The sequence below is a fragment of the Kitasatospora sp. NPDC043950 genome (assembly GCF_056435345.1).
The window spans coordinates 84,138-131,827 of the sequence record NZ_JBWKER010000015.1; the positions used below are offsets into that span (position 1 = coordinate 84,138).

General features: G+C 71.0%; 41 protein-coding genes and 2 pseudogenes (1 of these 43 only partly in view). 19 read left to right on the forward strand and 24 right to left on the reverse strand.

Annotated elements, in window-relative coordinates; all coding sequences use genetic code 11:
* Window positions 1-123 carry the beginning of a hypothetical protein gene (locus AC07BF_RS13125; protein ID WP_478333365.1) on the reverse strand. The gene continues 162 nt to the left of window position 1, outside the view, so only the first 123 of its 285 coding nucleotides appear in the window; its start codon is at window positions 121-123; its stop codon lies beyond the left edge, outside the window.
* A gap of 215 nt (window positions 124-338) precedes the next feature.
* Between AC07BF_RS13125 and AC07BF_RS13130 the strand changes: the two genes are divergently transcribed.
* The 3 genes from AC07BF_RS13130 to AC07BF_RS13140 all read left to right on the forward strand — a co-directional run bounded on the left by AC07BF_RS13130 (window position 339) and on the right by AC07BF_RS13140 (window position 6,490).
* Window positions 339-3,314, forward strand: coding sequence for an AfsR/SARP family transcriptional regulator (locus tag AC07BF_RS13130; protein WP_400989223.1), 2,976 nt, complete (start codon window positions 339-341; stop codon window positions 3,312-3,314).
* 471 nt (window positions 3,315-3,785) lie between these two features.
* A complete protein-coding gene (locus tag AC07BF_RS13135; protein ID WP_363585449.1) occupies window positions 3,786-4,550 on the forward strand; it encodes a class I SAM-dependent methyltransferase in 765 nt (254 codons plus the stop codon).
* A gap of 80 nt (window positions 4,551-4,630) precedes the next feature.
* The gene (locus tag AC07BF_RS13140) at window positions 4,631-6,490 is read left to right on the forward strand and encodes an ATP-binding SpoIIE family protein phosphatase (protein ID WP_363629580.1); all 1,860 of its coding nucleotides are present in this window, start codon (window positions 4,631-4,633) and stop codon (window positions 6,488-6,490) included.
* Window positions 6,491-6,584: 94 nt separating this feature from the next.
* Here AC07BF_RS13140 and AC07BF_RS13145 read toward each other — a convergent pair whose 3' ends face one another.
* Window positions 6,585-8,765 (reverse strand): MMPL family transporter, encoded by a 2,181-nt coding sequence (locus AC07BF_RS13145; RefSeq protein WP_478333366.1) that lies wholly within the window; start codon window positions 8,763-8,765, stop codon window positions 6,585-6,587.
* Between the two features lie 155 nt (window positions 8,766-8,920).
* Here AC07BF_RS13145 and AC07BF_RS13150 point away from each other — a divergent pair, with 155 nt between their 5' ends.
* Window positions 8,921-9,544, forward strand: a complete 624-nt coding sequence (locus AC07BF_RS13150; protein ID WP_363621351.1) for a TetR/AcrR family transcriptional regulator — start codon at window positions 8,921-8,923, stop codon at window positions 9,542-9,544.
* A 28-nt stretch (window positions 9,545-9,572) separates the two neighbouring features.
* Here AC07BF_RS13150 and AC07BF_RS13155 read toward each other — a convergent pair whose 3' ends face one another.
* Window positions 9,573-10,598 (reverse strand): LysR substrate-binding domain-containing protein, encoded by a 1,026-nt coding sequence (locus AC07BF_RS13155; protein WP_363585453.1) that lies wholly within the window; start codon window positions 10,596-10,598, stop codon window positions 9,573-9,575.
* 117 nt (window positions 10,599-10,715) lie between these two features.
* Here AC07BF_RS13155 and AC07BF_RS13160 point away from each other — a divergent pair, with 117 nt between their 5' ends.
* A complete protein-coding gene (locus tag AC07BF_RS13160; RefSeq protein WP_063347991.1) occupies window positions 10,716-11,267 on the forward strand; it encodes a peroxiredoxin in 552 nt (183 codons plus the stop codon).
* 3 nt (window positions 11,268-11,270) lie between these two features.
* The gene (locus AC07BF_RS13165; RefSeq protein WP_363629586.1) at window positions 11,271-11,813 is read left to right on the forward strand and encodes an alkyl hydroperoxide reductase; all 543 of its coding nucleotides are present in this window, start codon (window positions 11,271-11,273) and stop codon (window positions 11,811-11,813) included.
* A gap of 75 nt (window positions 11,814-11,888) precedes the next feature.
* On the opposite strand, the gene AC07BF_RS13170 is transcribed toward AC07BF_RS13165, so the two are convergent.
* The 4 genes from AC07BF_RS13170 to AC07BF_RS13185 all read right to left on the reverse strand — a co-directional run bounded on the left by AC07BF_RS13170 (window position 11,889) and on the right by AC07BF_RS13185 (window position 17,281).
* Window positions 11,889-13,280 carry an AI-2E family transporter gene (locus AC07BF_RS13170; protein WP_363585454.1) on the reverse strand — a complete coding sequence of 464 codons (1,392 nt, stop codon included), beginning with the start codon at window positions 13,278-13,280 and terminating at the stop codon, window positions 11,889-11,891.
* Between the two features lie 473 nt (window positions 13,281-13,753).
* Window positions 13,754-14,494 carry an aggregation-promoting factor C-terminal-like domain-containing protein gene (locus AC07BF_RS13175; protein WP_400809806.1) on the reverse strand — a complete coding sequence of 247 codons (741 nt, stop codon included), beginning with the start codon at window positions 14,492-14,494 and terminating at the stop codon, window positions 13,754-13,756.
* A gap of 451 nt (window positions 14,495-14,945) precedes the next feature.
* Window positions 14,946-16,280 carry a PhoH family protein gene (locus AC07BF_RS13180; RefSeq protein ID WP_063347994.1) on the reverse strand — a complete coding sequence of 445 codons (1,335 nt, stop codon included), beginning with the start codon at window positions 16,278-16,280 and terminating at the stop codon, window positions 14,946-14,948.
* A 206-nt stretch (window positions 16,281-16,486) separates the two neighbouring features.
* On the reverse strand, window positions 16,487-17,281 hold the full coding sequence (locus AC07BF_RS13185) for an isoprenyl transferase (RefSeq protein ID WP_208869076.1): 795 nt from the start codon (window positions 17,279-17,281) through the stop codon (window positions 16,487-16,489).
* A gap of 443 nt (window positions 17,282-17,724) precedes the next feature.
* Here AC07BF_RS13185 and AC07BF_RS13190 point away from each other — a divergent pair, with 443 nt between their 5' ends.
* Window positions 17,725-19,338, forward strand: a complete 1,614-nt coding sequence (locus tag AC07BF_RS13190) for a chitinase (RefSeq protein ID WP_478333367.1) — start codon at window positions 17,725-17,727, stop codon at window positions 19,336-19,338.
* Window positions 19,339-19,543: 205 nt separating this feature from the next.
* On the opposite strand, the gene AC07BF_RS13195 is transcribed toward AC07BF_RS13190, so the two are convergent.
* Window positions 19,544-20,254, reverse strand: a complete 711-nt coding sequence (locus AC07BF_RS13195; RefSeq protein WP_363585480.1) for a prepilin peptidase — start codon at window positions 20,252-20,254, stop codon at window positions 19,544-19,546.
* A gap of 99 nt (window positions 20,255-20,353) precedes the next feature.
* Here AC07BF_RS13195 and AC07BF_RS13200 point away from each other — a divergent pair, with 99 nt between their 5' ends.
* Together AC07BF_RS13200 and AC07BF_RS13205 are read left to right on the forward strand one after the other, a co-directional pair.
* The gene (locus AC07BF_RS13200; RefSeq protein WP_400989219.1) at window positions 20,354-21,070 is read left to right on the forward strand and encodes a hypothetical protein; all 717 of its coding nucleotides are present in this window, start codon (window positions 20,354-20,356) and stop codon (window positions 21,068-21,070) included.
* 100 nt (window positions 21,071-21,170) lie between these two features.
* Window positions 21,171-22,385: a pyridoxal phosphate-dependent aminotransferase gene (locus tag AC07BF_RS13205; protein WP_350879977.1), complete on the forward strand. Its 1,215-nt coding sequence runs from the start codon at window positions 21,171-21,173 to the stop codon at window positions 22,383-22,385.
* Between the two features lie 240 nt (window positions 22,386-22,625).
* Here AC07BF_RS13205 and AC07BF_RS13210 read toward each other — a convergent pair whose 3' ends face one another.
* Window positions 22,626-24,452 carry a phosphoenolpyruvate carboxykinase (GTP) gene (locus AC07BF_RS13210; protein ID WP_363585457.1) on the reverse strand — a complete coding sequence of 609 codons (1,827 nt, stop codon included), beginning with the start codon at window positions 24,450-24,452 and terminating at the stop codon, window positions 22,626-22,628.
* 276 nt (window positions 24,453-24,728) lie between these two features.
* Between AC07BF_RS13210 and trhA the strand changes: the two genes are divergently transcribed.
* Window positions 24,729-25,433, forward strand: a complete 705-nt coding sequence (gene trhA / locus AC07BF_RS13215; RefSeq protein ID WP_400989217.1) for a PAQR family membrane homeostasis protein TrhA — start codon at window positions 24,729-24,731, stop codon at window positions 25,431-25,433.
* Here the strand turns inward: trhA and AC07BF_RS13220 are convergent.
* The 3 genes from AC07BF_RS13220 to AC07BF_RS13230 all read right to left on the reverse strand — a co-directional run bounded on the left by AC07BF_RS13220 (window position 25,404) and on the right by AC07BF_RS13230 (window position 27,744).
* Entirely contained in the window at window positions 25,404-25,886 is a 483-nt protein-coding gene (locus tag AC07BF_RS13220; protein ID WP_400809800.1) for a hypothetical protein, read from the reverse strand. The genes trhA and AC07BF_RS13220 overlap by 30 nt on opposite strands.
* A 326-nt stretch (window positions 25,887-26,212) precedes the next feature.
* Window positions 26,213-27,061 carry a hypothetical protein gene (locus tag AC07BF_RS13225; RefSeq protein ID WP_363585459.1) on the reverse strand — a complete coding sequence of 283 codons (849 nt, stop codon included), beginning with the start codon at window positions 27,059-27,061 and terminating at the stop codon, window positions 26,213-26,215.
* A gap of 8 nt (window positions 27,062-27,069) precedes the next feature.
* On the reverse strand, window positions 27,070-27,744 hold the full coding sequence (locus AC07BF_RS13230; protein ID WP_400809798.1) for a papain-like cysteine protease family protein: 675 nt from the start codon (window positions 27,742-27,744) through the stop codon (window positions 27,070-27,072).
* Between the two features lie 265 nt (window positions 27,745-28,009).
* On the opposite strand from AC07BF_RS13230, the gene AC07BF_RS13235 reads away from it, so the two are divergent.
* On the forward strand, window positions 28,010-28,942 hold the full coding sequence (locus AC07BF_RS13235) for a hypothetical protein (protein ID WP_363629619.1): 933 nt from the start codon (window positions 28,010-28,012) through the stop codon (window positions 28,940-28,942).
* 11 nt (window positions 28,943-28,953) lie between these two features.
* On the opposite strand, the gene AC07BF_RS13240 is transcribed toward AC07BF_RS13235, so the two are convergent.
* On the reverse strand, window positions 28,954-29,574 hold the full coding sequence (locus tag AC07BF_RS13240) for a hypothetical protein (RefSeq protein WP_478333368.1): 621 nt from the start codon (window positions 29,572-29,574) through the stop codon (window positions 28,954-28,956).
* Window positions 29,571-31,259, reverse strand: a complete 1,689-nt coding sequence (locus AC07BF_RS13245) for an alpha/beta hydrolase (RefSeq protein WP_478333369.1) — start codon at window positions 31,257-31,259, stop codon at window positions 29,571-29,573. Before AC07BF_RS13245 ends, AC07BF_RS13240 begins: the two co-directional genes overlap by 4 nt.
* A gap of 128 nt (window positions 31,260-31,387) precedes the next feature.
* Here AC07BF_RS13245 and AC07BF_RS13250 point away from each other — a divergent pair, with 128 nt between their 5' ends.
* Window positions 31,388-31,705, forward strand: a complete 318-nt coding sequence (locus AC07BF_RS13250) for a hypothetical protein (protein ID WP_478333370.1) — start codon at window positions 31,388-31,390, stop codon at window positions 31,703-31,705.
* Here AC07BF_RS13250 and AC07BF_RS13255 read toward each other — a convergent pair.
* The 3 genes and pseudogenes from AC07BF_RS13255 to AC07BF_RS13265 form a co-directional block, all read right to left on the reverse strand.
* Window positions 31,696-32,010 (reverse strand): GNAT family N-acetyltransferase, encoded by a 315-nt coding sequence (locus AC07BF_RS13255; protein ID WP_478333377.1) that lies wholly within the window; start codon window positions 32,008-32,010, stop codon window positions 31,696-31,698. The two genes, AC07BF_RS13250 and AC07BF_RS13255, sit on opposite strands and share 10 nt — an antisense overlap.
* Window positions 31,946-32,572, reverse strand: coding sequence for a hypothetical protein (locus AC07BF_RS13260; protein WP_478333371.1), 627 nt, complete (start codon window positions 32,570-32,572; stop codon window positions 31,946-31,948). Before AC07BF_RS13260 ends, AC07BF_RS13255 begins: the two co-directional genes overlap by 65 nt.
* Window positions 32,573-32,612: 40 nt before the next feature.
* Window positions 32,613-34,734, reverse strand: a pseudogene (locus tag AC07BF_RS13265) (thioredoxin domain-containing protein).
* Window positions 34,735-35,754: 1,020 nt separating this feature from the next.
* Here AC07BF_RS13265 and AC07BF_RS13270 point away from each other — a divergent pair.
* Window positions 35,755-36,621, forward strand: a complete 867-nt coding sequence (locus AC07BF_RS13270; RefSeq protein ID WP_478317354.1) for a TIR domain-containing protein — start codon at window positions 35,755-35,757, stop codon at window positions 36,619-36,621.
* 17 nt (window positions 36,622-36,638) lie between these two features.
* Here AC07BF_RS13270 and AC07BF_RS13275 read toward each other — a convergent pair whose 3' ends face one another.
* Window positions 36,639-37,499, reverse strand: coding sequence for a hypothetical protein (locus AC07BF_RS13275; RefSeq protein ID WP_478317355.1), 861 nt, complete (start codon window positions 37,497-37,499; stop codon window positions 36,639-36,641).
* Between the two features lie 332 nt (window positions 37,500-37,831).
* Between AC07BF_RS13275 and AC07BF_RS13280 the strand changes: the two genes are divergently transcribed.
* Window positions 37,832-38,104 carry a hypothetical protein gene (locus tag AC07BF_RS13280; RefSeq protein ID WP_478317356.1) on the forward strand — a complete coding sequence of 91 codons (273 nt, stop codon included), beginning with the start codon at window positions 37,832-37,834 and terminating at the stop codon, window positions 38,102-38,104.
* The gene (locus AC07BF_RS13285; protein WP_478317357.1) at window positions 38,101-38,508 is read left to right on the forward strand and encodes a PIN domain-containing protein; all 408 of its coding nucleotides are present in this window, start codon (window positions 38,101-38,103) and stop codon (window positions 38,506-38,508) included. Before AC07BF_RS13280 ends, AC07BF_RS13285 begins: the two co-directional genes overlap by 4 nt.
* 33 nt (window positions 38,509-38,541) lie before the next feature.
* Here the strand turns inward: AC07BF_RS13285 and AC07BF_RS13290 are convergent.
* From AC07BF_RS13290 to mca, 3 genes and pseudogenes are all read right to left on the reverse strand, one after another.
* Window positions 38,542-38,700 (reverse strand): annotated as a pseudogene (locus AC07BF_RS13290) (DUF255 domain-containing protein); the annotation flags it as partial.
* A gap of 78 nt (window positions 38,701-38,778) precedes the next feature.
* Window positions 38,779-38,970, reverse strand: coding sequence for a hypothetical protein (locus tag AC07BF_RS13295; protein ID WP_063348010.1), 192 nt, complete (start codon window positions 38,968-38,970; stop codon window positions 38,779-38,781).
* A gap of 49 nt (window positions 38,971-39,019) precedes the next feature.
* The gene (mca, locus tag AC07BF_RS13300; protein ID WP_063351176.1) at window positions 39,020-39,925 is read right to left on the reverse strand and encodes a mycothiol conjugate amidase Mca; all 906 of its coding nucleotides are present in this window, start codon (window positions 39,923-39,925) and stop codon (window positions 39,020-39,022) included.
* A 239-nt stretch (window positions 39,926-40,164) separates the two neighbouring features.
* Here mca and AC07BF_RS13305 point away from each other — a divergent pair, with 239 nt between their 5' ends.
* Both AC07BF_RS13305 and greA read left to right on the forward strand, forming a co-directional pair.
* Window positions 40,165-40,581 carry a DUF4307 domain-containing protein gene (locus tag AC07BF_RS13305; protein WP_363585466.1) on the forward strand — a complete coding sequence of 139 codons (417 nt, stop codon included), beginning with the start codon at window positions 40,165-40,167 and terminating at the stop codon, window positions 40,579-40,581.
* Between the two features lie 401 nt (window positions 40,582-40,982).
* Window positions 40,983-41,483 carry a transcription elongation factor GreA gene (gene greA, locus AC07BF_RS13310; protein ID WP_363585467.1) on the forward strand — a complete coding sequence of 167 codons (501 nt, stop codon included), beginning with the start codon at window positions 40,983-40,985 and terminating at the stop codon, window positions 41,481-41,483.
* 107 nt (window positions 41,484-41,590) lie between these two features.
* Here greA and AC07BF_RS13315 read toward each other — a convergent pair whose 3' ends face one another.
* The 3 genes from AC07BF_RS13315 to ilvA all read right to left on the reverse strand — a co-directional run bounded on the left by AC07BF_RS13315 (window position 41,591) and on the right by ilvA (window position 45,071).
* Entirely contained in the window at window positions 41,591-42,448 is an 858-nt protein-coding gene (locus tag AC07BF_RS13315) for an ABC transporter permease (RefSeq protein WP_363621326.1), read from the reverse strand.
* A gap of 1 nt (window position 42,449) precedes the next feature.
* Entirely contained in the window at window positions 42,450-43,565 is a 1,116-nt protein-coding gene (locus AC07BF_RS13320) for an ATP-binding cassette domain-containing protein (RefSeq protein ID WP_478333372.1), read from the reverse strand.
* A gap of 294 nt (window positions 43,566-43,859) precedes the next feature.
* Window positions 43,860-45,071, reverse strand: coding sequence for a threonine ammonia-lyase (ilvA, locus tag AC07BF_RS13325; protein WP_363585470.1), 1,212 nt, complete (start codon window positions 45,069-45,071; stop codon window positions 43,860-43,862).
* 122 nt (window positions 45,072-45,193) lie between these two features.
* Here ilvA and AC07BF_RS13330 point away from each other — a divergent pair, with 122 nt between their 5' ends.
* Both AC07BF_RS13330 and AC07BF_RS13335 read left to right on the forward strand, forming a co-directional pair.
* On the forward strand, window positions 45,194-45,676 hold the full coding sequence (locus tag AC07BF_RS13330; RefSeq protein WP_063348015.1) for a MarR family winged helix-turn-helix transcriptional regulator: 483 nt from the start codon (window positions 45,194-45,196) through the stop codon (window positions 45,674-45,676).
* Window positions 45,677-45,850: 174 nt separating this feature from the next.
* On the forward strand, window positions 45,851-47,690 hold a 1,840-nt coding region (locus tag AC07BF_RS13335), incomplete at its 3' end, for a choice-of-anchor A family protein (protein WP_478333373.1).

Consider the following 47,690-nt stretch of genomic DNA (forward strand, 5'->3'; position numbering starts at 1 on the left):
CGAGGACGCGGCCACCGCGCCCTCGACAGCCTCGCCCGCCTCCACAGCGACGGCCGGGACATCCGTCGTCGCCGCGTTCTCGGGCGCCGAAGCCACCGGGGTCTCGCTCTGGTCGTTGGCCATTGGGCGGCCGCCTTTCGGTCATCAAATGTGTCTCGCCCGACCTCCGTGGCACGGGCGTGCGGACAGTATCGTAGGGTTGATTAAATGTCCGATAAACATCGCGCGGCTTGCGCTGCCGCCCGGCAGAGTCGGGCGTCCGCCTAAGCTGAAGCACCACGGCGGACCGCCGAGCGCCCTTTCACGGAATCGACACCACAGGCCATCGGGGGACTTTCATGGAGTTTCGGGAGACGCCGCAGACCCCTGCGCTGCGCTTCCAAGTCCTCGGTCCGGTCCAGGCCTGGCTCGACGGCAAGCCCCTTTCCCTCGGATCTCCCCAGCAACAGGCAGTTCTGACCACCCTTCTGCTGCATTCCGGACGCCCGGTCACCACGCAGGACCTGGTCGACGCACTCTGGGGCGAGCGGCACCCGGCCCAGGCGGTGGCGGCACTGCGCACCTACGTCTCCCGCCTGCGCTCCGTCATCGAGCCCCGGCGGGAGGTGCGCCGGCCCTCCGAACTGCTGATCTCGGTCGCCGACGGCTACGCGCTGCGCATCCCCGGCGAGGCCCTCGACCTGACGGTCTTCGAACGGCTCTGCGCCGAGGCCGCGTCCGCCCGGGCCTCGGGCGACAAGCACGAGGCGCACCGGCTGCTGGCGCGGGCGCTGGACCTGTTCAGCGGCCGGCCGCTCACCGGCATCCCCGGCCCCTACGCCGACACCCAGCGGCTGCGGCTCGCCGAACGGCAGGTGGCCGCCGCCGAGGAGCTGTGCGCCGTCGCCCTCGACATCGGCCTGCACGCCGAGATCGTCGGCGAGCTGAACGGCCTGACGGCCGAACACCCGCTGCGCGAGCGCCTGAGCGAGCTGCTGATGCTGGCGCTGTACCGCTGCGGGCGCCAGGCCGAGGCGCTCGGCGTCTACACCGACACCCGCAAGCTGCTGATCGAGGAGCTCGGGGTCGAACCCGGAGCCGGCCTGTCCGCGATGCACGCCCGCATCCTGGCGGCGGACCCGACACTCGCCCTCCCGGCCGTACCCACCCCGGCGAGCCGTGAGGACGGTCCGGCCGCTCCCCCGGCGCCCGCCCAACTCCCGGCCGACGTATCGGACTTCAGCGGCCGAACCGACCTGGTGAGCGACCTCTCGACGGTCCTGATGAACGCCACCGGCCAGGCCGTGGTGGTGACTTCGCTGGCCGGTATCGGCGGGGTCGGGAAGACCACCCTCGCCGTCCACGTCGCCCACCGCGTCCGCGGCGAGTTCCCGGACGGGCAGTTGTACGTCGACCTGCGCGGCGCCGGCACCTCGCCGGCCGACCCGGTGGCCGTCCTGGGCGACTTCCTGCACGCGCTCGGCGTCACCGACAGCCCAGACTCGCTCGAACAGCGCGCCGCCCTCTACCGGTCGCTGCTCGCCAGCCGGCGGATGCTCATCCTGCTCGACAACGCGCGCGACGCCGAGCAGATCCGACCGCTGATCCCCGGCGTCTCCGGCTGCGCCGTGCTCGCCACCAGCCGCTCCCGGCTGGCCGGCATCCCGGGTGCACAGTTGTTCGACGTCGAGGAGCTGACCCCGAACGAAGCGCTGGCGCTGTTCTCGGCCATCGTCGGCGAGCAGCGGGTCGCCGCCGAACCGGAGGCGGCCATGCAGGTGGTCACCGCCTGCGGGTTCCTGCCGCTCGCCGTCCGCATCGCCGCCGCCCGGCTGGCCAGCCGTCCGCGCTGGAGCGTCTCCGACCTGGCCAGACGGTTAGCCGACCAGCGGCGGCGACTGGACGAACTCCAGCTCGGCAACCTCGCCGTGGAGACCACCATCGGACTCGGCTACGGGCAGCTCTCGACGGACGAGGCCCGTGCCTTTCGGCTGCTCGCCCTGATCGACTCCCCGGACATCCCGCTGCCCGCCGCCGCGGCGCTGCTCGGCGCGAACGAGTACACCGCCGAGGACCTCGCCGAGGCGCTGGTCGAGGCGAACATGCTGGAGTGCTTCACCCCCGGCCGCTACCGCTACCACGACCTGCTCCGGCTCTACGCCCAGCGGCAGAACGAGCGGATCGGGGACACCACGGAGCAGGAGCGGGCGGTGCTGCGCCTGCTCGACCTGCTGATCCCGACCGTCCGCAACGCGGCCCAGGTGATCGAGCCCGACGACCAGCTCCCGGAACCGCTCAACCCCCTGGGCTCGTCAGGCCTGGATCTGCCGACGAGCCGGGACGCCCGGCAGTGGCTGCGGACGGAGATCACCTTCCTGCTCAGCGCCGTCGAGGCGGCCGTGCGAGGACCGGACTTCGTGCTGCGCCCGGCCGTCGACCTGCTGATCGTCCTGAACAGCCTGGTCAGGGATCCCACGCACGGCTCGCGGATGCGCCGGTTCCTGGTGACCGCCGAGCGCAACGCCGCCGCCTACGGAGACGCTGCCGCCCTGGCCCGGGTGCACTTCGCCTTCGGCACGCTGCAGTCGATCACCAATGACTTCCAGGGCGCCGAACAGTCGCTCCGCAAGAGCCTGACCCTCCAGCGCTCCGACGACATGACGATCCTGCGGTCGGCGGCGAGCAACGACCTGGGGATCATCCTCAGCCTGACGAACCGCCCCGCCGAAGCCATCCCGCTCTTCGAGCAGGCCCTCGGCATCAGCCGGGTGGTCCGCGTTCCGATCAACGAGGCCCGGCTGCTCGGCAACATGGCGCGGGCACAGCTCAAGCTGGGCGACACCGAGACCGCTGTCCGCTCGGTCATCGAGGCGGTGGCGACGGCCCGGACGTCGAGGAACGGTCCCTGCCTCGCCGACACCCTGTACCAGACCGGTGTGGTGCTCGCCTCCACCGACGAGCCGAGGGCGGCGGTGGGCTACCTGCGAGAGGCTCACCAGCTGTTCCAGGCCCAGCAGAATCCGCTCTGGGAGGGCTACACCCTCGCCCGCCTGGCCTCCGCCCTGCTCGCCGCCGGACAACACGCCGAGGCGGCCGAAGCGGCCGACGAGTCGCTCGTGATCGCCCAGGAACTGGACTCCGCCTACTGCCAGGGCCTCGCGAACGCCACCCTCGGCGAGTCGCTGCTCGCCCTGGCCCAGCCGGCCCGCGGACTCGCCTGCCTGCGCGAGGCGCACGCGATCTTCACGCGGCTCGGTGTGCCGGAGGCCTCCCCCGTGGCGGACCTCATCTCCCAACAGCACACCGAGCCTCCCCCATCTTCCCCAGCGCCGTAGGTCTCCGCCCCCCGGCAGAGCCCCTACCCCCGTTGTGCGCGTCGGCGCCCCCGCAGCCCCCCGGCTGCGGGAGCGCCCTCAACGCTTCCCCGGCGCTGGACTCCACTCTGCACCCCGGCGATTGACGTTCGATAAACGCCCGACGGCCGGCCCTCGCCCCGGCGAAACCGCAGGTCAGCCGTTCCACCACGGCGCGCCATGCGGCGCGCGGAGCCCGCGCGCACCACCCCCGCCCGCACCGTCGTGCTTCCGCAACCCCGTCCACACCGGCCCAAGCATGACGAGTTGGCTGGAAAGGGACCCCATGGCGCAGAGATCACGCATATTCTCAGATGCCAGTACACACACGAGTGTCTGCCGGCAACGTGTGGGCCGGCGAGGCAGGACGGGCGCCGGGGCGGACGGCATCCCGCTCCCGTGCGGCCGCGTGCAGCCGGCCGGAGGCCACGGGTGGAAGGGTGCCTCTCAATCGTGACGACCGGACAGATATCCGACTCGTTCCCCGTCGACGAGGACGCGGGAGACGACGGGCCCGACGTGCGGCGGCGCCGGGCGGCGCGTGCCCTGCAAGCCGTCGCCTTCGACACCATCGGCGCCGGGTACGGCGAGGCGTTCCCGGCCAAGGACGGGCAGCTGGCCTGCGGACGGCAGCTGCTGGCCGAGCTCGAACCCGGCGCGCGGGTGCTGGACGTGGGCTGCGGCACCGGGGACCCGACGGTCCGGCAGCTGGTCGCGGGCGGGCTGCGGGTGACCGGGATAGACCTCTCGGACGTGATGCTCTCGCTGGCCCGGCAGGCCCGGTTCCCGGGCGAACACCCGCCGGAGTTCCATCGGATCGACCTGTTCGATCTGGCCACCGAGCGCGCCGGGCAGGTCTGGAACGCCCCCGGGCTGGGGCCGCTGGGCAAGGACGGGTTCGCCGCCGTCACCGCGTTCTTCTCCCTGATCCTGCTGCCGCAGGACGAGATCCCGACCGTGCTCGCGCGGCTGCGCGAACTCCTCCGGCCGGGCGGACTGCTGGCGCTCGGTATGGTCGAGGCGGATCTGGATCACGTTCCGCTTCCGTTCCTTGGCAGAGAGCTGCGGATCAGTGGGTATCTGAGGGAGGATCTGGAGCGGGTTCTCGTCACGGCGGGCTTCGCCGTCGAGGAGTGCTCGGGGCATCCGTACGCGCCGGCCAGCACCACGCTGCCGCCGGAGGAACAGCTGTTCCTGTGCTGTCGACGCGTCGGCTGACCCACCGCACGGCAGCAGGGCCCGCCAGCAGGACACCGCAGACCACCACAGAGACCACACCGAATCCAGGACAGGCAGCCGTGCGCGACCAGCTCAAGACCGAGGCCGGACAGCCGGCTGCCGTCCCGGGCCAGCGCGGCCTGCCCCTGGCACCGGCACCGGCACACCAACCGACCGCGCGCCCGGAGCGCGAGGACGTGGCGGGCCGGCTCGGCTACCTCGACCTGGCCACCCGGCGGATCAACAGCGCGCTCGACCTGTCCGCGACGCTGCGCAACATCGGCCGGGTACTCGTTCCCACGCTGGCCGACGCCGCCGTGGTCCACCTGCGCGATCCGCTGCCCAACGTCGAGCGCGAGCCCGGCTTCCCGGACGAGCTGCGGATCCACCACAGCACCGGCACCCGGATCGGGCGACGCGGCCGGCCGAGCGGCGCGGACGACCGGCACCGCTCCCGGTACGGCTCCCGCTCCACCGCCGACACCGGCCCCGCCACCCCGGTGACCCGCGGCGGGGCGCTCGCGCACGCCCTGCTGAGCCGCCGCCCCGCCGAGTCCGCGGTGCTCGGCACGCCCGGCGCCGAACGCACCGAGGCGCTGCTGCGCGAGCTGTACGGCACCCGCGGGCTGGCCCGCCTGGCCGCGGGCACGTCGGTGCTGGCCCTGCCGCTGCGCGGCCGCAAGGCCGTGCTCGGCCTGCTGGTGCTGATCCGCCGCCCTCCTGAACGCACCGGCCGGCCCGCCTTCGACGCCGCCGACACCGCGACCGCCGCGCACCTCGCCACCCAGGCGGGGCTGGCGGTGGACACCGCCCTGCGGTACGCCCGCGAGTGGGAGATAGCCAACGAACTCCAGCGCAGCATGCTGCCGTTGCGCCTGCCGCAGCCGCACGGCGTCCGCCTCGCCCAGCGCTACCTGCCGGGCGAGCGCGGCGCGCAGGTCGGCGGCGACTGGTACGACGCCGTGCCACTGCCCGGCAACCGGGTCGCCCTGATCGTCGGCGACGTGATGGGCCACTCGCTCACCTCGGCCGCCATCATGGGCCAACTGCGCACCAGCGCCCAGACCTTGGCCGCCCTCGACCTGCCGCCGCACGAGGTGCTCTACCACCTGGACGAGCAGGCCCAACGGCTCGGCCGCGAACAGCACCTGGCGACCTGCGTGTACGCGGTGTACGACCCGATCGCCAACCGGGTGGTGCTGGCCAACGCCGGGCACGTCCCGCCCGTCCTGGTCCGGCCGGACGGCACCGCCGAGTTGGTGGAGCTGGACTCCGGGGCCCCGATCGGGGTCGGCGGGGTGGACTTCAACTCGGTCGAACTTCCCGCCCCGCCCGGCTCGGCCCTGCTGCTGTTCACCGACGGCCTGGTGGAGACCCGCAGCCGCCCGATCAGCGACGGCCTGGAGGTCCTCCGCGCCCGGATCGCCGCCGCCCGCTGGCAGTCCCCCGAGCAGCTGTGCCAGGAGGCGCTGCGGATCCTGCCGCCCGGCGACCGCGGCGACGACATCGCCCTGCTGGGCGCGTGCTTCGACGGCATCCCGGCCGGGGACGTCGCGCACTGGTACCTCCAGCCGCGCAACGAGACGCCCGGCCGGGCCCGCCGGCTGGCCGCCCACACGCTGCGCCGCTGGGGGCTCGGCGAGCTCAGCGAGGCGACCGAGCTGATGATCAGCGAGCTGGTGACCAACGCCGTCCAGCACGCGACCCGCCCGGTCACCCTGAGCCTGGTGCGCACCACTCGGCTGCGCTGCGAGGTCGGCGACGACAGCCCGCTGCTGCCGCGGCCGCGCCGTACCGGGCTGGAGGACGAACGCGGTCGCGGCCTGCAGATAGTGGCCCGGTGCGCGGACCGCTGGGGCGCCACCCGGCTGGGCACCGGCAAGGTGGTCTGGTTCGAGCAGCGACTGCCCCAACCGCCCGTCGAGCAGCGGCTACCGTAACCACCCGTAACCACCCGCAGCCGCCCGTCGAGCAGCGGCTGCCGCGGCGCGCGGGCGCCCGACGGGAGCGGCCCGCCGAGCGCCCGGGAGCGGTTCAGACCCCGGCCGGCTCCTTCACCGGATGCTGCTCCAGCCGCGCGATCAGCTGCTCGCCCTCCATGTCGACCCGCGGCACGACCTTCTCCAGCCTCTTCGGGAACCACCAGGCGGCCTTGCCGAACAGCGCCATCGCGGCCGGCACCAGCGCCATCCGCACCACGAAGGCGTCCACCAGCACGCCCACCGCGAGGGCGAAGCCGATCGGCTGCACGATCGGGTCGTGGCCGAAGACGAACGAGCCGAACACCGACACCATGATCAGCGCCGCCGCCGTGACCACCCGGGCGCCGCCGCGCACCCCGGCCACCACGGCGTCCCGCGGCGCCTTCCCGTGGACGTACTGCTCCTTCATCCCGGAGACCAGGAACAGCTCGTAGTCCATCGCCAGCCCGAACAGCACGCCGATCAGCAGGATCGGCACGAAGCTCACCACCGGCCCGACCTTCGGCACGTCGATCAGGCCGTCCAGCCAGCCCCACTGGTAGACCGCGACCACCGCGCCGAGCGAGGCGGTGATGCTGAGCAGGAAGCCGGCCACCGCCTTGAGCGGGACGAGCACCGAGCGGAACGCCAGCGCCAGCAGCACCACCGCGATGCCGACGATCACCGCGAGGAACGGCGGCAGTGCCTGGCCGAGCTTGGTGGAGACGTCGATGTTGGCGGCGGTGGTACCGGTGACGGCGATGTCCGCGCCGGTCGAGGTCTTGAGCGGCGCGCGCTGGTCGCGGATCTCGTTGACCAGTGTCCTGGTGCCGGCGTCGTCCGGTCCGGTCTGCGGGATGACGGTGAGCAGGGCGGTGCGCCCGGCCTGGTCGACTGCCGGGGGCAGCAGTGTCCGCACGCCCGGCAGGGTCTGCAGCCTGGCCGCCACCCCCTGCACCGCCTGCTCCGGCTGCGGCACGCCCTCGGCGTCCACGACGACCACCAGTGGCGCGTTGAAGCCCGGCCCGAAGCTCTCGCCGACCAGGTCGTAGGCCTTGCGCGCATCGGTGCCGGCGGCCTGCGAGCCGCCGCCCGGCAGGCCGAGCCGGAGGCTCGCGGCGGGCACCGCGAGCAGGCCCAGTCCGGCCAGTCCGACGAGCAGCACGGCCAGCGGGCGGCGGACCACGAACCGGCCCCAGCGCTCGCCCAGGGTGGTCCGGCTGCCGGTGCGCAGCGCCCGCTTCCAGACCGGCAGCCGGTCGATGGCGCGGCCGGCGAAGCCGAGCAGTGCGGGCAGCAGCGTGATCGCGACCAGGACGGCCACCACGACGGCGCCGGAGGCGGCCAGGCCCATCACGGTCAGGAAGGGGACGCCGGCGACGGCGAGCCCGGCGAGCGCCACGACCACGGTGAGGCCGGCGAAGACGACGGCGCTGCCGGCGGTGGCGGTGGCGCGGGCGGCGGCCTCGTCCGGCTCCAGGCCCTCGTCCAGGTGGCGGCGGTGCCGGGAGAGGATGAACAGCGCGTAGTCGATGCCGACGGCGAGACCGACCATCAGGGCCAGCACCGGCGCGGTGGTGATGATCTCGAACGAGCCGGACAGCGCCATGATCGCGGCCATCGCCACACCGACCCCGACCATCGCGGTCAGCAGCGGCAGCCCGGCGGCGACCAACGAGCCGAGGGTGATCACCAGGACCACCCCGGCGACGGCCAGACCGATCGCCTCGCCGCCGTCGACCTGCGCCATCCGGTTGTACGCGTCACCGCCGAAGGCGACGTCCAGCCCGGCCGCGCGGGCCGGTTCGGCGGCGGCCTTGACGGCCTCGCGCTGCTGGTCGGTGACGTCGGCGAGCTTGTGGTCGAAGGAGACCAGGGCGATCGCGACCCGGCCGTCCGGTGAGACGGCGTGGGTGGCGTACGGGTCGGGCACGGCGGCCACGCCGGGGACGGCGGTGATCCGGGCGACCGCCTCGCTGACCGCCCTGCCCGCCTCGGGCGTGGTGGCGCCGCCGGGCGCGGGGGCCGCGAAGACGACCTGGGCGGAGCCGTGGCCCTGCTCCGGGAAGGTGTCCTTGATCCGGTCCAGGGTGGTCTGCGCCTCGGTGCCCGGCACCTTGAACTCGTCGCTGGTCTTGCCGGCGAAGGCACCCGCGGCCCCGCCGATCGCGATCAGCACCGCGATCCAGACCGCCAGCACCGCCCGCCGTCTCCGGAAGCAGTAGCGGCCCAGTCGGTAGAGGTGCGTGGCCATGGGTGACCCCTCGGTCAGGTCGTCGGGCAGGCAGGTGCCTGAACAGGTCGCGGTCCACCGTACGCGCAATATTGTCAGGCGACAAAGTTGGTCGACAGAATCAAGTGACGGAATCATTCGACGCAGTTATCCGACCATGGCGATACCCTGGCTGGATGGCTCATGTCCCCGCCTCCGAACGCCGACCGCAACTGGTCCAGGCCGCCCTCGACCTGATGACCCGGGAGGGGGTCGCCGCCGGCAGCACCCGGGCGATCGCGGCCGAGCTGGGCGTGGCGCAGGCGACGGTGCACTACACCTTCGGCACCAAGAAGGACCTCTACCGGGCCGTCGTCGAGCAGCTGACCGCCGAGTTCATCGGCCACGTCCGCGCCGCCTACCCGGGCGACGGCTCCTTCGGCGAACAGGTCGCCACGCTGGTCCACGCGCTCTGGGAGAGCTCGACCGGCACGGACGGGCGCTGCGCGCTGCTGGGCGAGTTCGCGGCGCTGGCGATGCGCGACCCGGACCTACAGGAGATCATGCGGGCGCTCCAGCACGGGATCGAACGCACCGCGGCGGAGATGCTCACGACCCTCGCCGAGGCGCACGGCCTCGAACTGGCCATGCCCGCCGAGGAGATCGCCGTCCACTTCCTCACCGGCTTCGACGGTCTCACCGACCGCTACCTGGCCCTGCGCGCGCCCGGCGAGCAGCCCGACCACGGCACCCTGCGGGCCCTGGACCTGCTGGTGGCCACCACGGTCGGGCTCTGCCTCGGCGCCCCGGCGAAGCCGTGAGGCCGTGAGGCCGTAGGACCGCAGGCCGCTAGGAGGCGATCCGGACCGGGAGTTCGGCCAGCACCTCGCGCAGCGCGGCCGCGAAGCGCTCGTACTCGGTGCTGCGGGCCGAGCCCGGGCGGGTGGCCAGCCCGATCCGGCGGCCGGGGGCCGGGGCGGCGAAGCGGACGGCGGCCAGCCGGTCGGTGCGGCCGGCCTCGACGTCCAGCGCGGTGGCGGGCAGCAGCGTCACCCCGAGGCCGCCGGCGACCAGTTGGACCAGGGTGGACAGGCCGGCCGCGCGGGTGGTGGAGCCCCCGGGATCGGCACCGACCTCACGGCAGATGTCGAGGGCCTGGTCGCGCAGGCAGTGGCCCTCCTCCAGCAGCAGCACGTCCAGGTCGAGCAGCACGTCGCGCGGGACGTCGATGCGCCCGGCGAGCGGGTGCTCGGGCGGGGTGACCAGGACGAAGTCCTCGTCGAACAGGGGGATGTCGCGGGTCGGTGAGGTACCGCCGGCCGGGAGCGCGAGCAGCAGGACGTCCAGCCGCCCGGCGGCCAGCCCCTCCAGCAGCGCGGGGGTGCGCTCCTCGTGGACGTGCAGTTCCAGCTCCGGGAAGCGGTCGCGGACCAGCCGCAGCACGGTGGGCAGCAGGTAGGGCGCGACGGTCGGGATGACGCCGAGGTGCAGCGGCCCGGTGAACGGGCGGCGGGCGGCCTCGACCTCCTCGGTGAGGGCTTGCAGCGAGGCGAGCACCCGGCGTGCGTGCTCACGCACGCGCTCACCCAGTGGGGTGATAATCACCCTGCGCGTCGTACGCTCGACCAGCTGCGCGCCCAGCGACTCCTCCAGTGCCGCGACCGCCCCGGACAGGGCCGGCTGGCTGGTCCCGGTGGCGGCGGCGGCCTCCCGGAAGTGCCGGTGCTCGGCGACCGCGAGGAAGGCCTTGAGCTGGGCGACGGTCGGCGCCCGGGGGCTGCGGACTGTGGCGCTCGCCACAGCGGCCTCGGGTTTGGCGGCGGCGACCCTGCGGGGGCGGGGCCGCGACGTGGGCGGTTCGGTACTGATAGCCATCTCCGATCAGACACATCAAGTGTAGCTATTTCCCTGATCAGTCCACGATGTGGAAACGTAGGGCGTGTCCGGAATCCGGACAAAACTCCCCTCAGTCTCACTTCAGGAGAAGCGAACGTGCTCACGATCGGTGACAAGTTCCCCGAGTTCGAACTCAACGCCTGCGTCGACCTGGACGCCGCGAACGCCTTCGCCGAGATCAACCACAAGTCCTACGAGGGCAAGTGGAAGATCGTCTTCTTCTGGCCGATGGACTTCACCTTCGTCTGCCCGACCGAGATCGCCGCGTTCGGCAAGCTGAACGACGAGTTCGCGGACCGCGACGCCCAGATCCTCGGCGTCTCCGGCGACTCCGAGTTCGTGCACCACGCCTGGCGCAAGGACCACAAGGACCTGCGCGACCTGCCCTTCCCGATGCTGGCCGACGTCAAGCACGACCTGATGCGCGCCTGCGGCGTCGAGGGCGCCGACGGCACCGCCCAGCGCGCGGTGTTCATCGTCGACCCCAACAACGAGATCCAGTTCGTCATGGTGACCGCCGGCTCCGTCGGCCGTAACCCCAAGGAGGTCCTGCGGGTGCTGGACGCCCTGCAGACCGACGAGCTGTGCCCGTGCAACTGGACCAAGGGCGAGGACACCCTCGACGCCCAGGCCCTGCTGGCGGGCTGACCCATGGCCCTCGACGACCTGAAGGCCGCCCTCCCGGACTACGCCAAGGACCTCAAGCTCAACCTGGGCTCGGTCATCGGCAACTCCGACCTCCCCGCCCAGCAGCTCTGGGGCACCGTGCTGTCCTGCGCGATGGCCACCCGCAGCGCCGCCCTGCTGCGTGAGCTGGAGCCCGAGGCCAAGGCCAACCTCTCCCCGGAGGCGTACACCGCCGCCAAGGGCGCGGCCGCGATCATGGGGATGAACAACGTCTACTACCGGACGCTGCACCTGCTCTCCGACAAGGAGTACAGCACGATGCGGGCCGGTCTGCGGATGAACATCATCGGCACCCCGGGCGTCGAGAAGGTCGACTTCGAGCTCTGGTGCTTCGCCGTCTCGGCCATCAACGGCTGCGGCCAGTGCCTCGACTCGCACGAGGCCGTGCTGCGCAAGGCCGGCGTCGAGCGCGAGGTCGTCCAGGCCTCGATGAAGATCGCCGCCGTCCTCCAGGCCGTGGCGGGCGTCCTCGACTCCGAGGCCGCCCTCGCCGCCGCCGGCGCCTGACGGACCCCGCACCAACGCCGACGGGCCCTCCCGGACACCACGTCCGGGAGGGCCCGTCGGCGTTGCGCTTCGGCCTCAGCCGTCCCCGGCCGGGGCGGCGGAGGTCCGGCCCGCGGCCTCGCGGGCGGCCTCCATGGCGGTGAAGACGGCCTGGCCGGCCTCGTTGCGGCGGCGCAGGTGGGTGATCACGGTGTTGGTGACGGCGATCAGCGGGACGGCCACCACCGCACCGCCGATGCCGCCGATGATGCCGCCGGCCGCGACGCCGAGGACGACGCCCAGCGGGTGCACCCGGACGGCCCGGCCGAGGATCAGCGGCTGCAGGATGTGGCTCTCGATCTGCATCACCGCGACCAGCACGATCAGCACCATCAGCGCCGTCCACGGCCCCTCGGTGACCAGGGCGATCAGCATCGCGACCGTGCCGGTGACGAGTGCGCCGACCAGCGGGACGAAGGCGCCCAGGAAGATGATCACGGCCAACGGCATCGCCATCGGCACGCCCAGCAGGTCGATGCCGATGCCGATGCAGACCGCGTCGATGAAGGCCACGCAGACGGTGCCGCGCACGTACGCGGTGAGCGTCGCCCACGCCTTCGGGCCGGCTCCGGCCATGGCGAAGCGGGAGTGCCGGGGCAGTCCGCGCAACGCCCAGTTCCAGATCCGCGCGCCGTCGTAGAGGAAGAAGAAGGTGGTGAAGAAGGCCAGCGCCACGGCGGTCAGCACCTCGACGGCGATCTGCGCGCCGGTCAGGCTGGCCGAGGTGATCTGGTCGGTGTTGGTGGTGATCGCCTTGCCGATCTGGTCGGCGTAGTCGTTGATCTGCTGCTGGGTCAGGTGCAGCGGCCCGGTGCTCAGCCAGTCCCGCAGTTGGTCGACGCCGTCCTTCACCTTGCTGGTGACCGTCGACAGGTTGGTGGACACCTGCCAGACCACGAACCAGCCGACCAGCCCGATTCCGGCCAGACCGCTCAGGAACACCCCGCCCGCCGCCAGCGAGCGCGGCACCCCGTGCCGGCGCAGCCAGGAGACCGTCGGCTCCAGCAGCGCGGAGATCAGCAGCGAGGCCAGCACCGCGAAGGCGACCAGCCGCAGCATGTCGACGATGTAGAAGACGACGTAGAGCGCGCCGCCGAGCAGCAGCAGCCGCCAGGTCGACTCGGCGGCCACCCGCAGCCCCCAGGGCACGGCCTCGGCCGGGGTGGCCGGCCGGCCGGGGTGGTACTCCCGCGCCAGGCCGGGCGGTGCGGCCGGCGCGGGGGCCGCCGGGGCGGCGGCCGGCACCGCGGCGGGTTCGACCCGCGGGGCCGGCACCGGATCGGGCGCCTCGGCCAGTGCGGGGACGGCGAGCTCGTGCGGGTCGGCCGCCATCGCGGCACGCCGGCGCCGTTCGATCACGGCGGCCGCGCTCGCCACCACGGCCATGCCCTTGGCCACGGCCTTGAAGGCCTTTCCGCCCCGCGCCATCCTCGCTACCACCGCTCCCCTGCTGAGCCGCCGTGCCCGGCGGTACGCCGTGGGTCCCGCCACGGCCGTCAGGGATGACGCTACCCGGCGGCGGCCCGGCGAGTCCGGCCCCCGCCGGGTTCGGCTCGAACAACCTCGCCATCAAACCGGGGCAAACCGTCAGGTTTCAGATGGTTTCGGACCGGGATCGCTGGGGAGGAGTCGAAACGAGGCCCCCGGGGAGAGCGAGGCCTCGGACCACGGACCAACTGCCGGCGGACCGGCCGGTGCGGGAAGCGACCAGGACCCCTTCCCGCGCCCCGCGTCCGCACCGGGTCCGCACCGCCCGCAGGCGCACTGGTCAGCGCAGCCCGGGCGGCGCGGCCCGATCCGGCTCCCGGTGGGCGGGAACGCGACGGCCCCCGGTCGCTCGTCGGGCGGGACGAGCGGCCGGGGGCCGTACGGGAGAGTCCACCGCCGGGCGGTGGCGGCTCCTAGTACCAGTTGTGGGACTGCCAGAACGACCAGGCGCCACAGGGGCTGCCGTAGCGGCTGTTCATGTAGCCCAGACCCCACTTGATCTGGGTGGCCGGGTTGGTGCGCCAGTCGGCACCGGCCGAGGCCATCTTGGTGCCGGGCAGCGCCTGGACCAGGCCGTACGCGCCGGAACTCCGGTTGGTCGCGGTGTAGTCCCAGCCGCTCTCGCGCTTCACGATCTGGCTGAAGCACTGGAACTGGGCGTCGTCACCGACGACCTGCCGGGCGATGTCCTGGACGGATCCGGGGCTGGCCGAGACCGGCGGGGCGCTGTTGTCGGTGGCGGCCATCGCCGAACGCGCCTTGGAACGATTGGCAGCGGCCTCGTCGGCCTTGCGCTTGTCCTCGGCGGCCTTGGCAGCCTTGTCCGCGTCGGCCTTGGCCTGGGCATCGGCCTTCGCCTGGGCGTCCGCGGCGGCCTTCTGGCGCGCGGCCTCCTCGGCGGCCTTCTGCTCGGCGGCGGCCTTGGCCGCGGCGTCGGCGGAGGCCTGCTGGGCGGATGCCTGCTGGCCGATGTTGTCACTGATGGTCTGCGCCTGGGCGCCAGAGGGGACTTCGGCAAGCAGGGTCGCGCCCGCGACGTCGACCGTCTGCGTCGTCTTGCCCTCGCTGCCCGAGGCCACACCCACGACGGCACCGACAGCGGTGACGGCGGTGGCGGAGGCCACAGCGACTCCCCGGACCGAGATCCGAGTCACATGGATTCCTTCCAGCATCGCCCACGCGTGACCGTGCGGGCGCAACATGCCCCTTGGCACTGACCTCCGCAGGTGCTCTGGTCACGGGAGGTGCTGGCCCGGCGTCCGGCCGAGGTGAGGCGACCGGGCGTTGGAATCGGGCGGCGTACGGCTCATCGGTCTTCAATTGTGCGTCCACCGACCGGAGTTGGTGGACCATCCGGGCCCGGACTCGTGGAGTCCGGAAGCCCTGCCACGCCGTACGCGGGGCCTGACAGAACCCTCACCATGCCGCACCGGACGCTGTCGACGCAATTCCCGTTCGCGTGGCGCACGTCACATTCACCGCACGGGAGTTCCCCGGGCGGAAAGCACTCGATGTGATGAAAGGGGTGAGGGCCCGCCCCGTCAGGAGCGGGCCCCGCACCAAGAGTTGACCGTATTGTCCGACTATGTCCTGGTCAGGGACGAATCACGGGTGGATGTCCTCCAGCATCTCCGTGACCAGCGCCGCGATCGGCGAACGCTCCGAGCGGGTGAGCGTGATGTGCGCGAAGAGCGGATGCCCCTTCAGCTTCTCCACCACCGCCACCACGCCGTCGTACCGGCCCACCCGGAGGTTGTCGCGCTGCGCCACGTCGTGGGTGAGCACCACCCGCGAACCCTGGCCGATCCGGGACAGCACCGTCAGCAGGACGTTCCGCTCCAGCGACTGGGCCTCGTCCACGATCACGAAGGCGTCGTGCAGCGAGCGGCCCCGGATGTGGGTCAGCGGCAGCACCTCCAGCATCCCCCGGGAGATCACCTCCTCGATCACGTCCGGGGTGGTGACGGCGGAGAGGGTGTCGAAGACCGCCTGCGCCCAGGGGCTCATCTTCTCCGTCTCGGAGCCCGGCAGGTAGCCGAGCTCCTGCCCGCCGACCGCGTACAGCGGCCGGAAGACCATCACCTTGCGGTGCTGCCCCCGCTCCAGCACCGCCTCCAGCCCCGCGCACAGCGCCAACGCGGACTTGCCGGTGCCCGCCCGGCCGCCCATCGAGACGATGCCGACGTCCGGATCGAGCAGCAGGTCGAGTGCCACCCGCTGCTCGGCGCTGCGCCCGCGCAGTCCGAACGCCTCGCGCTCGCCGCGCACCAGCCGGACCCGGCCGTCGCCGGTCACCCGGCCGAGCGCCCGGCCGCGCTCCGAGGTGAGCACCAGCCCGGTGTGCACGGGCAGCTCGTCCGCCCCCTCGACGTCCACCGCGGCGTCGTGGCCGGCCGCGAACAGCGCGTCCACCTGCTCCGCCGGGACGTGCAGCTCGGACATCCCCGTCCAGCCGGAGGTGATGGCGAGCTCGGCCCGGTACTCCTCGGCGAGCAGGCCCACCGAGCTGGCCTTGATCCGCAGCGGCAGGTCCTTGGAGACGACCGTGACGTCGTACCCCTCGGCCTGGAGGTTGCGGGCGACCGCGAGGATCCGCGAGTCCGCCTCGCCGCCGCCGACCCGGTAGCCGGCCGGCAGTATCGACAGGTCGGAGTGGTTGAGCTCGACCCTGATGGTGCCGCCGAGCTCGCCGACCGGGATCGGCTCGTCGAGCCGGCCGTGGCGGATGCGGTAGTCGTCGAGCAGTCGCAGCGCCTGGCGGGCGAAGTAGCCCAGCTCCGGGTGGTGCCGCTTGGCCTCCAGCTCGGTGACGACCACCACCGGCAGGACGACCTCATGCTCCTCGAAGCGGGTCATGGCGAGCGGGTCCGCCAGGAGCACGCTGGTGTCGAGAACGTACGTGCGCCGGTCTGGCGTCCGGCGGCTCTTGGAACTGACCACTAGGCCTCCAGAGCGGATGACCCTGCGTCATCCGCGGCAAGCCGGCCCCCGCTGCCCCGGTGGCCTCGGGACCGGACTGCCTGGAGTATTCCCAGGCGAGGGGCGGTGCATTCGCGCCCCTGGCGAACTGACGGATCATTGCCGGTGAACGTTTGGCCTCACGAGGGCTCCGGGTAGGCCAGCCCTACGGCGGTCACTTCACCCGTTCAGAGGCCCAGTCGCCGGTTGCGCTGCTCGAACGCCCGCAGCGCCCGCAGGAAGTCGACCTTGCGGAAGGCCGGCCAGTACGCCTCGCAGAAGTAGAACTCGCTGTGCGCGCTCTGCCAGAGCAGGAAACCGGACAGGCGCTGCTCGCCCGAGGTACGGATGATCAGGTCCGGGTCGGGCTGGTTGCGGGTGTAGAGGTGCTCGGCGATGTGCTCGACGTCGAGGATCTCGGCCAGTTCCTCGATCGAGGTGCCGCGCCCGGCGTGCTCCTGGAGCAGCGAACGGACGGCGTCGGCGATCTCGTGCCGGCCCCCGTAGCCGACCGCGACGTTGACCGTGATGCCGTCGATGTCGGCGGTCTCCTCGGCGGCCCGCTTGAGCACGTCGGCGGTGTGCTGCGGGAGCAGGTCCAGTGCGCCGACCGGGTGGACCTTCCAGCGGCGGGCGGCGGCCAGCCCGGTGACGGCGTCCTCGATGATGCCCAGCAGCGGGACCAGCTCGTCGGCGGGGCGGTCGAGGTTGTCGGTGGAGAGCATCCAGAGGGTGACGACCTTGACGTGGGTCTCGTCGCACCAGCCGAGGAACTCGCTGATCTTGTCGGCGCCGCGCTGGTGGCCGTACACGGTGGTGCCCCCGGCGGCCTTCGCCCAGCGGCGGTTGCCGTCCAGGATCACGCCGATGTGGTGCGGGGTGCGGGCGAGGTGGACCTCGACCCGGCGGCCGTAGAGCCCGTACATCCCGCCCAGCAGGGTACGCAGACCCGGCGTCCGTTCGGCGACATCGCGCAGACCCATGATTCCCGGCCCCTCCGTGCTCGTTCAGCTGGTGCGTCAACGCCCCGGCGCAGCCTACTCCGGCGGGCAGGCACACGGTAAAGCCGCAGGTAGCGGTCTGGTCACGGTCCTGTACGGAGTCCGCCCCGGCGGGCGTGTCGCGGGCCTTGCCCGACGGCTCCGACGGCGGACACGGAACGGTCTCCGAATCCTTAAGGAATCCGTAAGCCGACTGTCCAATGCTTGACGACCGGCAATGGTCTAGTCCAGCTTTTGATCCAAGGCGGAACGAACCCCACGGCCCCGCCCCACCCCCACGCACCACCGTGCACCACCATGCACCGCCGCGGTCGCCCACCCCCAGGTACGACGACCCCACGCACCACGACGGACCTCCCCTCCCCCACACGCGGCCGCCGCGCCCCCCACCGCGGCGGCCGCTCCCTCCCCAGGAGCGTCACCTCATGGCCCGTACGCTGAACCAGCCCGCGCACAAGCGCCGGCGCAGCCCCCTCCCGGCCGTCGCGGCCGGCGCCACCGCCCTCGCCCTGGCCGGCGGCGGCCTGGCCCTCTTCGCCGGCGGCGCCAGCGCGGCCGTCGGCAACCTGGTCACCAACGGCGGCTTCGACAGCGGGCTGGGCGGCTGGAACTGCGCCGGCGCGGCGACCACCGTCTCCTCCCCGGCCCACTCCGGCACCGGCGCGCTGCAGGCCACCCCGGGCGCCGGCGACACCGCCGAGTGCACCCAGACCATCAGCGTGCTGCCCAACACCAGCTACACGCTGAGCGCCTGGGTCCAGGGCCCGTACGTCTACCTCGGTGCGCGCGGCACCGGCGGCACCGACCCGTCCACCTGGTCGAACCAGAACAGCTGGAACCAGCTGTCCTCCACCTTCACCACCGGCGCGAACGCCACCAGCGTCACCGTCTACCTGCACGGCTGGTACGGCCAGAGCGCCTACCTCGCCGACGACGTGAGCCTGATCGGCCCCGGCGGCCCCTCCACCCCGAGCCCGACCGCCACCGCCACCCCGTCACCGACCGCCACGGCCACCGCGACCTCCTCCCCCACCGCGACCGGCACGCCGACGGCCACCGCGACCCCGACCGCCACCGCGACCGCGACCGCGACGCCGACCCCCACGGCCACCGCGACCGCCACCACCCCGCCGGTCACCGGCCTGCCCGCGCACGCGGTCACCGGCTACTGGCAGAACTTCGACAACGGCTCGACCCCGCAGCGCCTCGGCGACGTGCAGAGCGCCTACGACATCATCGCGGTGTCCTTCGCCGACGCCGTGCCCACCCAGACCGGCGCGATCAGCTTCACCCTCGACCCCGGCCTGTCCAAGGCCCTCGGCGGCTACAGCGACGCGCAGTTCCGCGCCGACATCAAGGCCAAGCAGGCGGCCGGCAAGAAGGTCGTCCTCTCCATCGGCGGCCAGAACGGCGCGATCACCGTCGGCGACGCCACCGCCGGCAACAACTTCGCCAACAGCGCCTACGCGATCATCAAGGACTACGGCTTCGACGGCATCGACGTCGACCTGGAGAACGGCGTCCAGGCCGGCCCGCTCGGCAACGCGCTGCACACCCTCCAGGCCAAGGTCGGCCCCGGCTTCATCCTGACCATGGCGCCCGAGACGATCGGGATGTACAGCACCGCCGGCGCCTACTTCCAGCTGGCGCTGAACACCAAGGACATCCTCACCGTCGTCAACACCCAGTTCTACAACTCGGGCGGCATGAACGGCTGCGACGGCAAGGTCTACAACCAGGGCACCATCGACTTCATCACCTCGCAGGTCTGCACCCACATCCAGGGCGGCCTGCGGCCCGACCAGGTCGGCATCGGCGTCCCCGCCTCCGCCAAGGCGGCCGGCGGCGGCTACGTCTCGCCGACCGTGGTGAACAACGCGCTGGACTGCCTGGCCACCGGCAACAACTGCGGCAGCTTCGTCCCGCCGGCCAAGTGGCCGACCATCCGCGGTGCGATGACCTGGTCCACCAACTGGGACGCCAACAACGGCAACGCCTTCTCCAACGCGGTCGGCCCGTTCGTCCACAAGATGCCGTAACCCCCCACCGCCAATCCCCCACCGGCGCGCCGCTCCTTGAGGGTGGGGCCTGCGCGCCGGCGGCGGGGCCCGCCGTACCCGACCCGGTACGGCGGGCCCTCCCGCGTCCGGGCCCGGTAGCGCCAGGTCCGGTCCGGCCCCCGGGCCCAGGCACCACCTGTGGCGTCGCGGTGGCACGGGAAGTCCGGCCTCCCGGGCCCGGGGGCTACCGGGCCAGCACCGCCAGCAGCGCGCCGAGCAGCAGGAACGGTCCGACCGGGACGTCGAGCCCGCGCACCGGGCGCCGGCGGGCCAGCGCGACGGCGGCCCGCAGGATCGCCCAGAGCCCGGCGAGCACCACCGCGGCGAACAACCCGGCGACCGCCACCGGCCAGCCGTACCAGCCGAGCAGCCCGCCCAGGGCGAACCCCAGCGGCGAGTCACCCGGGCCCAACGCGCCGATCCAGACCGCCAGTTCGAGCAGGGCCCCGACCGCGAGGGCCACCAGCAGGCAGCGCAGCAGCACCCCCGGGCGCCCCGCGGCCAGCGCCGCCACCGCCAGCAGGGGGGCCACCCCGCCGACCAGCGGCAGGGTCAGCCGGTACGGCAGCCGGCGCACCCGGGCGTCGACGAAGCCGAGCACCACGCCGAGCCCGGCCGCCCAGCCCAGCGCCGCGGCCGACGGCCCGTCCGCCGCGTACGCCAGCCCGGCGGCGACCACGGCCGCCACCAGCTCCACCGACCAGGCGCCCGCGCCCAACCGCTCCCGGCAGCCCGGACAGCGTCCGGTGGGCGGCAGCAGTCGCACCTCGCGCCCGCACAACGGGCAGGCACCGCACCAGGGTTCGCCCTCCGGCACGGCGAACCTGGCGACCAGCCCGCGCAACAGCGGAGCCACCAGAAATGCGGCCAGCACCGCGCCGACTGCGGCTAGCATCACCGGCGCACCCCCTTTTCGATCAACGCCTGCACGCCCGTGCGGCACCCGGGAACCGGGCGGGGCGCACCGACCACATCATCCAACGGGGGAACGACCATGACGAAGACCCAGTCCATCCGGAGAATCGCGGCCGGCCTGCCGGCGGCGGCGCTCGTCCTGGCGCTGTCGGCCTGCGGGCCGGACAACGCCGACCCGGCGGCCGTCCCGAGCGCCCCGGCCGCGCCGCCCACCGGCGCCGCCGGCGCCTCCACGGCTCCCGGCACCCCGACCGGCTCCGCGGCCTCGACCGCCCCGGCCACCCCGACCACCCCGACCGCCCCGGCCGGACCGCAGCCGTCCGTCACCGCCGGCGGCAACAACGTCACCCAGGTCAGCTACGACCGCCCGCTGCCGCTCGGCAGCGCCGGCCGCTACGTCGGCAAGAGCTCGGTGGTGGACGCCGCCGCGGTCTCGATCGTCAAGGGCACCGCCGCGGAGATCGCCCCGCTCAACCTCCCGTCGACGAGCACCAGCGGCAAGACGCCGTACTACGTCACCGTCTCCTTCACCAACCGCACCGGCGCCCCGCTGGCCGAGGACGCCTACATGATGCGGGTCTGGGTGAAGCCCAAGGACCACTCGGCGGGCGCGCTGCCGGCCGCGACCCTGCAGAAGGCGATCCCGCAGTGCGACACCCGGTCGCTGGTCACGCTCGCGGACGGGCAGTCCGTCAAGCTGTGTGCCGTCTATCTCGTCCCGAACGAGACCCCGCCCAGCTTCCTCACGTACGGGAACATCCTGGACACCGCGCCCCTGGTTTGGAAGGTCGGCTGACACCCCCGCCTCCCGATCCAAGGAGGCCGCTCCGGGCGGTTCGGTGCGCGTCCCGGGACGCGCACCGAAGTGCCCGGAGGTGCCCCTAAAGTAGGCAGGCATGCAGGTCATCCAGTCCAGCAAGCTCGCCAATGTCTGCTACGACATCCGCGGCCCGGTACTCGACGAGGCGATGCGGCTGGAGGAACAGGGCCACCGCATCCTCAAGCTCAACACCGGCAACCCCGCCGTCTTCGGCTTCGAGGCGCCGCCGGAGATCCTCCAGGACATCCTGCGCAACCTCTCGACCGCGCACGGGTACGGCGACTCCAAGGGCCTGCTCGCCGCCCGCCGCGCGGTGGTCATGCACTACGAGGACCGCGGCCTGCACGGGCTGAGCGTCGAGGACGTCTTCCTCGGCAACGGCGTCTCCGAGCTGATCCAGCTGGCCATGACCGCGCTGCTGGACGACGGCGACGAGGTGCTCGTCCCGGCGCCCGACTACCCGCTGTGGACCGCCTCGGTCTCGCTGGCCGGCGGCACCGCGGTGCACTACCGCTGCGACGAGCAGGCCGAGTGGTACCCGGACCTCGCCGACATCGAGGCCAAGGTCACCGACCGGACCCGGGCCATCGTGGTGATCAACCCGAACAACCCGACCGGCGCGGTCTACCCGCGCGAGGTGCTGGAGGGCATCGTCGAGATCGCCCGCCGGCACCGGCTGGTGGTCTACGCGGACGAGATCTACGACAAGATCCTCTACGACGACGCCGAGCACGTCCCGCTGGCCACCCTGGCGCCCGACCTCTTCTGCGTCACCTTCAACGGCCTGTCCAAGGCGTACCGGGTCGCGGGTTTCCGCTCCGGCTGGATGGTGCTCTCCGGCGACCGGCAGCGGGCCCACAGCTATATCGAGGGCCTGGCCGTGCTGGCCTCGATGCGGCTGTGCGCCAACATGCCCGCCCAGCACGCGGTGGCCGCCGCGCTCGGCGGCCGGCAGTCGATCCGCGACCTGGTGCTGCCCGGCGGGCGGCTGCTCGCCTCGCGCGACGCGGCGTACCGGCTGCTCAACGAGATCCCGGGGGTCAGCTGCGTCAAGCCCAAGGGCGCGCTGTACGCGTTCCCGCGGCTGGATCCGAAGGTCTACAAGATCAAGGACGACGCCCAGATGGTGCTGGACCTGCTGCGCTCCCAGCGCATCCTGCTGGTCCAGGGCACCGGCTTCAACTGGCCCGAGCCGGACCACTTCCGGCTGGTCACGCTGCCCCGGGCGGAGGAGATCACCGACGCGGTGACCAGGATCGGCGACTTCCTGAGCGGCTACACCCAGCCGTAGCCCCGGAACGGCCGCACCCAGCCGTGGCCCCCGCGCCCGGCGCCCGACACCCTGACACCCGGCACCCGGCACCCGGCACCCGGCACCCGGCACCCGGGGAAAGCACTACGGCCGGAGTCCCGGCCCGGGCGGTCTCCTTGGTCGGGGAAAGACCGCCCGGGGGAACTCCGGCCGTCCTGTCACTCGACGGGCGCGCGGTTCGTGCCGCGCGACCGCCTCTCGCTCTGCTGAGGCTCAGGCTCAGCCGAGGCGCGCGACGAGGCTCCGGTACTCGTCCCACAGCTCCTTCGGGGTGTGGTCGCCGAACAGCTCCAGGTGGGCCGGCACCAGCGCGGCCTCCTGGCGCCAGATGTCGGCGTCCACGGTGAAGAGCAGGTCGAGGTCCTCCTGGGACAGCTTCAGGTCGCCGAGGTCGAAGCCGTCGACGGTCGGCAGCACGCCGATCGGGGTCTCGACGCCCTCGCCGGTGCCCTCCAGGCGCTCGACGATCCACTTGAGGACGCGGCTGTTCTCGCCGTAGCCCGGCCAGACGAACGCGCCCTCGGCGTTCTTGCGGAACCAGTTGACGTAGTAGATCTTCGGCAGCTTCGCGGCGTCCGCCTGGGCGCCGACCTTCAGCCAGTGGGCGAAGTAGTCGCCCATGTTGTAGCCGCAGAACGGCAGCATCGCGAACGGGTCGCGACGCAGCTCGCCGACGGTGCCCTCGGCGGCGGCGGTCTTCTCGGACGCGATGTTGGCGCCGAGGAAGACGCCGTGCTGCCAGGTGAAGGACTCGGTCACCAGCGGGACGGCGGTGGCGCGGCGGCCGCCGAACAGGATCGCCGAGATCGGCACGCCCGACTGGTCCTCCCACTCGGGGGCGATGGTCGGGCACTGCGCGGCCGGGACGGCGAAGCGGGCGTTCGGGTGGGCGGCCGGGGTGCCGGACTCGGGGGTCCAGTCGTTGCCGCGCCAGTCGGTGAGGTGCGCCGGGGGCTCCTCGGTCAGGCCCTCCCACCACACGTCGCCGTCGTCGGTCAGCGCGACGTTGGTGAAGACCGTGTTGCCCCACAGGGTGTCGATGGCGTTGGCGTTGGTGTCCACGCCGGTGCCGGGGGCGACACCGAAGAAACCGGCCTCGGGGTTGATCGCGTAGAGCTGGCCGTCGGCGCCGAAGCGCATCCAGGCGATGTCGTCGCCGATCGTCTCGACCTTCCAGCCCGGGACGGTCGGCTGGAGCATGGCCAGGTTGGTCTTGCCGCAGGCCGACGGGAAGGCGGCGGCGACGTACTTGACCTCGCCGGACGGCGGGGTGAGCTTCAGGATCAGCATGTGCTCGGCCAGCCAGCCCTCGTCACGGGCCATGGTCGAGGCGATGCGCAGCGCGTAGCACTTCTTGCCGAGCAGGGCGTTGCCGCCGTAGCCGGAGCCGAAGGACCAGATCTCCCGGGTCTCCGGGAAGTGCGAGATGTACTTGGTGCTGTTGCACGGCCACGGCACGTCCGCCTGGCCCTCGGCCAGCGGGGCGCCGACGGTGTGCACGGCCTTGACGAAGTCGCCGTCCTCGCCGAGCTGGTCCAGCACCGCCTTGCCCATGCGGGTCATCACGCGCATCGACACGGCGACGTAGGCGGAGTCGGTGATCTCGACGCCGTACGCGGCCAGCGGGGAACCGACCGGGCCCATCGAGAAGGGCACGACGTACATCGTGCGGCCCTTCATCGCGCCGCGGAACAGTCCCTTCTCGCCCTGGAAGACCTCCCGCATCTCGGCCGGGGCCTTCCAGTTGTTGGTCGGACCGGCGTCCTTCTCCTGCTCGGAGCAGATGTAGGTGCGGTCCTCCACGCGCGCCACGTCCGTCGGGTCCGAGGCGGCGTAGTAGGAGTTGGGGCGCTTTTCCTCGTTGAGCTTCTTGAAGGTGCCCTGAGCCACCAGCAGGTCCGCGAGGCGCTGGTACTCCTCGTCGGAGCCGTCGCACCACTCGACGCGGTCCGGCTGGGTGAGCTCGGCGATCTCGTTCACCCACGCGAGCAGGCGCTGGTGGCGGGTGGGCGCGGAGGCGCTGAGAGCAGAGATCTCGTACGACACGATCGCTCCGTTTCACACCATCTCGGCGAGGAGGTGGCGTAGCGGGGGTCTGAGGGTGCTTGCAGCGTAGCTCCGGCTCCAACGCCAAACTGCGGCACAGCGTCGAAATTGACTTATCTTTTACTACAGTAAGTACGATTACCGGCCAGTAATAGGTCGTCCACATCCCGGCCCGGACACCCTCGCGGACACCTCGAATACTCCAAAACGTCCAAGAGTGATGATCACCACTTTCCTACGCGCCAGTAACCTACGGCCCCGTAGGTAGCGGGTAGCATGCTGCGCATGACTGCTGAGCTCATCGAGAGCACGGAGAACGAGGGCGCGGAGAACGAGGCCTCGGGACGCAAGCCGAAGTGGCGCGGCTGGCTGCACGCCGGGATGTTCCCCGCCACCGTCGCCGCCGGGATCGTGCTGATCTGCCTGGCCGACTCCACCCCCGCCAAGATCGCCTGCGCGATCTACTCGATCAGCGCCTGGCTGCTGTTCGGGGTCAGCGCGGTCTACCACCGCTTCGACTGGGGCCCGCGCGGGGACGCCGTGCTGCGGCGGCTGGACCACGCGAACATCTTCCTGATCATCGCGGGCACCTACACGCCGTTCACGATCCTGCTGCTCAAGGGCGCCGACCAGCAGGTGCTGCTCTGGGTGGCCTGGGGCGGCGCGCTGGCCGGAATAGCGTTCCGGGTGTTCTGGGTCGGCGCGCCGCGCTGGCTGTACACACCGGTGTACATCGCGCTCGGCTGGGCCGCCGCCTTCTTCCTGCCGGACTTCCTGCACGCCGGCGGCGTCGCCGTCCTGGTGCTGATGATCGTCGGCGGGGTGCTCTACAGCATCGGCGGCGTGGTGTACGGGCTCAAGCGGCCCAATCCGTCACCGCGCTGGTTCGGCTTCCACGAGGTGTTCCACGCCTTCACCCTGGGCGCGTTCATCGTGCAGTACGTCGGGGTCTCACTGGTGGCGTACAGCGCGGCCGGCTGAACCCGGCGCGCCACGGCGGGCGGCCGCGCGGTCCACGGACCGGGCGACCGCCCGCTCCGCCGTCCAGGGGCGCTCGTACGGCGCCCGGCCCTGCGGGCGGCGCGGGTACGGCGGGTGGTCCGCCACGTCGGCCTCCGGCCACGGCTCCACCGCAGGCCCGGCGGTGCGGCCGCGCGCCTGCCGGGCGTCCAGCGCCTCGCGGGCCCGGCGGCAGCGCTCGCAGTGCGCGGCGTCCGGGGTGACGGCCGACGGCCGGTGCCCCCGCGGGGCGGTCGGCCGGTGGAGCGCCCGCCAGCGGCGGCCCACGTAGACCATGAGCAGCAGCACCTCGACCCCGGCGACGACCAGGACCAGCATCGCCCCGTTGATCAGGTAGGCCGCGACCACGGCGAGCGCGGACGCCACCACCACCGCCGCACCCCACACCTGGGCGTTCGACTCCCTGCCGGCCATTCGACTCCCCTTTCCCGGCGCCGGGCTCGTGGTCGGCTCCGGCCGCCCCACCCCTTCTCCGCTCTCGGCACGCGTCAGTCAGCACTGACCGATTGCCACATGGTATCTACCGTCCGTCACCCGGAGCTGCCCCCGGGCGGCGAACGACAGATCAACGTTGCGTCAATTCCTTGTGCGGAAGCATTACTTCCAGGACACATCACGCAGCGCGCCCGCTCGACTACGGGCTGGCGTGCCGGGGCCGCACGCAGCACGGCGGGGCCCGGCTGTGTCAGCCGGACCCCGCCGCATCCCACGTGTGGCGCGCACGTCGCGCCCGAGAGGCCCTACCCCCGTCGGACACCCGCCCTGCGCCGCACGGCCGCACCCGCGCCCACGAGCGCGGTGACGCCCAGGGCCGCGGCCGCCGTCACGGCCGGCAGCGCCGAACCGCCGCCCGCCGCCCGTTCCCGGTCGGCCGCCAGCTGGTAGCCGCCGCCCTTGCCCTCCCGGTCGTACGCCGAGCCGGGCAGCTTGTCCCCGTACCGCTGGTGCACCAGCTTCTGGTACGCGGCCAGCGACACCCCGCCCGCGCCCACCGAGCGCCGGGCCTCGTCGTCCAGCGGCAGCACCCGGCCGTCGCGCAGCACGTACCAGGCGTTCACCTGCGGCTCGCGGAACGCCGTACCGCCACCGCCACCGGCCGCCTTCGCCGCGTAGTCGCTCTCGTCACCGCCGGAGGCGATGTTGACCACCCGCCAGGAGTCACCCTGCCGGATCGTCCACACCGAGGCCGTCTGCCCGTCCGCCGCGACCACCTTGCTCGCGGTGAACTCGGCCGTCGCCACCGGCGCACCCGGGGCGCCGGCCACGAAACCCGCGTCCAGGGTGTACACCGGCACGGTGTCGCCGGCCAGCCGCGGCGCGGCCGCGCTCGCCGCCTGCGCCTCCTGCGCCGCACCGATGGTCAGCTGCTGGGTCGGCGGGACACCCTTGCGGGCGAAGAAGTGGCCCACCTTGTCGAGGACGGCCTGGTCCTGGACCACGCCACGGGCCTTCGCCAGATCCGCGACGGGCACCGGCACCGGGGCGCCGGCCGGCCCGTCCGCGTGCGCGGCCGGGGCCAGCGCCAGCCCGAGGCCGGCGGCGAGCAGGGCGGTGACGGCGGCCCGACGGGCCTTTCCGAGGTCAGTCATGGTCGCCCTCACGCGCCGATCCGGTACAGGGAGTGGGTCCACGAGAACGTGTTGTTGTTCACGTAGTAGTTGTAGTCCGCCCAGTTGTAGCGGTAGTTGGACGGCCACGGGTCGCCCCAGTACACCCAGTTGCTGCTGGTGTCGTAGCCGTAGACGACGTGCATGTGCCCGCCGCCGGAACTCCACTGGATCCGAGTCTCGATCGGCCGGTTCGCGTCCACCTCGGCCTGCACGGTGTTGTAGCGCAGGTAGCCGGTGACGTACGAACCCGGGTTGATGCCGACCCAGTCCAGCCCGTTCTGCACATCGGCCAGCGAGGCCTGGCTGTTGGGGCAGCTGGAGTTGGCCGAACGGCCGAACGCGGCGTTGCAGAACTGGTTCTGGCTGTAGTTGTAGCCGAACCAGGTGGCGATGGTGTTCCCGCTCGCCGCCCAGCACCAGTTGGTCTGCTGTTGCTGCTGCATGGTGATGTTGAGCTTCTTGAACGTGCCGGCCAGATCGGCCGTGCTGCCGGGCGCGGCAGCCTGGCGAACCTGCGCCGGGGCACGGTCCTGGACGGGAGCGAGATCCTGGGCGGGGGCGGCGAGCGCCGGAGTGGCCGCCGCCGCGGTCAACGCCGGGCCCAGCACGCCGAGGGCGAGCAGCGAGACCGCGCGGCGCAGCCGTATCCGTGGAACTGGCATGGGGGAAATGCCTCCTTGCACAAGCGGAGCGAGGTGCTGTGTGGGGGCGCGGTCCGGATCGCGCCATGAGCATCCCGCCGCCCCCGGAAGCCGGTCAACGGCCCCCAGGACCATCACAGTTCAGGTGTGAACGACCGGCCACGGGTGTGAACGCCACCCCGAAAACCCCCGCGTGGCACGCCAGGACCGGTGACAAACCGCCGCCCTGATGTGAATATTCACGGTCAAACACGGTCTGCCCGCGCCCGTCCCCCAGGAGGCCGTCATCCACCGCACCGACCAGGCCGACCTCACCGCCGCCCTCCGCACCGGCCCCTTCCACCTCGCCCTGCGCACCGCCATCGCCACCCGCGGCCTCGCCCTCCACCGCATCCGACGCCACCTCGCCCTGCGCGGCGTCCACGTCGGACTCACCAGCCTCAGCTACTGGCAACAAGGCCGCCGCCGCCCCGAACGCCCCGAATCCCTCCGCGCCGTCGCCGCCCTCGAAGACGTCCTCGACCTCCCCGAACACTCCCTCACCCGCCTGCTCGGCCCCCGCCGCGCCGCCGACACCACCCCCGCCGGCCCACCCGTACGCCCCTACCGCGACCTCATCTCCCCCGCCACCGCCGTCGACGACCTGCTCGCCACCATCGCCGGCCCCCGCGACACCGGCCTGCACACCATCACCCACATCGAACGCATCCGCCTCGGCCCCGACCGCCAACTCGCCCGTCGCGACTCCCAACACGCCCTCCGCGCCCACCGCGACGGCATCGACCGCTACCTCGCCCTCTACCAGGGCGACCCCGGCAGCGACATCACCCGCGTCGGCGTCCGCGCCGAAGAGAACTGCCGCCCCGGCCGCATCCGCCGCGACCAGACCCACCACCTGCTCGTCGCCGAACTCCTCCTCGACCGCCGCCTACGCGCCGGCGACACCCACCTCCTCGGCTACGGCTTCGACGACGCCCCCTCCCCCGACCCCAGCTGCGAATACGTCCGCGGCTTCAACTCCGGCGCCGGCCAGTACGTCCTCCAGATCACCTTCCACCCCGCCGCCCTCCCCGTCCGCTGCCACCGCTTCGCCCTCCACTCCCCGGGCGAAGCCCCCTACGAGACGGAGGAACTGACCCTGGACGGCCACCACTGCGTCCACCTGGTCGCGACGGCACTGCGGCCGTGCCTGCTGGGAATCAGGTGGGACTGGGAGTGACGGGCGCGGCGTCAGTGCGACCAGTACGGGTCGTCGACGTCGGGTGCGCCCTCGTGACCGGTCAGGCGAGGGCCGACGGGGCTGGCGCCGTAGTCCTTCTCGGGCTGGTAGCGGACCGGGGTCACCTGGGCGCTGATCGACACGTCGAAGTACAGGTCGATCGGGGTGTTGACCGCCAACAGGTTGAAGCCCGCCGCACCGCGCGCCGGGCAGTTCAGTTCGACGTAGTGCTTCGCCTCGTATCCGACGGTGGAATCCTCCCGCTGGCACCGGTCGCCCCAGAGCTGCGTCAGCTGGTCCAACAGCACCGACAACTTCGCCGGGGCCACCTTCGTCCGAAGCCTGGCGGAGAGCATGACCTGGGACAGCAGGGCCGGTTCACCGTCCGCGTGCTCCGGATCTCGGTCCACGACGTAGCCACTGCCGAAGTAGGCCACCGACGGGGTTATCGCGCCGATGGCCGTCCGCAGGGTCTCGTCGAGTTGCCCCTTCGCCTCGCGCGGGCTCAGCTGGGGGGCTCCCCGGTCTTTGATGGCCATCGGCCCGTAGCCGTTGTAGAACAGCCCCACCCCGGCGGCCAGCACGGCTACCGCCGCCACTGAACACCCGAGCGCCCGGCGCGGTCGCTTCATCGCCCGCCCGTCCGTTCGACGTCCCCGCTGCCGATGACGATGGCCGCGACGTTGTCCAGCGAGGGCCCACCGCGGCCCGTCAGGTACTTGGTGTGCGCGTCGATGGGGTTGCCCCTGCTCCAGTCGTCGACGGCGAAGCGGTTCGCGCCGAAGTGCTTGCTCGCCGGGTCCCGCCCGTACCAGCGTTCGTCCGGGTCGATGCTGAACTTGGACGGAACGCGCGTCACGACGTCGTTGTCGGCCGCGCCGACCCAGACGTGGCCGGGCGGCAGCTTGAGGTCGGAGGCCTTGTCCACTCCTACGCCCGGGCTGCCGAGGAAGACCACGTCGTCCGGGGGCGCGTAGTGCGACCCGGGCTGGGTCGCGAGCTTGGTGGCCTGGCCCACCAGGTACGAGCCGTAACTGTGTCCGACCGCGGTGATGTGCGGCGGCTGGGCGCCCTCGTGGTTCACCCGCACCCCGCTCAGGAACTTCGCGTACGCCGGAGCTCCGTCCCTGCCCGCCTTGGTCGAGGCGGCCCCCAGGTCGGCTCCGGGCGGGTCGTACCCTAGCCAGACGATCGAGGCGACCGAATGGCCGGCCGGGGCCTTCTTGCTCGCGCTGCGGTAGAGGCTCAGCGCGTTCTCCGCCTCGTTGGTGCCGTCGTGAACGTTTCCCCCCACCCCCAGGCTGCCGGTGTCGGTGGTGATTCCCGGCACGTAGGCGGAGATGTCGGTGGCGGTGTCCGGGTTCCCGTACGAGAGGATCGCCCGGCCCTTGCCCTCGTTGCCGAGGCCCAAGAGATAGATCGGGGGGCGGCTCGGGTCTTTCCCGTCGATCTCAAGCCGGTTGACGATGGGCCCGTAGAGGTCGTACAGGTCCTGCTCTGCGGAGTTCAGCGGTACGTGGTTGGTGCGCTTCTTCATGATGTCGTCCATCAGGAACTTCAGGTGCGCCCGGTTCACCTGGTCCCGTACCTCTGCCGGCACCCCGTCGAGGTTGCCGAGCGATTCCGGATGGTGGCTGAGGAACCACTGCTGCCCGTCCGCTCCGAGACCCTTCCACCAGGCGTTGACGTCCGTCGGGGTGGCTTCCTTGCCCGGCATGTTCAGCTTCCAGAGCGGATTGGCCGCCTCGCCGAACTGCAGCAGGTAGACGTCCGCGCTCGCAGTCCTGGCGTCCAGGCCGCTCTTGTCGGTGGCGTGGCCCGTGTACTTCTTGAGTTCTTCGGCCAGCCCCTGGTCGACCCGGGTGGCCTCCGACAGCGCCGCGCCGATCCGCTGGGAGATCTCCTCGGCGGCCGCTTTCTGCTTGGCCTCCCAGTCCGTGCTCTGGAAGGGACTGCTCGCCGGGGGCCAGCTCACCGACCCGCTGTCGTCGACCGACATGCCTTTGGCCTGGGCGTCGACGAGCGCCTTGCGGAGCTTGCCCTGGGCGAGCGTGAGGGAGTCGGCGCAGTCCCGCACCTCGGCGCCGATGCAGTGCAGCTCGGTCGCCGCCGCACGCAGCTTGTCGGTGATGCCGTCCAGGACCGGAATCGCGGCGGCGGCCGCCGGTCCACTCCACCCGGACCCGTGGACCCGGTCCGCGGTGCCGCTCTTCCAGTCGGCGGCGTGCTGGGCGCACGCCTTGCACAACGCGTCGTAGGCATCCGCCACCGCGTACAAGTCCGCAGGCTTGGCGTTCTTCAGGCTTGCGAGGTCCATCCCCCAGTCCCCCCGTTACCCATAGGCGCCCCCGGAGCACTCAGGGATACCATAACTCCCGCTATCGATACGGAGATCGGGGGGACATCGTGCCGAGCGACCCAGGATTCACCGTCAAACCTGGCGAGTTGACCGCAGCCGGGAACAGCGCGCTGACCGTCGCCGGGAAAGTGCCCGACGAGACCGCGAAGTTGGCCGAGCCGAGCGCCAAGGCGGCCGGGAGTCTGGCGGGTTGGCGGAGCGGGGCGGCGTTGCAGGGGTGCGGGGCGGCCTGGAAGGCGCTGCTGGACGGCCTGGCCGGTGACATGAAGTCGGCCGGCGGCAATCTGCTGACCTGCGCGCAGACGTACGTGAACGCGGACCACCTGCCGGCACCCGCCGCGACAGCGGCCGTCGACCCCTTCGACACGAAGGTGGTCGGCGGCCGCCCGGTCGACTACGCGTAATTTCCGCCCCGCGTCGTGAAGTCCAGGGTCAGGCAGTCCTCGACCGGCCGGTAGCCGATCTGCTGGTAGATGGAGTTGCTGGTCGGGTTGGCGAGGTCGGTGTAGAGCAGGACCTCGGCCGCCCCCTGGGCGAGGGCGTGGGCGGAGGCGGCGGCGGTGACGGCGCTGGCGTAGCCGCGTCCGCGCTGGTCGGTCGGGGTGTAGACGGGGCCGATGCGGGACATGCCGGCGATCACCGGGCTACTGCCGGCCAGGGCGACGGGGCGGCCGCCGTCCTCCCATAGGTGGAGGCCGCCGGTGGCGATCCCGGTCGTCGACGGCCTGGGGGACGTTGGGCAGGTCGACCCCGGCTTCGACGAGGAACTCCTCGTACCAGCGGATCGCCAGTTCGCGGTCGGCCGGGGCGGCGGGCCGGTGGTGGCCGGCGGGCGGGCGGGGCGGGTCGGTCAACTCGCCGAGCCGGTAGAGCCGTTCGTTGAAGCGGACGGACTGGCCGGCACCGGTGGCGGCGGTCCAGGCCGCGGCGAAGGCCCGGACCGCGTCCGCACCTCCGCCGACGCCGGACACCTCGGTGAACTCGCTCCCGGCGGAGGCCAGTTCGACCGCCAGCTCGGCTGCCGCCGCCGGTGTGCAGGAGAGCCGGGGGCCGAACGGCGGCGTCTGGAGGAAGGCTCCTTCGACCGGGCCTCCGTCCGCCGGGCGCCACCAGCCGAAGACCGGTGGCCGCTGGCCAAACACGTCCAGGCCGCGTTCGGCCAGCCGGTGTACGACCGTGAGCAGGACGGTGCTCTCGGCCGGGCGGGCGGCGAGGAACTCTTCCGCGTGGCGCCGGAAGTCGTCGAACGAACTGCTCAAGGTCCAGGTCATGGCCCATTCTGGCCCGGCCGCACCTCCTCCCACCAGCGTTTTATTCGACGGCGACGCCCAGCCGCTCGCCGAGGACCGCCGGGTCGGTGGTCGGCGCTTCGCAGGCGAAGTGCCGGCAGACGTAGGCGGCGGGCGCTCCGCCGACCAGCGGCCGACCCGCCAGCAGCGGCACCTCCGCGCCGCCGTCCTCCACCGAACCGTCCGCCGAACCATCCGCCGGGTTCTCCACCGAACCATCCACCGGGCCCGCCGGCGCGCCCACTGCGACGACCGCCCCGGGCGCGGTCCCGAGCAGCGCGGCCCGGCGCAGTGCGGCGGTGGCCGGGTCGTCGGCCGGGCCGACGACGGCGACTTCGCGCGGCCCGTCGAGCAGCGCCTCGGCGACGGCGAGGCCCCAGCCGATGAACCGGGGGGCCCGGGACGCGAGCGCGCCGACGATGCCGAGGGCCCGTTCGGCGGCCGTCCGGTGCCGGTCGGAGCCGGTGTAGGCGGCGTAGGTGAGCAGGGCGCCGGCGGCGGCTGTCCAGCCGGACGGGGTGGCGTTGTCGGTGGGGTCCTGGGGGCGTCGGATGAGTTCCTCGGCGTCGTCGGCGGTGTCGTAGAGCGCGCCGGAGGCCTCGTCGGTGAAGTGCTTGAGCACGGTGTCGAGGAGTCCGCCGGCCAGTTGCAGCCAGGCGGCGTCGCCGGTGACGGCGTACAGGGACAGGAAGCCCTCGGCGGTGTCGGCGTAGTCCTCCAGGACGCCCGCGTTGGTGCCGGCCCGGCCGTCGCGGGAGGTGCGCAGCAGTCGGCCGTCGGGGGTGAGGTGGACGGCGAGCAGCAGGTCGGCGGCGCGTTCGGCGGCCTCGACGAGGTCGGGGCGCTCCAGGAGGACGCCGGTCTCGGCGAGGGCGGCGATGGCGAGGCCGTTCCAGGCGGCGACGACCTTGTCGTCGCGGGCGGGGGCGGGCCGCCGGGCGCGGGCCTCGAACAACCGGGCGCGGATGGTCTCGTACTCGGTGAAGTCCTCGGGATCGGCGAGGAGTTGGAGAACGGAGGTGCCGTGTTCGAAGGTTCCGCCGGCGGTGACGGTGAACAGCCGGGCGGCGGTGGCCGCGTCGGCGGGGCCGAGCAGGTCGACCAACTGGCCGGGTTCCCACACGTAGTAGGCGCCTTCGGTGGACTGCCCGGTCTCCTCGTCGAGGCTGTCGGCGTCCAGCGCGGACGCGAACGCGCCTTCGGGAGTGCGCAGTTCGCGCAGCAGGAAGTCGGCGGTGGTCAGCGCGGTCCGACGGGCCAGCGGGGAGCCGGTGGCCCGCCACAGGTGCAGGTAGGCGCGCAGCAGCAGGGCGTTGTCGTACAGCATCTTCTCGAAGTGCGGCACGACCCAGCCGGCGTCGACCGCGTACCGGGCGAAGCCGCCGCCGAGTTGGTCATGGATGCCGCCGCGGGCCATCGCCTCGCCGGTGCGGACGGCCATCTCCAGGGCCGCCTCGGAGCCGGTGCGGGCGTGGTGGCGCAGCAGGAACTCGACGACCATGGCCGGCGGGAACTTGGGCGCGCCCCCGAAGCCGCCGTGCCGGTCGTCGAACTCCCGGCTGAGGGCGACCAGCGCCTGGTGCAGATCTGCGCCGGCGGGCGGATGGTGGGCACCGGCCGAGTAGACGGCGGCGCGCTCGGCGAGGTCGGCCCGGATCCGCCCGGCGACCTCCGCGACCTCCTGCCGCCGGCCCCGCCAGGCGGCGTCGACGCCTTCCAGCACCTGACGGAAGGACGGCATGCCGTGCCGGGGCTCCGGCGGGAAGTAGGTGCCGAAGTAGAACGGCTCCTTGTCGGGCGTGAGGAACACCGTCATCGGCCAGCCGCCCTGCCCGGTGGCGGCCTGCACGGCCTCCATGTAGACGGCATCGACGTCGGGCCGCTCCTCCCGGTCCACCTTGACGGCGACGAACCGCTCGTTCAGGTAGCCGGCGACCCCGGCGTCCTCGAAGCTCTCGTGGGCCATCACGTGACACCAATGATCATCAGGCTAAGTGGCACGACGAATAGCCCACCGAGAGAAGGATGGGAACGTCGCGCCGCTTGGCCTCTTGCATCGCCTCCTCTCCCCATGGCCACCAGTCCACAGGATTGGAGGCGTGCTGGCGGAGATAGGGCGACTGGGAGTTTGCCAGTCGATTCATACCGGCATCGTCGCACGCTCTGGGCCATCGAGCCTAGAGCGGCTGATCGCAACACCAGAAGCCGGCAGGGAGACAGGGGGCTCCTCGATCCAGGCTGGCCGCTGCACCAGCCGGACCCACCCGGAGGGGCGCTCCCGGACCTCCCAGGCCCACTAGACGCTCCTGGACTCACTGAAGAGCTCCATCACGACCACATAGAGAAGCACGGGGAGTCAAGCCCCCAGACCGCACCTGACACTTTCACAGTCGCTTTATTTATATTTTCAAGGCTTTATAGGATCCGGAGATGGCTTGCGACCAGCACGCCACCACCTTCCAATCCCAAAGTCCCCGAATTATTATATTGAATTACTAATCGAAGAGGAGTTTGTCACCGACTCCATTTGGGCACCTTGCGAACCATCGCTACGAGGGGTGCAAATGATTACATCAATTGTGACAGCCGGGGCCGGTATCGTCATCGCAGTAATGGCATACTGGTTGAACCATCGAGGCGAGGTTCGCAGGTCTCTCCGAAAAGAACGGATCGACTGGGTAGGCAGTCAGCTCAAAGACCTTTACGGTCCGCTTCTCGTTTTGGCAGAGACCAACGAACGAGCATGGAAAGAGTATCAGAGAATCTACTTTCCTCCCGATCCGGAAGAAGTGCCAGAAGGTTCGCTAGCAGAGTCAACTTCAGCACGATGGCACGTGTGGGTTAAGACGGTATTCGCACCAAGGGCCCAACAGATAAGGGAAATCGTCACTGCGCGCGGAGATCTCATTATCGAAAAAGAGATGCCAACAGTAGTACTTGACTTCTGCGCCCATGCGGCAACCTACGATTCCCTACTAGCAGACTGGGACGCCAGTGCCGTTAACGATTCCACACTTATTCGTCACCCGGGAAGCAGTTTCCTGGCATACGTACGCGATTCATACGCCGCTCTAAAAACCGAGCAAGAAAGACTGCTTGATTCAAGCTGGCCCTAACGAAACGACAGCCCATTGGCGACAATTACACAGAGAGGAAATTCTCTAATGAAGGTGTTCCTGAGTTGGTCCGGAGATCGCTCAAGGCGGGTTGCTGAGGCTCTCAAAAACTGGCTCCCGGATGTAATCCAAGAGATCGACCCATGGGTATCAAGCCAAGACATCGCCAAAGGTGGAAAAGGGATCGATGAGATTACTCACGAACTCGCCGCAACAGACTTCGGAATTATCTGCGTAACCCCGGAGAACCAAACATCGACGTGGATCAATTTCGAGGCAGGTTCACTCGCTAAAAAGTTCGAAACAGCGCACGTGGCTCCATTTCTCATTGCCATAAAGATTGCAGAACTAACTGGCCCTCTATCCAAGTTCCAAGCGACCGTAGGCGACAATCGAAGCGACGTCCGGAAGCTAATTGGCGACCTAAATAGCGCGCTAGCCGGACGAACGGTGGCGGAAGATCGCCTGGAACGAGCATTTACACGAAGTTGGCCTGAACTGGAAAGCGCCCTCCAAGAAGCTCAGAGGTCATCCTTGTCGGAAGGTGCGCGACATTCCATCAGACGGTCCGAAGCGGAGATGCTAGAAGAGATCCTCCTACTAGTCCGGAAGCAAGAATATCGCGAAACAAACCTGGAAGGAAATGTGACTCAAGCGGAGGAAAAACTATCACGCAGTCGGCGCATCAGCGAGGATGAGTTTATCCTATCCTCTTTTGCGAAAATCGGATGGCAGGTGACCAGCTCCTCCTGGGGGAAATCAGGGGTAAGCGTTACCGCACAACCCTCAGAAGGCAGTAGCGTATTCTTGTCGCGCGATTTCATCGAACGTATGGCCAAGTCCCTGGACAGGCCCGTGATCGTGATGGACGAGTCAGGGAATGCGCTGACCCGCAGCGGCGTCAGCTTCCCCTAGCGTGCGCACCATTCGACTCATCGGTCAAACTTAGCCTCTACAGGTGCCGGCATTTTCTCTGTCTTCTTAAAGCGCAGGTCCTCGACTTTCTCTTCCTGGACCCATGCGTTCCATGCCTTGATATAGATAGCTACTTGCTCGCGCATGGTATACCGCCGCTTGGCGCTCCTCTTTTTCACGTGAGGGACCTTAAGGAGAGCGAGCCGCGGATCCCCAACCTCAAGATTTGCACCTGAAGTCAGCCCCTCGATCCAACCATCCGACTTGACTGCGGGGGCCGCCTCCGACGTGACGAAATACCCTACCGCCATCCCAGTCTGACTGGCGAACACATGCTTAGAGATCTCACGGCCCATAACCACGGCCTCTCGATACATGTCACTGTCCTCTTCCTGTGCCGCAAGAATCCGGCTGTTTGCGATTCGAGCCCCACTGCCGCTCCACGAAGATTCCGGCATGTTCTTGAAGAGAAGAACGTGACGAATGGTGGAGTAGAGTACGGGTAGATACTTTTCGCCCGTAAATGAAAGCGCGTCCACACCACTACGCCGCTTCCCTGTATCAAGGACAGGAAATGCGGCTCTCGGAAGCCCTTCAAAAACGTACATCCATACCGGCACCTCTGCCTTAATAATGGCATTCAAGCGGTGCTGGCCATCGAGGAGGCAACCTGTATCGAGAGGCCCGTCGAGTGCAATTCCCTGATGCGTCAACTGCCACTCTTTACGGGCAATCGAATCAGCCAGGAAATCAACTTGCCCCCAGTCCAAGCGTCGATTGACTACTGCTCGCGACAGCAGAACCTCCGCCATCTCTGGGGTAATAAACACAAGACGTGGCGTGGGCGCACCCTCGGGAACCTTGTTATCAATAACCATCCCACAACTATACTAACCTCCAACGACGCAGCGTTGCCGAAGGCTTAAACTGATCGATTTCGAGCTTTTTCGCCGAACAAGTAAGAGCTCCAATGTCGAACTTGTTTAGCGTGGAAATATCAGGATGGAAAAATACATTTTTCCCATAATATGAACTTGAAGGCTCGGGCGCTGCCAACGGCGGTGAGTGGGTGAGTCGACTCGCCCCTCGGTGGGCGTCTACCTCAAGCCGGGTGGGCCATCCAGGTGGCGCGCGGCTCTGGCCGTCGACCAGCTCAACGGGAAGCAGCAAATCCCTCTCCATGTAATAGAGTCTGTACTATACTCTGGGCATGAAGACGACACGAGCCGGAACCACGGAGAACATCTCCGTCTCCATGCCCACCGAGCTGATCAGTGAGCTCCGCTCCCGAACCGGTCGCCGCGGGCTGTCCAGCTACATCACCGAGGCGGTCCGTCACCAGCTCGCCATGGACGGGCTCGCCGAGATCGTCGCGTCACACGAGGAGGAACACGGCGCGCTCACGGAGCAGGAGATCGAAGCCGCTCGTCGTGAGCTGTTCGGCGACCAGAACGCCGGTGAAGTCGAGCGGGGCGCCGCGTGAAGGAGCAGCCAGCCCGATCGCTGGTGCTCGACTCCGAGGCGCTCTCCCTGCTCCTGCACAACAACCGCGGGATGGCGGCTCGCATCGAGGCATCCCGGCAGGCCGGGGTTCCCGTCCTCGTGTCGGCGCTGACCATCGTCGAAGCCGTGCAGAGGAAGACCGACCTGGCGCGCTTGAGGTGGGTGCTCTCCCGGCTGCGGGTGGAACCGGTCACCCAGGAGGACTCATTGACCGCAGTGACGCTGCTTCAGGACGCGGGAGGGCTACACGGGCACAAGTACGCGATCGACGCCCTCGTCGCCGCGCTTGCGTTCCGCGCCCCGGCCCCGGTGATCGTCCTGACCTCCGACCGCGACGACTGGTCGAAGCTCTGCGGGAGCCGCGTGATCATCAGAGAGGTGTGAGCACCGCCGACTACTGCGTTTGCGAGTTCACTGGCACCAGTGGCACGCCGCGTACCCGACGCTGAGCAGCACCGGGACCCCCCGCCGCTCCGCCTCCGCGAAGGCCTCCGGCCCCCAGGGCCACCAGTCGACCGGGTTCTCGGCATGTTGCAGCAGGTACGGCGAGGTCGCGTCCGCGAGACGGTTCGGCATGCCCCCCATCCTCGCGCATCGGGGGCCGGGCGCCGGGACACCGGCTGCGGCGAGCCGGGCCCCGCCCGCGCCCGCGCGCTACTCCTTGGGGGCTTCCGGCTCCTCCGCGAAGTCGACCTTCTTGAACTGCCGGTTCATGGACTTGGCCAGGAACCAGGTGGCCACGCCGAGGGCGGCGAAGACGACGAAGCCGAGGAGTCCGGGGGTGACCTTGGCGTCGTCGACGGCGAGGTCGGCGGCGAGGTTGACGAGGTTCACGGGGGCGCTCATATCTCTATGGTGGCCCGGCTCACGGGGAGCCGGGCCACCGGGGGGTGGTTCAGTCGCGCGTGTCGGCGGCCTCGACGGCCAGGGTGGGGGTGCGCAGGCCGGCGAACAGGTCGTCCTCCGGCAGGTCCACGTCGATCAGGGTACGGGCGAGTTCGTAGTCCTCGGTGGGCCAGACCTCGCGCTGGACGTCCAGCGGGACGCGGAACCACGGCCCGTCGGGGTCGATCTGGGTGGCGTGGGCGATCAGCGCACGGTCGCGGGTCTCGAACCAGTCGCCGCAGCTCACCCGGGTGGTGATCTCGCGCTCCTGGCGGCCGCTCTTCTCCCAGCCCGCGATCCACTCCCCGTACGGCGAGTCGTGGCCGTGCTCGGTGAGGTACTGGTGCAGGGCGCGGATGCGGCCCATCGGGAAGCCGTGGTTGTAGTAGACCTTCAGCGGCTGCCAGGGCTCGCCGGCCTCCGGGTAGGCGTCCGGGTCTCCGGCGGCGTCGAAGGCCAGCATGGTGATCTTGTGAGTCATGATGTGGTCGGGGTGCGGGTAGCCGCCGTTCTCGTCGTAGGTCGTGATGACCTGCGGCTTGAACTCCCGGATCAGCCGGACCAGCGGTTCGGCCGCCTCCTTCACGTCCTCCAGGGCGAAGCAGCCCTCGGGCAGCGGGGGCAGCGGGTCGCCCTCGGGCAGGCCGGAGTCGACGAAGCCGAGCCAGGCCTGCTTGACGCCCAGGATCGCCCGGGCCTCGTCCATCTCCTTGCGGCGCACCTCGTGGATGTTCTCCTCGATGTACGGGTCCCCCTGGAGCTTGGGGTTGAGAACCGACCCGCGTTCGCCCCCGGTGCAGGTGGCCACGAGCACGTCCACTCCCTGCTCGACGTACATGGCCATGGTGGCCGCGCCCTTGCTGGACTCGTCGTCCGGGTGGGCGTGCACCGCCATCAGTCGCAACTGCTCAGTCAACGCCTTGCGTTCCTTCCACATATCGGGCGTTCCGCGAAGTCCGGTCCGCCCACCGTACGAGCCGCTCACGTCGGGGCCGCGTCGCCGCGGGACCGGCCGCGGACGAACCCCGGCCCGGTCGAGCCCCGCCCCCGCCGGACCGGCCGCGGGCGTGCCCCTCCTATAGTGACGGACTGGAGGAGCGTCGCATTCCCCCGCACCACCCGCGCGGCCCTCCCGTCAGGAGAGGACTGGGTCCGATGAACGCGAGCACCACCACCCCGCAGCTGCCCGAGGGGCGCTACGGCCGGCGCGGCGACCGCGATTCGGACCGCCGCCTGAAGGTGGTCGGCGCGGTCTGCGGCGTGCTGGGCCTGGGCCTGGTGGCCTGGCTGGGCGGCTCCTACCTGCTGCGCGAGACCACGATCAACGGCTCGGTCCCGACCTTCCAGGCGGTCTCGGACTCCGAGGTCGAGCTGCACCTGGCGGTGCGCAAGAGCGGCGGGACGGCCGGCAGCTGCACGGTCCGCTCGCAGGGTTCGGACGGCTCGGTGGTCGGGGTGGCCGACTTCCCGGTGCCGGCCGGCGGCTCCAGCTACGACGCCGTGGTCACGCTGCGGACCACCGCCCGTGGCACCACCGCCGAACTGCTGGGCTGCACGCCGGCGAAGAAGTAAGCCCCCGAAGGAGCGCGGAGGAGGAGGCCCGGCCGCCGAGTCGCACCGGCAGCGCGCCGCGCTCACCGGTACTCTGCCGGGCACCACCGGTACTCTGCCGGGCACCGGCGCATAACCGATCGGGAGAACGGGCATCCGTAGGAAGTCCCGCACCCGGCCCGGCACGCACCGCCCCCGTACACCGTGGCGCATTCGCTGTACACCGTGGCGCAACGCCGACGTCAATGGCGCGCCAACGACCCTTCTGCTTGTCGGCAGGACTTGTTAGGCTCGTGGTTTCGCCCCTTCCGCACCGGATGGTACGGGAGCGGGCGTTGCTTTGTAGTTACGACCGATATCACCACCAACCCTGCTGACGACTCACACCCTCAGCACAGCCCCAGCACCTACGAGGAGCACCCGTGACCCAGACCAGTGAGAACGTGACCTGGCTCACTCAGGCCGGCTACGACCAGCTGAAGGCCGAGCTGGATCACCTGACCGGGCCCTGGCGCATCGAGATCGCCCAGAAGATCGAGGCGGCGCGCGAGGAGGGCGACCTCAAGGAGAACGCCGGCTATCACGCGGCCAAGGAGGAGCAGGGCAAGTACGAGCTGCGCATCCGCCAGCTGACCCAGCTGCTGGAGCGTGCCAAGGTCGGCGAGGCCCCGGCCGACTCGGGTGTGGTGGCCCCGGGCATGGTCGTCACGGTCGCCTTCGACGGCGACGAGGACGACACCATGGAGTTCCTGCTCGCCTCGCGCGAGGTCGCCGGCGCCGACACCATGGACGTCTACTCGCCGCAGTCGCCGCTGGGCCGCGCGATCGACGGCAAGCAGATCGGCGACGAGGCGACCTACGATCTGCCGAACGGCAAGCCCGCCATGGTGAAGATCGTCAAGGTCGTGCCGCACGCCGGCTGACCAGGCCTGATCCGGCGCGATCCGGCCTGACCAGGCCTGACCGACAGACGAGGGCGGCCGCGGAGTCCAGGACTCCGCGGCCGCCCTCGCGGCGTACCGGGCGCGGTTCAGCCCACGGCCGAGCGGTACTTGCGCACCGACAGCCAGGAGAACACCGCGGTGATCAGCACCGACCAGAGCACCGACACCAGTGCGGCGTGCTGCATCGGCCAGGTGGCGTCCACCGGGCCGACCTGGTTGCCGAACAGGTCCCGGCAGGCCTGCACGGTGGCGCTGAACGGGTTCCAGTACGCGACCGCCTGCAGCCAGCCCGGCATCGAGCTGACCGGCACGAAGGCGTTGGAGACGAAGGTCAGCGGGAACAGCCAGATCAGGCCGGCCGAGGTGGCCGCCTCGGGGCTGCGCACCGAGAGGCCGATCAGCGCGCCGATCCAGGAGAACGCGTAGCCGAGTAGGAGCAGCAGGCCGAAGGCGCCGAGTGCGTTGAGCACGCCGTCGTGGATCCGCCAGCCGACCAGCAGCGCGACCAGGGCCAGCACGACCACGGTGAACGCGGTCTGGCACAGGTCGGCCAGGGTACGGCCGACCAGCACGGCCGAGCGGGCCATCGGCAGCGAGCGGAAGCGGTCCACCAGGCCCTTGGTCATGTCCTCCGCGATCCCGGCGGAGGCGCCGGCGACGGCGAAGGTGACGGTCTGGGCGAAGATGCCGGCCATCAGGAACTGGATGTACGAGTCGGAGCTGGAGCTCGCCCCGGGGATCTTGATCGCCCCGCCCATCACGTACGAGAACAGCAGCACGAACATGACCGGCTGCATCAGCCCGAAGACCACGATCTCGGGGATCCTGGTCATCCGGCGCAGGTTGCGCTTGGCGACCACCCAGGAGTCGTGCAGGGTGGCGGCGACGCCGCGGCGCTGCCTGGGCATCGCCTCGCCGATGGCGTGCTCGGTGGCGGTGCTCATCTCAGCGCTCCGTTCCGGCCGCGACGGCCTGCTTGTCCGGTCCCTGGCCGTCGGAGCCGTCCTGTCCCTGGCCGTCGGAGCCGTCCGGCCCCTCGGCGGGCGGCCCCTCGGCGGACGGCCCGACCTTGCCCCGGCCGCCCCGGCCGCGGCCGCCGGAGCCGTTCTCCTCCTCCACCGCCTCGGCGACGTGGCCGGTGAGGGTGAGGAACACGTCGTCCAGGGTCGGGCGGCGCAGGCCGATGTCGTCGATCTCGATGCCGCGGGCGTCCAGTTCGCGGATGACGTCGGCGAGCACCCGGGCGCCGCCGCTGACCGGCACGGTGATCCGGCGGGTGTTCTTCTCCACCGCCGGCTCGCCCAGCGCGTACCCGGACAGCGCCGCGACCGCGTCGGTGACCAGGCCCGGCTCGTGCACCACGACCTCTATCCGCTCGCCGCCGATCTGGGCCTTGAGCTGGTCGGCGGTGCCGCGGGCGATCACCCGGCCGTGGTCGACGACGGCGATGTCGTGCGCCAGCCGGTCGGCCTCCTCCAGGTACTGGGTGGTGAGCAGCAGCGTGGTGCCCTGCTCGACCAAGGTCTCGATGACCTCCCAGAGCGCGAGCCGGTTGCGCGGGTCGAGGCCGGTGGTCGGCTCGTCGAGGAACATCACCGGCGGCCGGACGACCAGCGCGGCGGCGAGGTCGAGGCGGCGGCGCATGCCGCCGGAGTAGGTCTTGGCGGTGCGGTCCTTGGCCTCGGCGAGGTTGAACCACTCCAGCAGCTCCAGCGCCCGGACCTTCGCCTGACGGGCGCTCATCTGGTAGAGCTCGCCGACCATCTGGAGGTTCTCGAAGCCGGTGAGGTACTCGTCGACCGCCGCGTACTGGCCGGACAGGCCGATCAGGCTACGGACCTTGTTGGGGTGCTTGAGCACGTCGACGCCGGCGACCACCGCGCGGCCCGAGTCGGGGCGCAGCAGGGTGGTGAGGATCCGCACGGTGGTGGTCTTGCCGGCGCCGTTCGGGCCGAGCAGCCCGAGCACCGTGCCCTCGGGGACGTCGAGGCTCACGCCGTCCAGGGCTCGTACGTCGCCGAAGGTCTTGACCAGGTTCTCGGCTTGGATGGCTGGCGCCATGGCCTGCCTCATCTCCTCGGACGAATATGGGCGATCTGTCACACTCTGCCCCTTTTTCGGGCATGCGGGCGACTCGGTTTTCGCCTACCGGCACACAGAACGCGATGTATCGCGAGTCTGGCAGCACGCGATATATCGCGTCAAGGCATAGGGCTCCGCCATCGTGACAGGGACCACTGACATCCACCGAGATCCGCTGAGGCCCGCCCCGCACCATCCGGCGCCCGAGACGCCAAGCCCCCCAAGCGCCCCAGGCTTCTCAGGCTCCTCATGCTCCTCAGGCGTCTTCGGGACTCAGCTGGAAACGACGTACCCCGCGTCCCGCAGCTCGCCGACCACGGCCGCGCAGTGCTCCGGCCCCTTCGTCTCCAGGTGCAGGTCCACCTCGACCTCGGTCAGCCCCAGCCGCGGGTCGATCCGCACGTGCGCGACGTCCAGCACGTTGGCGTCCAGCCTGGTCAGCACCCCCAGCAGGTCGGCCAGCGAGCCCGGCTTGTCCGCCAGCCGCACCCGCAGCGACAGGTACCGGCCGGCCGCCGCCAGCCCGTGCCGCAGCACCCGCTGCATCAGCTGCGGGTCGATGTTGCCGCCGGACAGCACGGCCACCACCGGCCCCTCGAAGGAGTCCGGCTGCTCCAGCAGCGCCGCGATCGGGGCCGCCCCGGCCGGTTCGACCACCAGTTTCAACCGCTCCAGGCCGAGCAGCAGGGCCCGCGACAGCGCGTCCTCGGAGACCGTCCGGACGCCGTCCGCCAGCGAGTTGACCACCTCGAACGGGATGTCCCCGGGCCGGCCGACCATGATCCCGTCGGCCATCGTGGCGTAGTGCTCCAGCGACACCGGCCGCCCGGCCGCCAGCGAGGGCGGGTACGCGGCCGCGCCCGCCGCCTGCACCCCCACCACCCGGACGTCCGGCCGCAACGGCTTGACCGCCGCCGCGATCCCGGCCAGCAGGCCGCCGCCGCCCACCCCGGCCAGGATGGTCCGCACCTCGGGGCACTGCTCCAGGATCTCCAGCCCGACGGTCGCCTGGCCGGTGACCACGTCCCAGTGGTCGAAGGGGTGGATGAACACGGCGCCGGTCGCCTCCGAGTACCGCTGCGCGGCCTGCAACGCCTCGTCCACCGTGGCACCGTGCAGCCTCACCTGCGCGCCGTACTCCCGGGTCGCCGCGACCTTGGGCAGCGGTGCCGCGACCGGCATGAACACGGTCGAGTGCACCCCCAGCAGCGAGGCCGCCAGCGCCACCCCCTGCGCGTGGTTGCCCGCGCTCGCCGCCACCACCCCGCCGGCCCGCTGCACCGGCGAGAGCCCGGCGATCCGCACGTACGCGCCGCGCAGCTTGAACGAACCGGTGCGCTGGAGGTTCTCGCACTTCAGGTGGACCGGCGCGCCGATCAGCCCGGACAGGTACCGGCTGCCCTCCATCGGCGTCACCCGGGCGATTCCGGCGAGCATCTTCTGGGCGCCGCGGACGTCGTCGAGGGTGACCGGCCAGTTGTGCATAACGCCAGCCTACGGTGGTCGACACCGGCAATCCGGGATGCCGGGGCTGTTCCCGGGCCCGCCCCGCCCGCGTACGCTGCTGCTTCTGAGCCTCCCTCACCGCACGACGATCGTGAGCCGCGATGACGACGACCTCGCCCCAGGCCACCGACCGCACCGACCCCGTGCACGCCCGACTCCAGTACCAGCTGGCGGTGTTCGCCCGCCGGATGGACCAGGTCCGGACCACCGGCGGCGGTCTCGGCGCGCTGGACCGGGCCGCCTACCTGCTGCTCGACCGCCTGGAGCGGCACGGGCCCGCCAACGTCAAGGCGCTGGCCGAGTCGCTCGGCGTCGACTCCTCCACGGTGACCCGGCAGGTCGCCCCGCTGGTCGCGGGCGGGTTGGTCGGCCGGGTCCAGGACCCGGCCGACCGCCGCGCCGTACGCCTCGCGCTGACCCCGGTCGGCTCCGGCCGACTGGCCGAAGTCCGCGACGGTCGGGCCGAGTTGACCCGCCGCCTGACGGCCGACTGGCCGCCCGAGGAACAGCAGGCGTTCTGCGCCCTGCTGGCCCGCTTCAACCACGCGATGGAGTCGTACACCGCGGACCAGCAGGGCCAGTGACCGCCGACGGCCGGAGGCCGTCCCTCGCGCTCGGACCGATCACCCGTCGACACACAGCCGAACGGGTGCATTAACACGATTTTCAGATGACAACACCAACGAGTCACGATGCTCGGCCCTCCAGCCCGGAACACTCCGAGGGCCCCATTGTGTCCACATGGTGAGAGGACTGAGGTGAAGCCCAGTCAGAACCCGGTGACCACCGTCACCTGGAGACGCCGACTCGGCAGGACGGTGGGTTCCGTCCTGGCCCTGACGCTCGTGCCCTTCGGCATGTCACTCGTCGCACCGCCGGCCGCGTACGCGGCCGGTCTTCCGGGCGGCCTCGGGCCGTGCCTGGGTGCGGACTGTCCCGCGACGTTCCCCCCGGTCAACAACGGTCCCTTCGCAGGCCGCGACGACGGCGTGAACATCTTCGTCGGCGGCGACTTCAACGTCGGCGGTTCCGCCGCGGAGGCCGAGGGGCACGTGGTGACCCTCGGCAACTTCGACCTGAACAAGGCCCCGGGAGGCAGCTCCGTCTACAACATCGGCATCGTCGGCGTCGGCTCACGGGTCCCCCCGCCGAACGGCGCCGACTTCCTCACCGCCGGAGGCAACGTCACGGTGGCCCCGGGGCAGAGGCTCCTGGCGGAGGGCGGCGTCGTCCGCTACGCGGGCACGGCCACGGGCACCATCGTCGGCACGAAGGTCCAGGAAGCACAGGCCGTGGCCGCCTACACGCCGCTGCGCGGTCAGCTGCAGACGGCGAGCGAGTGCTACGCCGGGGTCGGCACACCCCGCCCCGCCACCGGAACCGCGGTCAACCAGGGGTTCCAGACCCTGTTCACCGGTGACGGCACCTCCGCACTCCAGGTCTTCAACGTCGACTTCGACATCGCCGGGAACGGAGGCTCCACTCAGGGCATCGCGTTCGCCGGCATCCCCGCGAACGCGACGGTACTCGTCAACCTCGTGGGCGGCGCCCGCACCATCAACACCTACAGCGGGAGCCTCCAGGACACCGATCCCTGGAACCGGCTGCGCGAGCGCCTCCTGTGGAACTTCCCCGCCGCGACGTCCGTCACGCTCAAGGGATCGGGGCAGTTCCAGGGCAGTGTGCTGGTCGGCAACCCGGCCAGCACCGCCGCCATGAGCCTGCCCGGTCTGAACGGACGGTTCTTCACCACCGGTTCGCTGCTCCAGAACTCCGGCTCGGGGATGACCGGGACCGAGTTCCACGCCTATCCCTTCAACGGCGACCTTCCGGCGTGCGGAAGTCCCGCTCCCACCGCCTCGACCAGCGTGACCAAGGTCGACTCCGCCACCGGGCAGCCCCTGGCGGGGGCCACCTTCCAGCTGTGGCGTGAGACCAACGGCGTCCCCGGCCTCCAGACCTCGGGGGTCACCCCGGACACCGAGGTGGGCGCCCCCTGCACGACCGGGGCGAACGGCGTCTGCTCCACGGCCGGTCTCCCGTTGGGCACCTACTACTGGCAGGAGACCGCCGCTCCCCCCGGTTACGACCTGCCGCAGCCCGCGGTGACGACCGTGGTCCTCGACACGAACGGGCAGAACGTCCCGGTGACCGTCCAGGACACCAAGTCCCCGATCGTCGAGACCGGGTCCACAAGCGTGACCAAGGTCGACTCCGCCACCGGGCAACCGCTGGTCGGCGCCACCTTCCAGCTGTGGCACGAGACCAACGGCGTCCCCGGCCTCCAAACCACCGGAACCAACCCCGACACCCCCGTCGGCTCCCCCTGCACCACCGGAGCAAACGGCGCCTGCTCCACGACAGGTCTCCCGTTGGGCACCTACTACTGGCAGGAAACCGCCGCTCCCCCCGGCTACGACCTGCCGGAACTCAACGTCACCACCGTCGTCCTCGACACCAACGGACAGAACGTCCCGATCACCGTCCAGGACACCAAAGCCACCGCCCCGACCGGCTCCACCACGGTCACCAAGGTCGACTCCGCCACCGGACAACCACTGGCCGGCGCCACCTTCCAACTCTGGCACGAGACCAACG

Excerpts from the sequence above, each read along its gene's own strand:
- AC07BF_RS13240 (WP_478333368.1), bottom strand. The coding sequence starts at position 29,574 with ATGAAGCGACCGCGCCGGGCGCTCGGGTGTTCAGTGGCGGCGGTAGCC.
- AC07BF_RS13260 (WP_478333371.1), bottom strand. The coding sequence starts at position 32,572 with ATGACCTGGACCTTGAGCAGTTCGTTCGACGACTTCCGGCGCCACGCG.
- AC07BF_RS13190 (WP_478333367.1), top strand. The coding sequence starts at position 17,725 with ATGGCCCGTACGCTGAACCAGCCCGCGCACAAGCGCCGGCGCAGCCCC.
- AC07BF_RS13205 (WP_350879977.1), top strand. The coding sequence starts at position 21,171 with ATGCAGGTCATCCAGTCCAGCAAGCTCGCCAATGTCTGCTACGACATC.
- AC07BF_RS13200 (WP_400989219.1), top strand. The coding sequence starts at position 20,354 with ATGACGAAGACCCAGTCCATCCGGAGAATCGCGGCCGGCCTGCCGGCG.
- AC07BF_RS13280 (WP_478317356.1), top strand. The coding sequence starts at position 37,832 with ATGAAGACGACACGAGCCGGAACCACGGAGAACATCTCCGTCTCCATG.
- trhA (WP_400989217.1), top strand. The coding sequence starts at position 24,729 with ATGCTGCGCATGACTGCTGAGCTCATCGAGAGCACGGAGAACGAGGGC.
- AC07BF_RS13315 (WP_363621326.1), bottom strand. The coding sequence starts at position 42,448 with ATGAGCACCGCCACCGAGCACGCCATCGGCGAGGCGATGCCCAGGCAG.
- AC07BF_RS13220 (WP_400809800.1), bottom strand. The coding sequence starts at position 25,886 with ATGGCCGGCAGGGAGTCGAACGCCCAGGTGTGGGGTGCGGCGGTGGTG.
- AC07BF_RS13275 (WP_478317355.1), bottom strand. The coding sequence starts at position 37,499 with ATGGTTATTGATAACAAGGTTCCCGAGGGTGCGCCCACGCCACGTCTT.
- AC07BF_RS13150 (WP_363621351.1), top strand. The coding sequence starts at position 8,921 with ATGGCTCATGTCCCCGCCTCCGAACGCCGACCGCAACTGGTCCAGGCC.
- AC07BF_RS13230 (WP_400809798.1), bottom strand. The coding sequence starts at position 27,744 with ATGCCAGTTCCACGGATACGGCTGCGCCGCGCGGTCTCGCTGCTCGCC.
- AC07BF_RS13130 (WP_400989223.1), top strand. The coding sequence starts at position 339 with ATGGAGTTTCGGGAGACGCCGCAGACCCCTGCGCTGCGCTTCCAAGTC.
- AC07BF_RS13320 (WP_478333372.1), bottom strand. The coding sequence starts at position 43,565 with ATGGCGCCAGCCATCCAAGCCGAGAACCTGGTCAAGACCTTCGGCGAC.
- AC07BF_RS13295 (WP_063348010.1), bottom strand. The coding sequence starts at position 38,970 with ATGAGCGCCCCCGTGAACCTCGTCAACCTCGCCGCCGACCTCGCCGTC.
- AC07BF_RS13270 (WP_478317354.1), top strand. The coding sequence starts at position 35,755 with ATGAAGGTGTTCCTGAGTTGGTCCGGAGATCGCTCAAGGCGGGTTGCT.
- AC07BF_RS13245 (WP_478333369.1), bottom strand. The coding sequence starts at position 31,259 with ATGGACCTCGCAAGCCTGAAGAACGCCAAGCCTGCGGACTTGTACGCG.
- AC07BF_RS13155 (WP_363585453.1), bottom strand. The coding sequence starts at position 10,598 with ATGGCTATCAGTACCGAACCGCCCACGTCGCGGCCCCGCCCCCGCAGG.
- AC07BF_RS13145 (WP_478333366.1), bottom strand. The coding sequence starts at position 8,765 with ATGGCCACGCACCTCTACCGACTGGGCCGCTACTGCTTCCGGAGACGG.
- AC07BF_RS13330 (WP_063348015.1), top strand. The coding sequence starts at position 45,194 with ATGACGACGACCTCGCCCCAGGCCACCGACCGCACCGACCCCGTGCAC.
- AC07BF_RS13305 (WP_363585466.1), top strand. The coding sequence starts at position 40,165 with ATGAACGCGAGCACCACCACCCCGCAGCTGCCCGAGGGGCGCTACGGC.
- AC07BF_RS13195 (WP_363585480.1), bottom strand. The coding sequence starts at position 20,254 with ATGCTAGCCGCAGTCGGCGCGGTGCTGGCCGCATTTCTGGTGGCTCCG.
- AC07BF_RS13170 (WP_363585454.1), bottom strand. The coding sequence starts at position 13,280 with ATGGCGCGGGGCGGAAAGGCCTTCAAGGCCGTGGCCAAGGGCATGGCC.
- AC07BF_RS13225 (WP_363585459.1), bottom strand. The coding sequence starts at position 27,061 with ATGACTGACCTCGGAAAGGCCCGTCGGGCCGCCGTCACCGCCCTGCTC.
- AC07BF_RS13185 (WP_208869076.1), bottom strand. The coding sequence starts at position 17,281 with ATGGGTCTGCGCGATGTCGCCGAACGGACGCCGGGTCTGCGTACCCTG.
- AC07BF_RS13165 (WP_363629586.1), top strand. The coding sequence starts at position 11,271 with ATGGCCCTCGACGACCTGAAGGCCGCCCTCCCGGACTACGCCAAGGAC.
- ilvA (WP_363585470.1), bottom strand. The coding sequence starts at position 45,071 with ATGCACAACTGGCCGGTCACCCTCGACGACGTCCGCGGCGCCCAGAAG.